The sequence below is a fragment of the Leekyejoonella antrihumi genome (assembly GCF_007845645.1).
In the GTDB taxonomy this organism is placed as follows: domain Bacteria; phylum Actinomycetota; class Actinomycetes; order Actinomycetales; family Dermatophilaceae; genus Leekyejoonella; species Leekyejoonella antrihumi.
Map to the genome: position 1 here is coordinate 1 of NZ_VCQV01000031.1, position 57,671 is coordinate 57,671.

The window sequence follows — 57,671 nt, forward strand, 5'->3', positions numbered from 1 at the left end:
GAAGGTGCTCCTCGAACTGGATCAGATAGGGACTTCGCAATCACTATCTTCCCAGGTCAGGGGCACTTTTCAGCTCACGCCACGCACTCCGCGACCCTCACCCGATGAAATCCCCGGGTTAGACTCAGTCAGTTCGGATGCGGCCTGCGCCTCGAACTTTGGTGATCGCCTCAGACTCAAGCTCGTGCTCCCACACCCTCACCACCGTCCAGCCATCTGCTCGCAGCGAGGCATCCTGTGCCCGATCACGCTCCACGTTCCGCTGGAGCTTAGGTCCCCAGTAGTTGACGTTCTTGCGCGGTGAGCCACCATGCTCCGGGCAGCCGTGCCAGAAGCAGCCGTCAACGAACACGGCGACGCGCTGCTTCGTGAACACGATGTCGGGACGCGCCTTGACGCCACTCCCAGTCCGGATCAGCAGATCCTTGCGGAACCGGTACCCGGCGCGGTGGAGCGCCGAGCGCAGCGCCCGCTCGGGCCTGGTGTCGGTCCGGCGGATGGCGCGCATGTTGCGGCGGCGTCCCTCTGAAGTTGGGTCAATCTCGTCCACTGGGCGCGCCTTATCCACACCCCACCCGTTCGGGCCTGTATCGTCCACAGCGTGGCCACTTCCTCTCGCCGATCCGACACTCGTTCGAACACAATCGCACTGACAAGTGTTCGAACGAGCGGTGCTCATGACGAGTCACCAGAGTTGGAGGTCAGTATGCATGAGATGACGTGCCTGGAGATCTGCGCAGGAGCAGGTGGACAGTCAATCGGGTTGGAAGCGGCCAAGTTTCGCCACCTTGCGGCGTTGGAGATCGATCCAGACGCCTGCGAGACGCTCCGCCTGAACCGCCCCGATTGGAAGGTGCTCGAACAGGACGTCCATGACCTCGACGGCAGCGAGTTCGAGGGTGTGACGCTGCTGGCGGGTGGCGTGCCATGTCCGCCGTTCTCGATTGCCGGCAAGCAGCTTGGGTCCGACGACGAGCGCGACCTCTTCCCGCAAGCACTCCGCCTCGCCGAAGAGTGCCAGCCCGAAGCGGTAATGCTCGAGAACGTCCGTGGTTTGGCCTCGGCGAAGTTTGATGGCTACCGGCAGCAGATTCTCGACCGGTTGGCCGAGCTGGGCTACGAGGCTGACTGGAAGCTGCTCAACGCCAGCGACTTCGGCGTGCCGCAGTTACGTCCTCGCTTCATCCTGGTTGCGCTGCGTCCGGAAGCCTTCTCGCACTTCGTCTGGCCGACGAGGAAGCAGGAACCGCCCACCGTTGGCCAGAAGCTCGGGAAGCTCATGGCTGCGAACGGGTGGAAGGGTGCCAAGGCCTGGGCGAAGCGCGCGAACGGCATCGGCCCCACCCTTGTAGGTGGATCGCGCAAGCACGGTGGTCCTGACCTGGGGCCGACACGAGCTCGGGAGGGCTGGCTGCGGCTTGGCGTGGACGGGAGGGGCCTCGCCGATGCTGCGCCGACCGCGGATGTGCCCGAGATGCACACTCCGAAGCTCACCGTGCAGATGGCAGCAATCGTGCAGGGTTTTTCACCCGAGTGGAAGTTCTCCGGGCGCAAGACCGCCAGCTATCGGCAAGTCGGCAATGCGTTCCCACCACCTGTTGCGGAAGCGGTCGGCGGTGCCATCCGAGCGGCAATCGCTGCCGCGCGTGCCGCAGCTGATGCTGAGACTCCGACACGGTCAGTCCTCGAGAGTGCGGGCTGACCGAGCTGCTCCTGCAGCTTTGCGACGAGCCGTTTCGGCTCGAATAACACCGGGAATATCGTCCGGGATTGGCGCGATGGCAGTCGCGCGGTAATACGCGCGAACACGTGCTCCCTCATTGTGGCGGTTCTGGTGTTCGATCTTCCAGCCGAAGAAGCGAAGGTCTCGGAGCCGACGCTGCCAGTCCTCCTGATACTCCTTGGCGCTGGCCACGATGCCAATGAGGTCGCTCCGCACCCACTTGCCCTCGAACGCGGCCAGCAGCGCGCCGATCCGTCGTTGCGGTTCGTCGTAGCTGATCGCCTTGCGGATCTCATCGGCATGAGCGTCGAAGCTATGGAAGTAGTCACGCTTGCCGGCGTTGCAGTCTTCGCACAGCGGCTGCAGGTTATCGACATCGTTCGAGCCGCCCCAGGATTGCGGGATGCGGTGGTCAACCACCAAGGTCACGTGGTGCTCGAGGGGTGTTCGGCCACACATGGCGCAGCGTTGCGGAGCCAGCACCTCCGCACGGCGCCGGAGGCTGATCGGCGCGCCATCGGCGGCAGGATGCTCGGCCCAGCCGCGCAGGACGTAGCGATGCTCACCGTCTCGGCGTTCCGCGACGACGTCGAAGTAGCGCCGGAGCTCACGGACTCGGCGGTCGGTCTGTGATTGGTCTTCGCCGAGCGCCTGTGCTGCAAAGAGACGCAGCTCCACCATTGTCGGCGGGTGGTCGCGTCGCCGGTACAGCAGCCCATAGAGGAGGCGCTGCGATGTCGAGCCAACGAGCGCAGCAAGTTCTTCACTGTCGGGGTCGGGCAGCGGACGAGGCTCCATAGGCCGGACGTTAGCCGGCGGCTGCTACATGACTGGCTTCTGACGCTTGGTGTCAGGCAGCACGGGCGCTGGAACAGTGATTGCCTCGCCGTCACGAGCAAGCCGCCAGGTCTGGCCAGCGAGTTCGGCCGACTGCGGGGTGCCTGGCGATGTCGGCACGACACGCAGACTGACGACCTCGCCAGGTTCCGGGGCCCCGGCGCCGAGCTGCCGCGCGATCTGACGGTGTGCCTCGTAATCGCCGCCGGGGATCAGGTAGCCCTCGGGTGCCAGCGCACTGCGTGAACCACCGTTGCTGCGGACGCGCTTCATGTAGTCGTCTTGCTGAGCAACGGTGGCGATCGTGTTGCGGCCAATTCTCTGGTTCGTCACCAGGCGGAGGAGCTCGTTCAGCCGTCGCTGGCCGCTCTTCGGGGCGAAGATGCGGTCGATCGTCACCCGCGGCAGTCCCAGCAGCACGTTTGGCGGCAGCGCCGAATCACGCGCCAGCCATTGGATCGCCTGGCGACCTGTCGGGTTCAGCTGCGTCTTGTTGTCGCGATTCCGACTGGTGCGGAGGTGATCCTCAGACGCGCGCACCATCCCAAGGCTCCAGGTTGCTGCCGCGTCGTCGGCGGTGGCGACAAGTAGCAGCTCGCCGAAGGCTTCGGGCGGGATCATCCAGCCGCCGTCCTTCTGTGAGTACTTGCAGTCGATGTCGAACCCGCCGATCCGGTAGTCGAGCTTGACGCCGTCATCGATGACGTCGCTGAACTCGCGGCGCAGGTTGATCTCTAGCAACGTGCCGAAGTGCGTCTTCTCGGTCTTGTACAGCTGATCCCAGCGATACCGACCGGTGTGCTGGCCGTCGTAGAGCTGGTCGAAGGTGGCGCGCACGACGGCCGCGGCACGCTCGTTGGTGACGTCCGCCTGTCGCCAGCAGGCAAAAACTTGCTGCAGGGCGGCGTCTGGTATCTGGTGGCTGTCATCCGACACAAGGCCTCACGGTAGCTGGTCACGATGCCATCTCCCGCCTGTAGTCCTCCGCACGCCCATCTGTGCCAGCTCAGACCTGTTCCGATCGCCTCACGACTTGTGACTGCCGTGCGCTACAGGGTCAAGCGCGCGAGGCCCCTGTGACCCAGACCACGACGCTGTCGAACGATTCCGCTACGTTACTTACATGGTCGAGCAGGCGAACGCAGAAGCCGAGGCGGGCACTCCCGACGATACCGAGGTTCTCGATGAGACTGAAGTTGACGACGACGAGCTTGTAGAAACTGAGGAAGCAACCCTCAAACACTTCGGCGCAGATTTCGACATTGCCGGGCTTGTTCGCCGATTAAACGACGGTGACATCATTATCCCTCGTTTTGACCCCGATGAATCCGATGGTGCAAGCATCTCGGGATTTCAGCGACAAGGGGTCTGGACAAGTTCTCGGATGGAGAAATTCATCGAATCGCTCCTCTTGGGATGGCCCGTTCCAAGCATTTTCCTGGTACTTGATGAAGACCAGCGATACCTGGTCCTTGATGGACAACAGCGTCTCACAACACTGCAAGCGTTTTTTAGCGGATTCTTCCCAAACGGTAAGAAGTTTGTCCTTAAGGATGTCGCCGATCACCTGAAGCAGGCTACCTACGAGACACTCTCCCAGGAAAGCCGGCGCCGACTTCACAATACATTTATTCAGACGACCGTCATAGAGCCGAAGGGTGACCCCGGTCGCGACTCTGTGTATAAGCTCTTCGGCAGGCTCAACAGCGGTGGTGTTAGCCTCACTGCTCAGGAAATCCGAGTAGCGCTGTATCGCGGACCAGTTGTCGATTGGATCCGAGACCTCAATCATGACGTGAATTGGCGCCGTCTGTTCGGCTCGCCGCACGCACGTCTCAAAGACCACGAGCTGATTTTAAGATCCATGGCGCTATGTAATGTGATCTCCGCCGTTGTAGACGACTGGCAAGAACGAGATCTTTGGGTTCGTGCTTACAGGCCCCCTATGTCCGAGTTTCTTAACTCGTATCTAAAAGAGCACAAATCTCTAAGTAATATCGATCGCGACAAAATGACAGCCGCGTTTTCAGTAGCATGTCGACTCTTGGTTGAGGCGGGGGGAACTTCCGCGCTGCGTTACCAAGGTACGCTGAACGCAGCTCATGTCGACGCAGTCATGGCGTCACTTCTCTACGCCGCCTCCATGGAGAAACTTCCAACCAAGGAACGGGTGAAGGATGGGCTGAACTCGCTCCGAGGGTCGGATCCGTACCGAGAGAACGTGACACGCAGCACGTCCCATCGCGAGAACGTCATCGGTAGACTGCGTGAGGCAACTGCTGCGTTCGATATTGATTAGATCGGTGATGGTGTCACGAGGGAGAGCCGAGGCGTACAAGCTGTGGGCAACATTGCAGACCGAATACGAACGCCATCAGGAGGCAATCCGTGCCATGAACGGAAGCAAAGAGCTTCCCCTTCAGACCGCACTTAAGGTTCAGGATGACTTACGACGTTATTTTTGTCTCAGGAGCGCAGGATTTCTCGAGCAGGTCACATTCGAAGTTCTCCACGAATACTTGAGGTCAAAGTCATCGGGTCCGGTACACGAGTTCGCATCGTCCTATTTTCGGCACTCGCCTAACCTGAACGCTGAAGCATTTGTTGGACTTGTCACTCGTTTTGGCACTGGTCACTCAGAGCGTGTTAACCATTTCATTTCGGCTGAGCGTAAAGATGCACTTGACACGCTGCTCGAGGTTCGAAATCTTGTCGCTCATGGTCTCGAGATCGGCGGCGCTAAACTATCCCCCGATCCGCACTTCAAGCTGTGTCGCGAAATATATGACTGGTTAGTCGAGGAATTTCTCGACGACGTCGCGGCTAAATGAATCGGGTCAGCAGTCAGACCTAAATGCCGAGCGGGACAGACAATAGGGTGAGTGCAGATCCGACAAGTCACCTATACCTCACTCCCCACGGGCGAACCTCGACGCCACGCTGCCGCACAATCCGGAGCACTGTCGACTTGGCGAAGCCAAGCTCCTCGGCCACGGTCAGAGCATCCTCGCCCGAGACGTAGCGACTGATGATCTCGTCCTTGTCCGCCTCGCGCAGCCGCCGACGCCCATGGGCGACCGGACGCGGAGTCGGCGGCGTGACCGGCGGCAATGGCGTGTCGCCGGTGTTGAAGTTCAGAGCAGAGAGGGCGACCAATGAGCTAGAGGATCGCCCGAGGTACGAGGGCGGTCCTCTAACTCATTTATTGAGCAGGTCAGGATTTGGGAGGAGTCGCGGGAGCGCAGCGAACCGCGCGACGGTTCCTGTCACCCCGACCGTGGCACATAGGGCCTGACCTGCGGAAACCCGATCCGCGCATCGTCCGAGACTTGGACCTGGGACTCCTAGCGGCACGACCACAACCGTGCCGAGTGGCGTGATACCGCCGTCGACCTTGCGACGATGACCAGGGTGCCGACGAATCAGGAGTATGAGCTCGCCCAGCTCATCCGGGAGCGGGACCGGTTGCGCGCGGATAACCTGCGCCTCTGACGGTTGCTGGAGCTGCGCGGTCAGGACGTCACGCCGGCTCCGGAGCAGCTGGCCGCCACGCTCGACCCACCGGGCATGGTCACCATGTCCTCTCCCGCGGCGGACAAAGTCCGCCTGTTCGCCGGGCTCTTCGCGGCACGCACCGATCGGTATGCCGTGCGGTGGGAGAACAACCGAACGGGCGCGGCCGGTTGGATGCCTGCAGTAGCGGGCGGCTGGCGCAAGGGTATGCGGCGGAGTGACGCGACCTACCTGCCGCTGACCAGCGAGGTTCTCGCCGCCCACCTGGTGGGCGAGAAGTTCATCGGTGTGTACCCGCTGCGGGCCGACAATTCGTGCACCTTCCTGGTCGCCGACTTCGACGGTTCCGCAGCCATGCTCGACGCCCTGGCCCACGTCAAAGCCGCCCGGTCCAGGCAGGTTCCCGCCGCGCTGGAGATCTCCCAGTCCGGGCAAGGCGCCCACGTGTGGGTCTTCTTCGCCCAGTCGATCCCTGCCGCCACCGCGCGTTCGGTGGGAACGGTGCTGATCCATGAAGCCATCACACTGCGCGGGGCGATGGACCTGCGCTCCTACGATCGGCTGTTCCCAAGCCAGGACGCGCTGCCCGCCGGAGGATTCGGCAACCCCATCGCCCTCCCACTGCAGGGGAGCCGGCGCCGACCCGACGGGCTGACAACGTTCCTGGACCTGGCCCCGCTCGAACCGCAAGAGGACCAGTGGCACTTCCTGTCCACCCTGGACCGGCTCAGCCGTTCCGCCGCGACCAAGATCGCGAACCAGGCCGGCACCACGGTCGGCAGCAACGTCCGCAGCCTGAGCCGCGCGTCCGCCAGCAGGGTTCACCCCCGCCTGCCGACCGTCCTGCACGCCGAGCTGGACGCCGGCCTGAGACTGGAGACGGCACAGCTGACCCCGGCCGCGATGTCCACCTTCAAGCATGCGGCATCGATGACCAACCCGAAGTTCTACGAGCTGCAGCGGCTGCGCAAGTCGACCTGGAACACGCCACGGTTCGTGCGCGGGTACGACCTGACCGTTGACGGCGACCTCGTCCTACCCCGTGGACTGCGCCACCTCGCCTCGCAGATCGTGCAAGAGGCCGGTTCCCGCCTGGACATCACCGACCTGCGCAGCGCCGGCACCGAGATCGACATCGCATTCGACCGGCCGGCTCGACCCCCGGCAGACCGCCGCCGTCGACGCGGTACTGGGCCACGATGACGGCGTGCTGGTCGCACCGCCGGGGTCGGGCAAGACCGTCATGGCATGCGCCGTGATCGCCGAGCGGGCCGCCTCCACCGTGATCCTGCTGGACCGGAAGGCGCTCGCCGAGCAATGGCGCGCCCGGATCGAGACCTTCCTGGGATTCAAACCCGGCCAGCTCGGCGGCGGCCGGCGCAAGCTCACCGGAGTCGTCGACATCATCATGCTGCCCTCACTGGCGCGCCGCGACGACGTGACAGAGCTGACCGACGGATACGGACAGGTCGTCGTCGACGAATGCCATCATCTCGCCGCCGCGGCCTACGACCACTCCGTCAAACGGATCCGCGGACGGTACTGGCTCGGGCTCACCGCAACTCCGCAGCGACGCGACCGGCTGGGCGAACTGGTCACCTGGCAGCTCGGACCGATCCGCCACACCATGAACGATGACCCTCCGACCACCCTCACAGACGCGCCTACTCAAGAACCTGGTCAGCGGCGGGTCCTGCACGTGCATCTGACAGCATTCCGCTGCGACGACGTCGACCTCACCGACCCCGGCGCGCTCGCCGAGGTGCACCGCACCCTGGCCGCCGATCCAGTCCGTAACGCCCAGATCGTCGACGACATCGTGGCCGCCGTCTCTCAAGGTCGCAACTGTCTCGTGCTCACCCGCCGCGTGGCGCAGGTCGAGAACCTTGTCGGCCTCCTTGCCGCGCGCGGGCACGAGGCCATCGTCCTGCAAGGCGGGATGACCACCGCACAGCGCCGCGAGGCGGTCCAACGACTGTCCGAGAGGAACTTCGGGGACGGCGTGATCGTGGTCGGGACAACACCATTCATCGGCGAGGCTTCGACGTCCCAGCACTGGACACGCTGTTCCTCGCCGCACCAGTCTCGTTCGACGGGCTGCTCGTCCAGTGCGCCGGACGAGTCGTACGAGCCTCTCCCGGCAAACACCTTGTCGAGGTGCACGACTACCACGACCACCGGGTGCCCATCCTCGCCGCCTCGCTCAAGCGCCGAATGCCCGGATACCGCACCCTCGGCTTCACCGAGTCAGCCCACCATCCACGCCGCAATTGACCAGCGGACACTACCGATGCCCGACGCTCACGTTCCCGCGGTCAGGCAGGATGACGCATACCGCTCCACCGCGCTGCGACGTCCTCCGAACCAGTTGACGATTACACACGGAACCACCCGGGCCTCTGCCAGCGTGTGATTAGCGAGTGCATCCATGGCCAAACTCTCGATCGACGCCTCACCCTCACCGACCCTGAAAGAGTATGGATCGCGGCCGCGGGGCCTGCCCCGGCGCACACCGCCAGCCCGCGACATGCTCCGGCATCGGCACAGCAGCGGCCACGCATTCGTCCGTGCGCACCGTCAAGAGAGACGCCGACACGATGAGATTTCCTACGCAGACAGCCCGAGGTTCCAGCCGGTGGAGGCTGAAATCTGTTTCAGGAGCGAAGATCCCACCAAGGTTGCGGGTTCTTCCGCTGGGACCCGCAACAAAGCGGTAGTCAGCCGAGGGTACCTTCGAAACCGATCGATGTGCTCTCGACCTGATGAAGGTCGAAGACGACAATCTCGTTGTGACCGTGCTTCAACCACGACGCCGGGCAGTACAACCGGTGCTGTGGACCGATCTCCCAGTAGCGGCCAATGTTGTGGCCGTTCACCCACACGACGCCCTTCGTCCAGCTGGACATGTCGACGTAGGTGTCGGCCGGCGTGCCCAGCCGCACTGCTGCCCGGAAGAACTGCCCCGGTCGCTGTGCGTCGGTGATCTGGTGTCGCAGCGTCTGCACGAACTTCTCGTCCATCGGCAGCAGGTAGATGTTCCACCCGGTCAGTGTGCCGGTCAGACTCCCGGCATCCTCGAGCGAGGCCGACTCGAGGATCCCCTTGCGGTCCACAAGCGCCTGACCGTAGTTCGTGTGGCCCATTCCCTCGACAAAAATGTCGAGCTCTGGCTTGGTCCCGACCTGCTGAGAGGTCTGCAGTGTCAGCGGCGCATTGCCATTGGTCACGTTCAGCGCCTGCGAGAGGGAGTCCGGAATTCGCTGCCTGGAGAGCCCACCCATGTACGCGCCGCCCATGAATACGGTGGCGTAGTCGTGCACCCACTGGATGTCCAGTGATCCGCCGCTGTAGCCGTCGAGCTGCTTGCGGTACAGGATGTAGCCGCGGCTCTGCCCATACATCTCCATCGGTTGCGGGTCAACACTCTGGCGCGCGGGCACTGGCCTGGGCAAGTTGTCCCAGATGGAGGCAAACCGCTGCGGCGTCACAGCACTGGGCGCGATCGTGGGTACTGACGCAGGTACCTTGGGCAACGATGCACCCAGACTCTGTGCGATGAGGTTGCGGTACTCGGTATAGTGAGCCGTCGCTCGCCCCTGCTCGGTGATCGGCGCCGAGTAGTCGTAGCTGGTGATGTCCGCCTGGTAGCCGCCGGAGTAGTTGTCTGCGTTCGCGCCGGCCCAGTAGCCGAAGCTGGTCCCTCCGTGGATCATGTACAGGTTGAACGACATCCGGTTGTCCATGAAGCTCTGCAGCGTGGGGCTGATGTCTGTCGTCTCGCCCGCAAAGGTCGAGTCGCCCCAGTGCGTCAGCCAGCCGGGGTAGACCTCGCCGCCGAAGGCCGGTACGTCCGGGAACGCCTTGCGCGCGGCCTCGATCGAGCCTGCGTTTCCGCCACTGAGGCCGATCGCGCCGCCGGGCACGTTCGTGTGGTTCGCCTCGACCTGGCCGAGCCCGTCCTCGGTGTAGAACGGACCGGTGATGCCTCCGTCGACCCACAGCTGGCGGACCTCTTCGACGTAGGCCTGGCTGTTGCCGTAGGAGCCGTACTCGTTCTCGACCTGGATCATCAGCACCGGCCCGCCGTTCTCAACCAGCAGGGGCTTCACCAGCGGGACGAGCCGCTTGTAGTAGCGGGTGACCGCCGCCATGTAGTGCGGATCGTCGGCTGCCCTGACACGCAGCTTGATATCCGGGTAGCGCAGCAGGTAGGGCGGTATACCGCCGAGATCCCACTCACCGCAGACATACGGCCCGGGCCGTAGCAGTACCCACATGCCCTCCTGCTGGCACAGCTCGATGAACCGCACGAAGTTGCGCCGGTCGGTGCGGAAGTCGAAGTGCCCCGGCGTCTCCTCGATGTAATTCCACATCACATAGAGGGAGATCGTGTTCATCCCCATGGCCTTGGCCATCTGGATCCGGTGCTGCCAGTATTCGACCGGGATCCGCGACGGGTGCATCTCACCGCTGCGGATCTGGAACGGCGCGCCGTCCAGCAAGAAAGCGCTCCCATCCTTGGCGAAGCCGAACGAGTGCTGCCCGCCGTGACCACTGCGAGCCCGGTCGGCTGATCCGGGTTCCGTTGCAAATGCCGTGCCGGGCGTCGCGGCCATGACCGCAGCCGGCGTCAGTGCGCTGAGGATAAGGAACTGTCGACGATCCATGTGCTGTCTCCTTCTGCAGATTGGCAGATCACGACTGTGAGCCGCGTTCGAGTCACGAGAGCGGGTAGGCCTGCAGCTCGTAGATCGAGTACCCGTACGCCGTGGCCCGGCTGAGGCCCTGCATGCGCAAGTAGCTCACGCCGGAGGCGTTGATCCAATCCGTCTCCGTGCCGCCCGTGCCGTTCGTCACCGAGTCGACCGTGGTCCACGTTTTCCCATCGGTCGAGGTTTGCAGCCGGTAACCGGTGGCGTAGGCCGCCTCCCAGTGGATGACGACCTCGCCAAGATCCTGCGGGCTGGCGAACTTCACCTGGAGCCACTCGTTGTCGTCGTGGTTGGAGGACCAACGCGTGGTCAGATCACCGTCGTTCGCGTGATCGGCAGTGAACTGCGCCAACCCGTCCTCGGTGCTGGATGCGCTGGCAACCGCCCCATTGGCCGAGAGCGCCACGTTCGTCGAGCTCACCGCCGGATGCACCGTCACCGTCACCGTGGTGGACACCTCCGCACCGTGGCGAGGCTCGAAGGTAATGGTCACCGGGTAGGTGCCTGCGCGCGAAGCGCTCCCGGTGAGCGCAATCGACTGCTGCGAACCGCGATCCACCTCGATCCGTTCCGTCGAGGGGTGCACGCTCAACCCGTTCGGGGCGGTGACACTCAGCGTCCCTGGCACGTTGCGGGGTTGCGTGGCGAGCAGTTGCACCGATAGGTCGACCTGCTGGCCCACCGACGTCTCCACAGAGGGCGGAGTCGCCACCACGCTCGCGGTGGGCACATCCGCATACCAGGGCACGACCTCGGCAATCTTGGGCACGGACGAGCCGGCGGTCCACTCCAGCCGGATCGCACTGGCGGTGACCCCCGAAGCGTCCAGCTCGGTGTAACCGCTCGTCGACAGCGAGCCGATCGTGGCCCAGGACCCACCGGACTGGACTTGCACCTGCGCGGATCCGGTACCGACGACCTCCACTCGTGACAGCGGTCGAGCCTTGGGCAAGGTGACGAGCAATGCGTCACCGGACGCGGGGGAGCTCGCAGCCGTGTAGGAGGTGTCGACATCGCCGTCGACCGCCGCGGCGAGGCTCGACCCGCTTGCCGCCGCGGGTGTTCCACTGACGGCGAGCTTCTGTTCGGCGGGTGCGCTGACGGTGAACTCGTGGATCTTCACCCAGTTCGCGTCGGAAGCCGTCGCCACCAACCGCACATACCGCGCCGTCGTGCCCGCGGGCAGTGTCGCGGTGATGTCCGCCGTGTCGGTGTAGGACTGGACCGTCGTCCAAGTGGTTCCGTCGCTCGAGTACTCCAGCGTCGCATTGTGGATGTAGTCGTCCGGGCTCGCAGCGTCTCCACCGGAGATCGTCACGGTGCTGATCGGCTGCGTCGCACCCAGGTCGACGCCTACGTAGTCACCGGCCGCTGGCGTGCGGCTGCTCCAGAAGAAGGTGGATGCGTTGCCGTCGACCATGTTCGCCGGTACGTCGGACTGGTAGGTCGGCATGGAGGTGGTGGCCGACACGTGGTTGCCCGTCAGCCCGAGCCACCGACTGTTTTCGGCCAGCGCGCTGGAGACGAAGGTATCGATGACGCCGTCGCCCATTTCGACCTTGGCGGACTTGGCCTGGGTCACCTGCGCCTGCGCCTGCGCACGGGCACGGATCGCGGCCGCACCGTTGCCGTCACGCTCCGCGACAAGCATCTGCAGGGCGTCTCGAGCGGCGCTGCCCCAGTGGCCGGCGGCATCCAGCCAGGGCTGCGCCTCCGACACGAACTCGGGGTCGTTCATGTCCGCCGTGAGAGTGGTGGGGATGTTCTGGATCACTGTGAGATAGCTGTCCAAGGTGCGCGCCGCAGAGCCTGTTCCCGACTCCCACTCGGACCAGAACTGCTTCAGCTTGCCGGCCAGGACCGGTGCCTGCACCGGGTCGATGTCGGAGTAGTGCTCGAGGTCGGCGAACGCGGCGAGTGCCGTCCGGGCCGAGCCGCTGGGGCCGGCGAGCTGCGTCAGGCTGGCTTGAAAAGACTTCTGCGGGTTGTAGTCGGCGCCGTTCCAGGCATAGTCGGCCACCGTGAACAGGGCGATCTTGGAGGCCTCCGGCTCGATCATCGGGTTGGCTGTGATGCCGTAGAGCTGGGTGCCCAGGTCGCTGGAGCGCCCGACATACGGGCCGAGCAGCAGCCGGTTCGTGACGTAGTCATTGACCGGGTAGTTGTCCCACAGCAGGATGTCGTGCCCGTACACACTCTTGGCCGCTGCGGCCTGCGCGGTGCTGATCGTCGGCGCGATCACCCCGACACCGGTCCAGCCGACGATGACCTTTGCGCTCAGGTCCGCCTTGATGGCCGCCTTGTACGGAGTCGCGGAGACGTCGGAGTACTCGGTCGGGACCATCTGCAGCGGTTGGGCGCCCGGGTGGGTGTCGATGAAGTCCTTCTGCACCTCGTTGAGCACGTAGGACTGCGCCGCTCCGGCCGCGCCGCCGCCGGCGCCGAACTTGGTCTGGTCTGCTGCGCAGTTCCAGTCGGTATAGCTGATGTCGTCGAAGGGGATCGAGAACGAGCGCACCCCGATGTTCCACAGCGACTGGAGCTTGGCGACAAGTGCCTGCTCATCACTCGCGGAGCTGTAGCAGATCGACAGTCCGGGCGAGAGCGCGTAGGTGAACTGGACGTGGTTGGCGCCGGCGGTGTCGACCAGCGCCTTGATCGCCGCCAGCTGAGCCGCGGGATATGGGTCACGCCACTGGGCGCGCAGGTAGGGGTCGTCCTTCGGCGAGTAGATGTAGGTGTTCATCTTGTTCTGGCCGTAGAACTGCAGCTGCGCGGCTCGCTGCGCGTCGCTCCAGGGCGCGCCGTAGAAGCCTTCGATCGTGCCGCGCACCGGCATGGTCGGCCAGTCTCGGACCAGGACCCCGGGCACTTCGCTGGAGCGTCCATGACGCTCGATCAGCTGTCGCAGCGTCTGCACCGCGTAGAACGTGCCCGTTCCGTCGTGCCCGTCGAGCACGATGCTCGGGTGATCGGCAACAGCACCCGTGGCGAGCACATAGCCCTCCGCGGGCAGGTTGGTCGCATCACCAGCCTTGAGGTCACGCAACGCCGTCGTGCTGGCCGACACCACCTCCGGTCCACCGACGTAGATCGCGGTCTCGTGCGCCCTCAGGTCGTGAGTGCTGCCGACCTGATCGACGTGACGAACACCATCCTGACTCAGCATCGTCTTGAGCGCCGCGACCGAGTCCGCGTCGCTACCAGTACCGGTCACGAGTGCCACCGTGTCGCCGAGCACAACCGCACGGCCGTGAGCCGTCATGGAGTGCGGCACCGGATAGACCGACGGCAAGGAGCTGTGACGGGGCCCGCCATGTCCCGCACCGGCGGCAGGTGGCGAGCTCGAGTTCGCCGAGAGTGGGCTGGCAATCGCCGGCGAAGTGGCTGCCACCGTGCCGACGCCGGTGCCGACCGCAACCACTGCTGCGGCAAATGTCGTGATGAGCGTACGACGCATGCGAGCTCCACCTGTCTCGAAATTGGACTAGACCAACTGGTCCACGCATGAGTGTGGACCGAAACTATCGACGCGTCAAGGGATTGATACCGACAACCTTGAAATGATTTGAACATCAGTTGTTTCGACTACCTGCAGCGGCTGGTTCGATGGATATGACACAGCCCCAGGCATCTTCACTGCATGTCGGGTTCAACTGGCAGGTAAGGACCTCGAGACCGGACTGCGCAGGAAAGGACTCGCGACGAGCGTCCATCGGCGGCCGACAAGTAGTGACCCGGCTTCTGACGCGCAGTGGGGTACGCGGTGAGCCGGGCTCACCGCGTACCCTCCACTGACCTGTTCAAGATCGCCAATCGCACCCTGTCAGGTGCCGCAGCGATCCGTCGTCTTGGCTACTTCTGCACCTCCATCGCGAAGATGTGCACCGCTGCATTCGTCGGCAGCGTCACACTGGCGACCTGCTTGCCCGCATCGAGCGGGATGGAGTTGTAGAACACCCGGTAGTCGTAGGCCGAGTCCGCGTAGCCGGCCTGGGTGTTGCGTCCCTTAACGGATATCGCTACCTGCGAACCGAATTCGCTCGGGTCGGAGAAGCTCCAGTTGGGGAATCCAAGCTGGCCGGTGCTGGTCGACCCATCGGTATAGGTGACGGTGACGGTGTCCTGCACGTCACCGGCCTCGGAACCGAGAAATCCCAGCTTGCTGCCCTGGCCGGACGTCGTGATGGTGGCACCACTGCCCTGCACATTGTCCGCCGTGCCGGGTGCGGCATCCGGCCAGGTGAACGTTGTGCCGCCGGCACTCACGGTCGACCCGGGCGTGACACCGGCGGCCTCGAGCTGCGCCTCTGAGAAGCTGTTGCCGCCACCGTCGAAGTTGCCCTTGGTCGCGTTGGCGAGGGTCGTCACGCCGACGTTGTTGTAGGCGGCGGCCAGGTTCGGATAGGGAAGGTTGGAATAGATGTCGTCCTGGGCGGCATACGACGCCTTGGCGGCACGCGCGCGCTCTTGCATCGTCGCCGTCAGTGCGTAGGTGCGCGGGCCGGGTGCGGGATTGACGCCGGAGACCTGGAAGGTCCGTGTCGTCGACTGTCCAGGCTTCAGGTTGTGCACCGCGACACGGTTTGGAGCGACGGTCCAACCGCTCGGTGCGCTCAACTGCACGGAGCCGGCGTTGACCTTGATCGGCCCGTTGTTCGTCACGGTCACGGAGACCGGGGTGTTCTTACCGGCAACGAGGGCGCCGTTGCGAAACCTCACCGACAGCGCAGGAGCCAGGGAGGACGACGCTCCGGCGTGGACGCGGTACATCACAGTGCCGTGCGCAGGCACGTTCGCCGCGATCGTGTCAGTGCTCGCCGTCGACTGCCCGGTGACCAGGTCGGTCAGTCGGTAGTCCGAAGCCTGGGCCGCTCCGGCGGCACTCGCGGTCGTGCTGATCGTCTGTGACGCGTTGCTCTTGTTGAACAGCACCACCGACACATCACCGTTCGCGAGTGGCTTGGTGAGCACGTCATATCCATCACCCTGCTGGATGATGTGCCCCTGCGCGCCCAGGGCGTCCTGGTCGACGGCGACGACGCGCGCGTTGCCCAGGATCGACAGCGCGGCAGCACTGAGCTGAGTCAGGTCGGTGCTGCTGATGAGTGGTGCCGCCATCTCGGCCCAGAGCGACACCTGGCTCTGCATCTCGGTGTCGCTGAGCCCGGAGTCACCGGCCAGCAGGAAGTCTGGGTCGTTGAAGTGTCCCGGCCCGGCATACTGACCCAGGCCGACGTTGTAGCTGTAGTTGTAGGCGATGGCACTCCATTTCGCGGCGCCGCTCTCCTGCCCTAGGGCAGTGTCCGCGCCTTCCCGCCACAGGTTCGCCACCTTGCTTGAGGCTGCGATGACCGTCTGCCAGTCCGGGCCGCCCTGGAAGTAGGCCGGCGCGGAGTCGGAGAAGACGATCTCCCGGCCGGTGTCGACGAGCGCCTTGCTGAACTGGTCGTAGGCCTTGACGTAAGTCTGCGCAGCCGTCTGGCCCGCCACGTTCGGGACGTTGCAGCCATCTAGCTTGACGTAGTCGACACCCCAGGAGGCGAAGGTGTCTGCGTCCTGCGTGTAGTGGCCCCAGCTGCCGGGGTAACCGCCACAGGTGTTGGTGCCGGCATCCTCATAGATGCCGAACTTCAGCCCCATAGCGTGAATCTTGTTCGCCACGTATGCCATTCCATCCGGGAAGAGCTTGGGGTTCGCCTGCAGGCTGCCGTCCACGGCACGTGTGCCGGCCATCCAGCAGTCGTCGATGGTGACGGTGTTGTAGCCCTTCTTCGCCAGACCGGTGGTCACCAATGCCTTGGCCTGCTTGAGGATCAGCGCCTCGCTGATATTGCATTGGTAGTAGGACCAGTCATTCCACCCCATGGGGGGCGTGGGCGCTAACCCGTTGTAGGCGGGCGACTGCCGGACGGATGCGGGCAAGCGGTGGGGCTGATCTGCAGCGGCGTGCGCCGCTGGAGCGGCGCTGATGCCGGCAAGCGCAAGGCATACGGCAGCAGCCAGAGTGATGGGTCGACGTGTGGGCATGTGCACTCCCTGTGAGTGAAAGGACTGGGCCGAGACTCACGTTATTGCGCCCGTCGAGTGCATACATATGAGCGAAGCAATCAATTTATGATCACTTTTGATCACTCATCGACGGCCATCGACCTCGCGGTGCAGCGGAGGTCGATCACGCCAGCCGGACGTCGACCCCGAGCGCCTCGAACTGCTCCACGACCGCGGGATCCGCGTCGGCATCTGTCACCAGTTCATCAATGGATCCGGCCGCGCAGATCGTGCAGAACGCGCGCTGCCCCAGCTTGGAGCTGTCGGCCACGACCACCACTCGCCGCGCCCGCTCCACCATGACCCCGTTGATCAGCGCCTCCCCCTCATGCGTTGCCGCCGCCCCGTGCGTTGCACTCACGGCATCGACTCCGAGCAGCATGACGTCGAGCGTGACCCCTTCGAGCACCGCCTGCGCGAAGGGCCCGATCAGCTCGAAGGACTGCGGGCGGAGCACACCTCCGATCACCACCACTTTGAGGTTCGGCCGCACCGCGAGCTCGTTGGCAATGTTCAGTGCATTGGTCACGACAGTCAATGAGGTTAGGGGCGCCACCTCGTGTCCTCCTTCGGTGCGCGTGGCAAGACTGCGCGCTACCTCCGTCATGGTCGTGCCGCCGTTCAGGGCGACGACGCTGTCTGGCGTGACCAGGTCGGCCACTCCTTCGGCAATCCGACGTTTCTGCTCGGTGCGCCGGTCTCTCTTGTAGCGCAGAGGCAGGTCGTAGGTCACTGCATGGGCAACCGCGCCGCCGCGAGTTCGCGAGATGAACTGCTGGGAGGCCAGATCGTTCAGATCCCGCCGCACGGTCGCGGCGGAAATCTGAAACTCCTGCACGATGTCGTCAACGGAAACCGAACCCTGAGTTGCCACCAGTTCCAATAAAGCACTGAGTCGTTCATGCCTCAACATGGCAAGCCTCTCGCCCTCTCTTCCACCAAACGCAGAATTTTCCGGACCGCCCCCGGATGCTTGGACCCAAGATCTCTATGGCAAGGACGTACCCGGACCACCGCTAGGCGGCACGGGTAAGGCGCGACGAACTCCGGCCGGCCACAAGCCGATCGCGGGGCTTCACGGGTGTCCCCTAGGAACGACTTCAGTCAACACCGCACGGCCGGGTTGACTGACTCACCGGTAGATTTTCGCAATTTGTCACCGGGCCCTTCCAGGTCGGACTTTGTCAAGGTGCTTGAGGCTGGTGACCGCAGCACCACGGGCGAGCCGGCCACATACCGAGCACCGCATCGTCACCCTCGCGAAGGAGTGGGACACGGCGGTGTCGAATCGAGGCCGAGAAGTTCTCCAGCATCGCGCCGACGCCGTGGCCTCCGGTCCTCGCCATCGACACGCGTGACCTGAGGCCGGAGGAGCTCGACCCTACACCGTTCGTTGGGCAGCTTACCGATGGTTGCCCCATCGAATCAGCTTGTCAATGAGTCCGATCGGTGATCTGTGCAATGTCGAGGCGGCCCTCTGCCTGCATGGGTCAGCAGGTGATCAGCCGTGTCAGTGACGGCCGCCGTCCGATGACCTGTCACCGGGATTGCTGGGTCGACTCGTATGACGTGCTCGCTCGCACGAGGTAGCCCTGCAGCACGGGCGTGTTGTGGTGGACGAGAGCAAGCCCTCCCAACGCGCCGGCGTCCTGCAGCGTTGATGGGCGGATCTGCAGGGCGCCTCGGATCGAGGGAAGGAGCCGTTCTCGTGCGGCGTCGGTGAACCGAGTCAACGTGTCGTCGGGGACGTGAGCCAGGATGCCACCGACGATGACGTGGCAGATGTCCAAGGCGGCCAAGGCATCGCCGACGACGCGCCCGCATAACCCGGCCGCGTCGTGAAGTGGACCGGCAAGGCGTGGGTCGGCAGCGACCTGGTCCACCGCCCGGCGGTCACCGGTTAGCCCGGCGCGGCGTAGCAGCGCGGGCAAGGCCGCATGCTGCTCCAGACAGCCGTGCTTGCCGCAGTGGCAGCGTGGCCCGTTCTCGGTGACGGTGACGTGTCCGAGCTCTCCGGCGCTGCCAGTGGCTCCCCGGTAGAGTCGCCCGTCGATCACGACCCCGCCTCCGATGCCACGACCGAGGTGGAAGTACAGCAGGGAGGCAGGGCCTGGTCGGGTCGACCAGATGGTCTCTGCCAGAGCGGACAGCCGCAGGTTGTTGTCGACGTACACCGGGGCGGCCAGCTCGTCCTGCAACCGGTGCACCATGACCCGCCAGGGTGCGCCAGACGGAGTTAGCGGGACAGGGCCCGGGACACCGACACCGATGCCTTGTGGTGCGGCCAGGTCGACACCGTGCCGGGCACACAGGGTGCGGATGGCCTCCAAGGCGATCGTGGTGCGGTCCTGCCAGTTCAGTCCGCGCCGGTGAGTGCGGCTGATAGTGCCAGTGACCTGCTGCAGCGGGTCAGCCAGGGCTACCGAGGCGCCGTCAAGACGGAAGTCGACCCCGACGGAGCGAACCCTGTGCTGCGAGAGGGCGACCGCCTGCGCGGGCCGGCCCGACCCCGCGCGACGGTCCGGGCCCGGCGGGAGGTTGACCGCGATGCCCTGGTCGATCAGGTCGCCGACGATGCTGGAGATCGTCGCGCGCGACAGGGCGGTTCTGGCACCGAGCTCGGCCCGGCTGACTGGGCCCGAGCGCAGCAGAGCGAGAACCTGCTCCACGTGCACCGAGCGCAGCGACACCTGCCGGGGCGCCGCTCCGGCGTCGACGCCTGATCGCCCGACCGGCGAGGTCATCATTCCGTCGATCGCGTATCCATAATCATGGGAGCCGACTCTAGCCGCGCACGTGTACCCCCGTGGCAAATGACTGGCAATTGCAGCATCTGGCGCATGAGGCCCCACAGATTACGACTCCCATCACAAGTAATTATGTCGAACATATTGACAGAGTAATTGGTGCCTTGGACTCTGATGGCAAGAACTACCCACACACTCGTACCGCCGGAAGGATCCGCATGTTCCGCAAGGCCTGTGCCACCGCAGCCGTGACCGTCCTGACCGCAGCGCTGGGCACCAGTCTGACCGCCATGCCCGCACAGGCCACCACCGCGCGCCACGGCAATCACGTGGCACTGCCGGCGGTATACCCGGCCCCCCAGTCGATGCGTGCCACCGGGACCGCAGTCGCCCTCGGTGACCGGGTCGCAGTCGTCGCTGGCCCCGGCAGCGACCACGATGCACTGGTGGCACTGCGGTCACTGCTGAGCACCAGTGGGATCCACCACATCGACCAGAGCAAAACAACCGCAGACCTTCCCGGCGGTGAGCCAGTGATCTTCCTCGGCGGGCCCGAGGTGACCCACGGCAGCGCGGCAGCGTTGCGGGCGCTCCACGTGACGGACGCATCCTCGTTGCCAGCCGAAGGCTACGTGCTCGCCGACGGTCGCGTAAATGGCAGACCGGTCGTGATCCTCGACGGTCACGACGGCACCGGCACGTTCTACGCCGTGCAGACCCTGCGGCAGCTCATCGAGCACCATGGCGGCCAGGTCCCCGGGGTCCTGGTGCGCGACTGGCCGGCCACGAGTCTGCGCGGGGTCATCGAGGGCTTCTACGGCCAGCCGTGGAGCAACGCGCAACGAGCCGCGCAACTGCAGTTCTACGGCCAGAACAAGATGAACACCTACATCTACTCGCCCAAGGACGACCCGTACCTGCGCGCCCAATGGCGCGATCCGTATCCCGCGGACCAGCTGGCCGCGATCAAGACGCTGGTCGATACCGCTGCGGCCAACCACGTCCAGTTCACCTACGCGCTCTCACCCGGACTGTCGATCTGCTACAGCTCCGCAAGTGATGAGCAGGCCCTGGTCGCCAAGCTCCAGTCGCTGTGGAACATCGGCGTGCGCTCGTTCTCGATCCCGTTCGACGACATCAGCTACACGCACCCCAACTGCGCCGCCGACACCGCCACGTTCGGCACCGGGCCAACCGCCGCGGGCGCCGAACAGTCATCCGTACTCAACTACGTCCAAAAGGACTTCATCGACACCCACCCGGGAGCCCAGCCCCTGCAGACCGTGCCGACCGAGTACTACGACGTGACGCCCTCTGCGTACAAGGCGACGATCAAGAAGGACCTGAACCCGAACATCCTTGTCGGCTGGACCGGCGTCGGTGTCGCGCCTGCCACGATCACCGCCGCGCAGACCGAACAGGCCGAAACCGTCTACGGACACAAGATCCTGATCTGGGACAACTTCCCCGTCACCGACTACGACAACCACTCCCGGCTGCTACTCGGCCCCTACATCGGCAGACAGGCCGGCATTGCCGAAAACGCCGCGGGGGTCACGGTCAACCCGATGCCGCAGGCCGAAGCATCCAAGATCACCGAGTTCACAGTCGCCGCATTTCTGTGGAACCCCCACAACTATCAGCCCCAGCAGACCTGGCAAGCCGGGCTGACAGCACTGGCCGGTCCCGACCTCCATGCCCAGACCGCACTGGCCGCGTTCGCCGACCTCAATCGCTCCTCTCGCATGGACCCCACCCAGGCACCCGAGTTGACACGCCTGATGAAGGCGTTCTGGTCATCCTGGAACACCGGCAACTCTGGCGGCAGCCGACAACTGGACACCTACCTGAACACAATCCAACACGCGTCGGCCACCCTGAGCCAGTCCATGGACGACCCCCATTTCGTGGCCGAGGCGACTCCGTGGCTGGACTCCGCCAGCGAGTGGGCCGAGGCGGCCCGCGACGCGACCGCGATGCTGCGCGCGACCCGCAGCCGCGACGGAGCTGCAGCACTGAACGACCGGGCCTACGCGATGTCGGCGATGGCGAAGGCGAAGGCTCACACGTATACCACCGCTGTGAACGGAACCATCCCCGTCGACCTCGGCGCCGCGAGTGTCTTCACCGACTTCATCAACGCCGCAATGGCACAGCTCGAGCACTGGCTTGGGCTACCCGCCACCGAGACCGCGATGTCTTCCATGGGTACCTACCAGACCGACAAGCCGGCGAACATGATCGACGGGAACCCGGCAACCTATTACTGGAGCAACCAGCCCGTCGCTCCCGGCGACTACGTCGGTGTCGATCTCGGCACGACCGTTGCGATCGACACCATCACCATCACCGGCGGAGACCCCACCAGCCCAAACGACTACATCCACAACGCGACGCTGGAGTACTCGACAGACGGAACCACTTGGACGACGGTCGACTCTTACACCGACACGGCCGACATCACCGCGACACTGCCTGCAGGCACGAAGGCGCGGTACGTGCGGCTGGTCGCCACCCAAGGCGATAAGCAGTGGGTGAAGATCCACGCATTCACCGTCACCGATGCGCAGACCACGACCGTCACCGGTACCCCTGCGGCTGCACCCGGATCCAGCCTGGCGGGCGCAGCAGACGAAAACCTTGATACCAGCTACACCGCCGCGACCCGGCCCGCCACCGGCGACGCCGTCGTCGCCACCCTGGCCGACCCACGGGTACTTCACCGCGTGACCATCATTGGCACCGGACAAGCACGCGTACAGATCTCAACAACTGGTCAGTGGGTCACCATCGGCCGGCTCGCACACAGCGGATTCACCGACCTGGCCGCGGATGACCGCAACACCGATGCGATCCGACTGCTCTGGGACGCCGGCTCGGCCACACCAACCATCACCGAAATCATCCCTCGCTCGAAGTGAGCCTGGCGCTATCCGGGGTCCTCGAACCGAATGCGCAGCTCCTGGGTCACCGGTTGTCGACGCTGCCTGGGGGGAGCTGGTGCATGTAGGAGGCCTGCTCGTCGAGGGCGGCGGCCAGCTGGGTCAGCGTGTGGGTGACCATCGCGGAGTCGACGCCCACCATGCCCTCGAGGACCGCGGCGAGCCATTTCTCGGTGTGATCCATCTGCTCTTCGCCGCGGGAGGTCAGGGCGACAACGATCTTGCGCCGGCCGGTGGGGTGTGCTGATCGGTCGGCAAGGCCGGCGTCCTGGAGCCGGTCGAGCAGGGCGGTCACCGTGGAGGACGTGAGGCCAGTGTGCTTGGCGAGGTCCCGGGGGGTCAGCGCGCCGCGCGCACGCAGGTGGCTTAGCGCCACCGTCTCGGTGACGCCGACACCGAAGTGGTCGGCGATGGCCGACGGAACTGCTTTCCCGACACGATCAGGGCGCGTAGCGCACCGGTCGCGTCGTGGATGCCGGGCTGGTTCATGACCGGGTCCTTCCTGGCCGAGAGAAGGCTACCAATGAAAACTCAACTACTCGATACACGAACTACTTGGCAGTCGAAGACTCTACCACTAATTTACTTTTTGCTGACCCGGACCTTACCTGTTTTTCGGCCTGAGTCGTCGCCACGCCGGGCGCTTCGTCCCGGGGACGGGAAGCTTTGGCACGCTGCAAACCGGCGTGACCACGACGAAACGGGAGGGCCATGATGAAGAGTGAACTGGCGTTGGAGGTCAGGCGCAAGGTGCTGGTCGTCGTGGGCACGAGGCCGGAGGCGATCAAGTTGCTGCCCGTCATTCGAGCGTTGCGTTCCGATCCTCGGCTGGAACCGCTGGTGGTGACCACCGGGCAGCACCCTGGCGTCGTGGAGTCCATCCTCGGGCTGGACGGGGTGATCCCGACCGCAGACATCGGCGTCGGAAACACGGCGCGCGGCGGACTGACCGACCTGTTCACGGCCGTGATGACCGGCCTTGAACAGTTCTTTCTGAGCCAGTTCGAGGCTGCCGAGCGCCCGTCATCCCCGGGTGACGAGTCCTACCCGGTCGCGTGCCTCGTGCACGGCGACACCACGAGTGCCGCCGCAGCAGCGATGGCCGCCTTTCACCGCCGTATCCCGGTTGTGCACGTCGAGGCGGGCCTGCGCACCGGCGGCATCCGCTCACCGTTCCCGGAAGAGCTGAACCGGCAGCTGATCTCGCGGATCGCAACTTTCCACGTTGCTCCGACCTACGCGAACCTGCAGAACCTGGTGCGCGAGGGAGTGGCGGTCGAGCGGATCTTCGTGACCGGCAACACCGCGATCGATGCACTCCGATGGGCCGCCGAGCAACACGCGCCCTATGCCGACCCGCAGCTGGCGATTTTGGAGGACGAGGACACGCCCGTGGTGGTCGTGACCGCGCACCGACGGGAGAACTGGGGCGAGGGCCTGCAGCACATCGCGAGTGCAGTCGCCCGCCTGGCAGACGCCTACCCCCGGGTTCGTTTCGTGCTGCCGTTGCACCCGGACCCGCGCGTGGCGGCACCCTCCGGCGGAGCCTGGACGGCCGACCGAACGTGCTGCTTGTCCCGCCACTGGACTACCTGCAGTTCGCCAGGCTGCTGCGCAGAGCGCTCTTCGCGATCAGCGACTCCGGAGGCGTGCAGGAGGAGGCACCAGCGCTGGGTATCCCGATCCTGGTGACCCGAACCTCCACAGAACGGCAAGAAGGTGTCGCCGCCGGCACACTGCGACTGATCGGGACCGACACCGAGGCGATCGTCGCCACCGCGCGAGAGCTGCTGGACAGTGAGCAGGCACGGTGGCAGATGGCCACAGCGCTGAATCCCTACGGAGACGGGCACGCCGCGGACTGCATCGTTGCCACCTTCGCCCACGTTGCCTTCGGCGCCCCGGAGCCCCAGCCGTACGGCTGCGGCTTCAACCGCCTGGCGGTGCTGCGCGCCGCAGGATTCGACACGGATCCGCGACCCCAACCCACACTCGCACCGGCCTTCGACAGGGACGTGCCGCGCCGCAACGCGATGCCGCGGCCGGCACAGTCCGGAATGCACGGGCACGCGGCCTGACCGTCAGCCCGTGCCGTCTATCTGTTACGGCAGCCGGCAGCGGCCTCGGGGGTCCGGTGCTTCACCGGACAGTTGCCGTGCCGGTATATGGGCGCCTTGGTTCGCCTCTTCGACCCGGACCGCAGGCTGGTGGCCACCGACCGCTCCACCGAGTACTTCGCGTTGCTCACCGGATGCATCGCCCGGCGCACCCGCTTGACCGGCTTCGGCGTGACGGCACGGCGCACGGCGCGGGCCGGGTGCGCCGCACGGCGTACCGAGCGCGGGATGAACAGCCGTGACAGGAACCCCATGAGTGGAACTCTAGGGGAATTCAGGAACGCGCGGACCACCTCTCACGCCCGGTAGAACGCGGTGCTGGTCAAAGAACTAGCCCTCGGAGACGGCCTCAGGCACCCAAACCCCGCCCCCGACCATTCCCTTCCGCATAGCAGCCTTGACCAAATGACACGTCCTGGGCCCAAGGCTGCTACCGTTTACGCAGTTGCTGTTCCGGCCCACGCTTTTACGGGCTCGGCATGACCGGCCCCGTCGCGCGAAGGTTCGTGTGCCAGGCCGGTCATGGCAATCGGCGACTTGGGGTCTCCACACGGGAGATCTCGCAGACTATGAAGAGGCAACACCAAGTGGCAACAGGCACCGTGAAGTGGTTCAACAGCGAAAAGGGCTTCGGCTTTATCGAGCAGGACGGTGGCGGCTCTGACGTCTTCGTTCACTACTCGGCCATCGACAGCAGCGGCTACCGCGAGCTGCAGGAGGGCCAGAAGGTCGAGTTCGACGTCACCCAGGGCCCGAAGGGCCCCCAGGCGGAGAAGGTCAAGGGCATCTGACCCAGCACAACGTATTCGGTGGCCTAGGTCCCGAAGCGAATCCCCCGGCCGATCGGCCGGGGGATTCGTGCTTTCCCGCCAGGCAGCCACCGCAGCCACGACCACCTGGCAGGATTCAGGTTATGCGCAGCCGCCACGTCAGCCAGGTCATCAGGCGCCCACCGGCGCAGGTCTACGACTTCGCCGCGAACCCCGACAATTTGCCGAGATGGGCCGCCGGCCTTGCCCAGAGCGAGATCATCCGGGAGGGCAACACCCTGCTCGTGGACTCCCCCATGGGGCAGGTCAGGGTCCGGTTCGTCCCCCGCAACGACTACGGAGTCCTGGACCACGACGTGACCTTGCCGTCAGCGACCACCGTCAACAACCCGGTCCGCGTCATCGCCCATCCCGAGGGCGCCGAGGTGCTCTTCACCGTTCGGCAGATCGAGCTGTCCGACGACGAGTTCGAGCGTGACACCGCGCTGGTCGCCCAGGACCTGACGCGCTTGAAGGAGTTGCTGGAGTCCTGAGACTCAGTCGCCGGTCAGCGACAGCACGAGCTTCCCCCGTGCATGCCGCGTCTGCACCTTTGCCAGTGCCATCGGTGCCTGGTCAAACGGGTAGACGTGCTCGATCTCCAACCGGATCTCACCCCGACCCACCTGGTCGAACAGCTCCCGCATCCCCTCAGACACGTCGACCCCGAATGACGGCAGGATCACCTTCACCCCGCGTTCGGTGGTCGGCTTGTCACCGGAGATCGTGACCACCGTGCCGCCGTTCTTGACCACCGTGAGGCTGTCCGTGCTGGTGTGTGGCGGCACCGCGAGGGCGGCGTCCACTCCGTCGGGCGCCCAGCTGCGGATCCGATCCGGCCAGCTCGCCTCGTGATAGTCGACGATCATGGTTGCGCCGAGTGCGGCAAGGTAGTCGTGGTTGCGGCGTGAGGCGGAGGCAGCCACCCGCCAGCCTCGTAGTCGGGCCAGCTGGATTGCGAAGGTGCCGATCGCACCCGATGCGCCTGCCACGAAGATCGACCCGCCTGCCGGGATCGGGGGCAGCGTGCACATCGCTCGAAGCGCGGTGCTGCCGGCAACCGGGATCGCCGCCGCCTGCACGAAGTCCAGGCCATCCGGAATCGGCAAGATCATCGAGTCCGCTCGAACCGCCGCGTATTCGGCCCAGGTCCCACCCTTGACCTGCATGGAGCTGACAAACGCGATGCGCTCCCCGAGGTGACGCCCCTCCACCTGGCTGCCGACAGCTTCGACGACTCCCGCGGCCTCGATCCCCGCCGGGAACGGGTACGCCGCGTCCGAGGGCAGGAAGTACGAGTCGTGGATTCCCACGCCCACGGCCTTGATGCGCACCAGCAGCTCATCAGCACCGATCTGCGGCACCGGGACGCGAGCCGGCTCCACGGTGTTTGCCTGGGCTTCGGGAACGACGAACGCGGTCATGGTCCGCATCATGATCACACTCTCTGGACGCTTCGGCTCACCTGTCGAACACCAGACGTGGTCGTTTCGACGAGTCTCCAGCCCACTATGCCCTACGAGCGCGCGGCCAGCTCCGCTCGCAGATCCTGCGACGACCGGTCGACGGCACTCAGCAGGTGTCGGCCGCTGCGATCGGTGACCACGACGCTGACGCCTTCTTCGCGCAGCGCGGCCAGCCGCGCGTCGATCATCGCGGCGGCGAGCCGCTGCAACCGCGTGACGTGACTGAGGTCGAGCACCAGCCGCGTCCCCGCCCTGCCGACGTCCTCCAGCGCCGCGAGCACCGTCTCCGCTGCGGCGAACTCGATCTCGCCCTGCAGACGACGCAGCGACGTGGTGCCGCCTCCTGTCGCGTCGGGCTCATCGGTCTCGTAAAAGACGGTCGGGGCGGACAGCCCCAGGTCGTGCATCAGGTGCAGGTCGAACCGCTGGGACAGCTCCCGGGCGGCGGCGACCGGGCGCACGGCGTTGCCGCGATGGTCCAGCCGCGGGCTGTATGCGCCCAGGCCCAGCTGCGCCGGGCTCGACGCGGTCAGGCACCCGGAGATCCCACTCTTGGCGGGGAATCCGACGCGCAGCATCCACTCACCGGCGTAGTCGTACATGCCGCAGGTGGCCATCACCGTGAGCACGTGCTCGGCCACCAGACCCGGGACGACCTGCACCCCTGTGCACGGGTTGACCCCGCCGTTGCCCAGGGTGGCAGCCATCACGGCAAGATCGACGCAGTCGACCACCAGCGAGCACTGGCGGAAATAGACCTCCACGGCATCATCGGCATCGGACACCAACGATCCGGCGCTGCGCATGAGGTAGGCCAGCGCCCGGTTGCGGTCGCCCCCGGCCCGTTCGGTGGCGCACACGTCCTCGTCCATCTCGAGCGTGCGGCCCGCGAACGCCGACAGGGTGTGCCGGATCCGCCCCCACTTCTCCTCACGGTCGCCCGGCACCAGAGACGAGGTGACGATCGCGCCGGCATTGACCATCGGGTTGTCCGGCCGCCCGGTGCCGACCTCGAGGCTGATCGCGTTGAAGGCTTCACCGCTGGGCTCGGCGCCGACATTGCGCAGCACGGTGTCCAGCCCGAGCTCTGCCAGCGTCAGGGCAAAGACGAACGGCTTGGACACCGACTGGATGGTGAACGGCGCCGCCGCGTCACCGGCCCGGTAGACATTGCCCGCCATGCTGACGACCGCCAGCCCGAAGAGCTCCGGGTCTGCCGCGGCAAGCTGCGGCAGGTAGGTGCTGACCTCACCATCACGGATCTGCGCGGCGCCCTGGTGGATCTGCGCCAGCTCCGAGGTCACCAGATCCATCACGGCCTCCTTGGTCCAGGTTCTCCGTCACCGCCTGACGGCATACGCCGTCCCAGTGTCAACGTATGCCGGCTCGAGGTCGAGTCTCGCAGCCGCCAGTTCACCGACCGTCACCCGTTGACCGTCGCGGCCTCGGCGAGGTTCAGCGGTTGGCCGGCCGGTAGGCCGTAACGACCGCGGATCCGCCGAGCCCGATGTTGTGCTGCAATGCGACCTTGGCACCCTCGACCTGTCGCTTCTCGGCATCCCCGCGCAGCTGCCAGGTCAGCTCGGCGCACTGTGCCAAACCGGTGGCACCCAACGGGTGACCCTTGGAGATCAGCCCGCCGGATGGGTTGACGACCCAGCGACCACCGTAGGTCGTGTCGCCCTTGGCCACGAGGTGGTGAGCCTCGCCCTCGGCCGCCAGGCCGAGGGCCTCATACGTGAGCAGCTCGTTCGGTGCGAAACAGTCGTGCAGCTCGATCACGTCGACGTCGTCCGGGCCGATCCCGGCCTGGTCATAGACCTCGCGCGCGGCGGTCCGGCTCATGTCGGCCCCGACGAGGGAGATCATGCTGCGGTCCGCAAATGTGGACGGCAGATCGGTGATCAGCGACTGGCCGACGATCTCGACGGCCCGATCACCCAGACCGTGCCGCTCGACGAACTTCTCACTCGCCACCACCGCTGCCCCGGAGCCGTCAGATGTCGGTGAACACTGCGTGCGGGTGAGCTGGGCAGGCGCATAGATCATCTTGTCGTTCTTGATCTGCTCGATGCTGTAGGCGTCCTGAAACTGTGCATAGGGATTGTTCACCGAGTGGCGGTGGTTCTTCTCGGCAATCTTGACGAAGTGCTCGGGGTTCGAACCGTACTTCTCGTTGTGCTCCAGCCCGGCGGCTCCGAACATCCAGGGGGCCGGCGGGAACGCCATCTCGCGCAGCTCGGCCATCGCCTTGATGTGCTCACCCATCGGCGCAGCACGGTCTTCTGCCCCCATCGACAGCGAGCCGGGCTGCATCTTCTCGAACCCGAGCGCGAGCGTGCAGTCGACCAGACCGCCGCGGATCGCCTGGGCCGCCAGGAACAGCGCCGACGAGCCCGTCGAACAGTTGCTGTTCACGTTGAAGACCGGCACACCGGTCAGGCCGAGCTCATAGATCGCGCGATGGCCCGAGCACGAGTCTCCGTAGCAGTAGCCGACATAGGCCTGCTGGACCTGGTGGTAGGCGATCCCGGCGTCTTCCAGCGCCGCGGTGCCGGACTCGCGGGCCATGTCGGGGTAATCCCAACCCGCACGCCGTCCGGGCTTCTCAAACTTCGTCAGACCGACCCCGACGACATACACCTTGTTGCTCATGACTCTCCTTCTGGTTGATGCCCACAATGCGTCGAACAGGCAGGGATCAGTCCGATACCTCGGCCAGTCCGTCCTTTATCACGACGGCGCCGTCGTTCGTGCTGGTCTCGAATGCGTAGGTCCCGCTGCCCCGACTCCACAGCTGCGTCGTCACGGTCTGCTGTGGCCGCGCCGGTGCGCTGAACCGCACCGCCAGGCGCTTGAGCCGACTGGGATCCTCAGGGCAAGCGGTCTCGATCACCGCGCGAGAGACGAAAGCCATCGTGCAGAGACCGTGGATGATGATGCCGGGCAGCCCCACGGACTTCGCGAAGTCCTCATCCGTGTGGATGGGCATGGTGTCACCGGAGGCCTTCGCGTAGCGAAAGGTCTGGTCGGCATCAAAGGTCTGCTCGACGTTTGCGTCGCTGGGCCGCTCGCGCAGGGACTCGTCGAACCCATGAGCCGGTGCCGCCTCACCCTGTCCATCGCTCAGTCGGCCACCACGGAAGAAACCGGTGAAATACTGCTCGTTCACCAGTTCCCCCTGTGCCGTTGAGGTCTCGATATACGTGGTGACAACGACCCCGGACGACCGGCCGTGGATGCCGATGACCTTCGCTCGGCAATGCAGCTCGTCTCCGGGACGGATCGGTCGCACGAAGCGCATGTCCTGCTCGCCGTGCAAAATGCGCATCTTCAGATCGTCCGGCACGACGCTCAACGCGGTCTGCGCCATCGTCGTGAAGGCGGGCACGACTGCGTATACCGGTGCGGCCTGGTCACCGCGCACGTGCGGAGCCGAGTCGTCATTGGTCGCTGCGGCGAAGGCAACCAGGTGCTCACGCTCTGCCCGGAAGACAACCTCGTCGCTCCACTTCCCGATCCTGGCGAACGTGAAGTCATGGTCCGGATCAGACATGGGGATGCTCCTTCGCTGGTGTGGCAGGTCCTCCTCCGACGGTACGTACGATGGGTAGGTAAACATAATGACCTCGGCTCGCGAGATCCGTGACCGAACCGCACGCTCGCCCCATCGTGCCCAAGGAGCCGCATGACCACTCCCCGCACCATGCCGGTGAGGTTCCTGCGAGCGGCTGCCAGCACAGCGCAACTGCGGGGCATCGATCTGGACCCATGGATGGACCGCCTTGGTATCGACCCCGCTCTGCTCTTCGACGACCGGTCCCGGATCACCCTGGAACAGGCCACCCGGATCGTTCAAGAACTGTGGCGGCGCACCGACGACGAGCTCTTCGGTCTAAGCGTCGAACGAGTCCCCCGCGGCACGTTTCGGCTGCTCTGTCTGGCTGTGCTCAGCGCGCCGGACCTCGGCACCGTGCTGAACCGGTGGAGCGACTTCAGCCGGGTTCTGCCCGGCCTTCCTCCGTTCGAGGTGCACGTGACGCCGACAACAACCCGAGTCGAGATCACTGTCGACCCAGAGCGCGACCCGGCGTGTTTCGTCACGGACATCGCGCTCGTGGTCAATCTCCGTTTCCTCAGCTGGCTGGTCGGCCGCCGACTACCCCTCGAGGTCGTCATGCTCCCCTACCCGATTCCCGATGAACCCGCAGACTACGAAGTGGTATTCGGCCAACGCGTCACCTATGACCAGCCAGTCGCGGGCTTCGTCCTGGATAGTGCGGCAATGACGCTGCCCGTGGTACGCGATGAGCGAGCGACCGAGAAGTGGCTACGCGACTCTCCGCTGGATCTCCTGAGAAGTCGCGACCACAGCACCACCGTGGCAGACCAAGTCCGCCACATTTTCGAGCGTGGGCTGCGGGGCGACTGGGCCACGTCGGACGAGGTCGCAGCAAAACTGGCGATCAGCACCCAGCACCTGCGACGAGCACTTCGAGAGGAGGACACCTCGATGTCTCGTATCAAGGAAGAACTGTTGCGTGACGCTGCCGTCACCAGCCTCGTCCGAGGTGAGGAGTCGGTGTCCGACCTCTCCGCTCGACTCGGGTTCTCTGAGCCGTCCGCGTTCTACCGCGCGTTTCGACGCTGGACCGGAAGCGCTCCCGGTTCCTATCGATCGGCGGACCGACCGGCAGTCGACGCACCGCGCTGACGTTCGGCCTATACCAGGAGCCCGGAGCGAACCTTGTGCTTGAGGATCTTCCCGGAAGGGTTGCGCGGGATGGCACCCAACACCATGTCATGCGGGATCTTGTAGTGCGACAGCTTGTCGGAACAGAACTCCTGCAACTGCGCCAAGGTCATTGACCCGCCATCACGCAAGGTGATGACCGCAACGATGCTTTCACCGTAGAGCTCGTGAGGCTTAGCGATCACCGCTACATCCACCACATCGGGATGAGCCGCAATGACGGACTCGACCTCGACCGAGTAAACATTGCGACCACCGGTGATGATGAGGTCCTTCAACCGGTCGACCAGAGTCATGTACCCGTCGGCATCGACCTTGGTCAGATCGCCGGTGTGCAGCCACCCGTCCCGGATCGTGGCGGCCGTCTCTTCCGGCTTGTTCCAGTACCCCTTCATCACCCCTTCCCCCCGCAGGAGCATCTCGCCGACCTCGCCGTTGGCGACGTCGTTGCCCACCGGGTCCACGACCCGCACCTCGGCAAACATCGTGGCCTGACGTCCGCTGGCATCCGGGCGCGCACGCACCTGGTCCACGGAGGCGTAGATGCCGCCGGGCCCGCCTTCGGTCTGCCCGCACAGCTGCATGAGATCGACGTTCGGCAGCGCCTCGGTGAGAGCGACGACCGCGCTCGCCGGCATCGGGGCGGCGCCGAACATCGCGGTGCGCAGCGAGGTGAGGTCTCGGTCGAGCAGGCCCACGCGCAACAGGAACTGGAACATGGTGGGGACGCCGAACATCATCGTGATCTGCTCTGACTCGAGGCAGTCCAGCACAGGGACCGGGTCGAATGCGGCCATGATGACGTGTGTGGCGCCGACCATCGTGCCGGGAACGAGCATGATGCACAGCTCGGCAGCGTGATAGAGGGGCGCGACGTGCAAGAACCGGTCACCGACCTTCTGACCGGTGTTGAGCGCGCAGCCGACTGCGACCCAGATGGTGCGGTGGTGATCGAAGAGGGCGCCCTTGGGCTTGCCCGTGGTGCCGGAGGTGTAGAGGATCAGCGAGTTGTCCTCCTCGGTCGGCACGTCCTCGAACTCGCCGGTGGCCGACTTCGCAGCCAGCGAGGTCAACGCCAGATCGTCGCTGCCCTCGGTGAGCGCCACGATGTCACCGAGGCTCTCGGGGAAACCGCTCCGGGCCGCATCCACAGTGCCCGCGACCGCAAGGTCGTAGGCGAGGATCTTGGCGCCGGAGTCGCTCAGGAGATATTGCAGCTCGGGCGCGGCCGAGCCCGGGTTCACCGGCACCACGACGGCACCGACTCGCAGCGCGGCATAGAACGCCACCACGTAACGGTCGGAGTTGGTTGCCATCAGGGCAAATCGGTCACCGCGGCAAAGGCCCAGGTCGGACAGCGCGTGCGCCGTCCGATCCACCTCGGCGTCGAGCTCCGCATACGTGCAGCTGTAGTCACCGAACTTGATAGCGACGGTCTCGGGGACACGTCGGGCTGTGGCCCTGAGGGTGCTGGGAATGGTCGGCATTGGTCGCTCTCCTGATCAGATCATGAAGCCGCCGCCGCAGATGAGGGTCTGCGCGCTGACGTAGTTGGAGTCGTCTGTACAGAACATGTAGACCGCACCGGCGGCCTCCTGGGGCGTGCCGGCTCGACCAAGTGGGATCATGGCCTCCATCGCGGTGAGCAGCTGCGGATTGACCCCCACCTTAATCTCGCGGCCGGCGACGTCAATGGTGCCGTCGCCGTCAGCGGGCGTCTCGGTCAGCCGGGTCTTGATCATCCCGAAGGCAACGGTGTTGACCGTGACGTTGTAGCGACCCCACTCCTTCGCGAGCGTCTTGGTCAGACCAGTGACACCGGCCTTGGCCGCGGCGTAGTTGGCCTGGCCCGCGTTTCCGCCCAGCCCGGCAACCGATGACACGTTGACGACCTTGCGGCAGGGCACGGGCTTGCCGGTCTCCTTGGCCGCCTTGGCCGCGGCGGCAATCACCGGCTGCGCGGCACGCAGGATCCGGAACGGCGCCTTCAGGTGGACATCCAAAATGGCGTCCCACTGCTCATCGCTCATCTTCTGAATGACGGTGTCCCAGGTGTATCCGGCGTTGTTCACGATGATGTCCAGACCACCCAGCTGGTCCACCGCGGTCGACACGAAACGGTCGGCGAAGCCGTCGTCGGTCACGCTGCCCACGCAGCTCACCGCGCGGCCACCGGCCGCCTCGATCGCGGCAACGGTCTCCTTCGCGGGGCCCTCGTCGAGGTCGTTGACCACAACGGCGGCTCCCTCAGAGGCGAGCTTCAAGGCAATTTCGCGGCCAATTCCCCGGCCCGAACCGGAGACCAGTGCGACCTTTCCATCGAGCGTTCCCATCGAATATTTCCTTCCTAGAATGCTGAACTGAGCATGGTCGTCTCACAGAGATCGGGAGATGATCTCCTTCATGATCTCGTTGGTGCCGCCGTAGATCTTCTGGATCCGAGCATCCGCGAAGATGCGCGCGATCGGGTACTCCTCCATGTAGCCGTAGCCGCCGAACAGCTGCAGGCAGCGGTCCGCCACGACGTTCTGCTGCTCGGTGAGCCACCACTTCGCCATCGCCGCAGTGTCCGCATCCAGCTTGCCGTCAAGGTGAGAGACGATGCAGTCGTCGAGGAAACTCTGCGCCACCCGCACCAGGGTCGCGCATTCGGCGAGGACGAACCTGCTGTTCTGGAAGTTGAACACCGGCTGCTTGAAGGCGGTGCGCTCCTTGGTGTAGTCGATCGTCAGCTCGACGGCCTTCTCCATCGTCGCCACGGCCGTCGCGGCGAGGATCAGACGCTCCTGCGGGAGCTGCTTCATGAGGTGGGCGAAGCCGGTGCCCTCCTCGCTGAGCCTATTCGACTGCGGCACCCGGACCGAGTTGAACGAGAGCTCGCACGTGTCCTGGCCATGCTGGCCGATCTTGCGCAGGTTGCGACCGCGGGAGAACCCCGGCCGATCGGTCTCCACGATGACCAGTGAGAACCCTTTGGATCCGGCGTCGCAGTCGGTCTGGCATACGGTCAGCACGATATCGGCGTGATGGCCGTTGGAGATGAATGTCTTGGAACCATCGATGACGTAGGCATCGCCGTCCTTGACGGCCTTGGTCTTGATCGCCTGCAGGTCGGATCCGGTGCCTGGCTCGGTCATCGCGATCGCACCGATGACCTGCCCGTCGGCCATCTTCGGCAGCCAGCGACGCTTTTGTTCCTCGGTGCCGTAGGCGTTCAGGTAGTGCGCGACGATGACGCTGTGCACACTGATGCCGAGGCTCGTGGACAGGCTGTGTGCCTGGGAGCGGGCCAGGACAGCCTCGTGGGCGAACGTACCGCCGCCGCCGCCATACTCCTCGGGAATGCTGAGGCACAACAGGCCCTGGCTACCCGCCTTGGCCCAGGCTCCGCGATCGACGTGCTGCTGCTCGCGCCACCGATCTTCGTGCGGGGCGCACTCCTTCTCGAAGAAGGTGTCCGCCATCTCGGCGAGCGCATCCAGATCGTCGTCCATCCAGCGTGAGCGGCGCATTCGATCCGGCCTCCAAGCCCGTCGGGAGTCCCGGTCCTTCCGGGTGACTCTCACGGTAGGAGAACGAAGCGCTCCGCCCAATGACCCAATCGCTCCGATCCATTGACCGCACGACCGGTGACGGTCATCGAGACCCTGCCAGTCGCTCCCGCACGGGCGCCAGCATCGTGACGACCGGACGCCCGGTGACGAGATCGCCGTCCGTGACGAATCCCTCCTCGCGCCCGGTCAGCGCCTCGACCAGTCGACCGCGCCACAGGTCGCGCAGCTCGCTGTGCTCGGGTAGCCGGGCGAGGTTGCGCAGCTCGCCCGGATCACGTGTCAGGTCGAACAGCTGCTCGACACCCTTGGCCGAGCCCCAGACGTACTTCACTCGCCCGTCAGTCACCCACTGCAGCGACTGGTTCCAGTAGGCGTGCTCGCCGTGCAACCAGTCCCGCGGAGGCGTCAGGTCACCGCGCATTGCGGGCGCGAGCGAGACGCCGTCGGCGCCCTCGGGGATCGGCAGCCCCGCGAGGTCCAGCAGCGTCGGCATCACGTCGCGCAGCTCGACCACGTGGTCGACCACCGCGCCACGCGACGTGTCGTCACGCGTGGCCGTGTCCGCAATGATCAGCGGAACATGCGCAGACCCCTCGTAGGGCACTGCCTTCCGGAACATCCGGTGGTCGCCCATCATCTCTCCGTGATCGGAGGTGAAGGCGATGATCGTGTCATCGAGCACGCCGAAGTCGACGAGAGTCTCGCGGATCCTGTTGATCTGCAGGTCAATCTGAGCCATCAGCCCGTAGTAACCAGCGCGGGCACGGTGGACGACCTTGTCCGGCAGGTCACCGATCGCGGCCTTATGGTCGCCGTCCTTGCGGAACTCGTCCCAGTCGTCCTCCCAGTCGCCCAGTGTTCGTTCGTACGGCGGCAGTGCCAGGTACTGGTCGAACGCCCATTGCGGCGGGTCGTACGGCGGGTGGGGGCGGTGGAAGGACAGATAGAGGAAGAAGGGCCGCGTCGGGTCTCGGCGGTGCAGCCACTCGGTGGTCATCGTGCCGACCCACTGGGTCGGGTGCGTGCTCTCCGGCTTGTCCCAGGGGCGGGCAACGACCGAGTTGCAGTCGATGCCATGGTCGAAGTAGTCGGCATCCATCGTCATACCCGGCTGCCGTCGCAGCCACGGGACGTAGTCGTCGAAGGAGGCGAACTCCTGGCGCCGGTTGCGCCGGACGTGGTGCAGGAAGCCGTCGTGCAGGATCACGTCATCGAAGCCGCTGCGCGAGCGTTCGGGCCAGACGTGCATCTTGCCGATTGCCTGGGTCTGGTAGCCGGCCCTGCGGAACTCACCCTGCAAGGTCACCGGGTGAGCGACGTCGAACGGGACTCCCTCCTCGTAGCCGACCCGGCCGTGCGCCTCCTGCGACTGCCCCGTGAAGAGCGCCACCCGTGCCGGCACACACGTGGGGGTGGCGGAGTATGCGCGAGAGAACCGCACACCGCCACGAGCCAGCTCGTCGAGGTGCGGCGTCTCGACATGCGGATGTCCCGCACTTGACAACGCGTCGCCACGCCACTCGTCCACACACAGCAGAACCACGTTCGGCGCAGTCACTCCACGATCGGTATGCATCTGATCAGCGTAGGGCGAGCAGCTCCAGCAACCTGGCGGTCTCCTCCTGCACCGCGCTGCGGCTGGCACCGAGATACTTCCGCGTGTCGACGACCTTGGGGTTGGCCTCGAGGTATTCCCGCAGTGTCTGGGTGAACACGTTGTTCAGGTGTGTGGCGATGTTCACCTTCACCATCCCCGCCTTGACCGCCGCGACGATTCCGTCGTCCGGGACCCCAGAGGATCCGTGCAGCACCAGGGGCACGGGCACGGCCGCCCGGATCCTGCCGATCAGCTGGATGTCGAGAGCTGCCGTTCGGTCTGTCATGGCGTGCGAGGAGCCGACCGCGACGGCAAGCGCATCGACACCGGTGTCGGCGACAAACCGCGCAGCATCGTCGGGATCGGTGCGCACGCCCGGCGCGTGGACACCGTCCTTGCCGCCGACCTCGCCCAGCTCGGCCTCGATGCCCACACCGGCCGCGTGGCACCGCTGCGCCACCTGCTTGGTCACCGACCGGTTCGTCTCGTCATCGAGCTGCGAGCCGTCGAACATGATCGAGGTGAACCCGAGCTGCAGCGCTTCGTCGACCAGGCTCTCGCTGACGGCATGATCGAGGTGCAGGACGCACTGAGCGCTCGACGCCTGAGCGGCCGCCTTGGTGGCCAGGGCGATCGGAGCCAGCGCGCCGTGATACTTCGCGGCGTTCTCACTGATCTGCAGTACGACGGGAAGGCCCGTCTGCTCGGCAGCCGCGACCAGCGCTTCGGCATGCTCGATCTGGATCACGTTGAATGCTCCCACCGCACGCCGCGCAGCGACAACCTCGGTGAGGACCTCGTTGAGGTTTGCCAGGGTCATACGATCTCCTCTGTTCGGACCTGGCTCTCCAGGCGTGTGACATCAGTCGGGTCGACCTGGCCGGCAGCGGGCTGCAGCACGGCTGCCGCGGACCAGGCAACGGCGTCGCGCACGATCTGCTCGTTGGACCTGCCGCCCGCAAGCCCGGCCGCCAGTGCGGCCACCAAGGCGTCACCGGCACCGGTCGGGTTGCCGGACAGAGGTGTCGCGAGACGAGCTCGAAGGTTGCCACCGGCGGCGGGCAGCATCAGCACGCCATCCGCTCCGGCCGACACGACAACATCCCGGGCACCCAGCGCGCGCAGCGCGGCTGCTCCGGTTACGGGATCCGACTCCCCTGTGGCACTGGCAAGTTCGGCACTGTTGGGCTTGATGATCTCGGGGTGCGCGGCCACGGCCAGTGCCAACGTCTCGCCATCGGCATCGACGATGACCGGGACACCCACCTCGTGCACCTGGGTCACGAGCCGGGCGTAGGCGTCTGCGGGAAATCCTGTCGGCAGGCTGCCGGACAGCACCACGACCTGTGCCCGCACCTCCTGAACGAGCCGCACGACGTCGCGCACGAGTGCATCGAACGTCGACTTCGGTTGCGCAGGACCCGCCTCGTTGAAGATGGTGGCGTCACCCGTGTCGGCGTCGACCACGTTGACCGTGCGCCGTGAATCACCGACCAGATCGGTCAATCGGTGCGACAGACCGCGAACATCCAGGTCGCGGCGAATCTGCTCGCCGGTCGGTCCGCCGGCACAGCCGGCCACCACGACCTCGTGACCGAGCTGAGCCAGCACCGCCGCCACATTGATTCCCTTGCCGCCCGCTCGCTGCGTCACCGAAGAGACACGGTGGCTGCCGTGCACGGTCAAGGTAGGCACGGTATACGTCACATCGAGCGCCGCGTTCGCGGTCACCGTGACGATCACAGCGCGTCCCAGACGAGGCAGGCCGCGCCCAGCGATCCGGCGCGATCGCCCAAGGCGGCCGGCACGATCTGCGGCGGTCGCTGGAAGGTGAGTCGCGCCATCACGTCGGCGCGCAGGGGTGCGAGCAGGACCTCTCCGCTCTGCGCGAGGCCGCCTCCGACCACGACGCGGTCGACACCGGTCAGGGTCACCGTCGCAACGATGCCGCGACCGAGCGCCGCAACCGCCGCATTCCAGACCTCACCGGCTACCGGGTCCCCGGCCTCGGTCCGGTGGGCGACCTCCTCCGCCGACGCGCTTTGTCCCGTCGCAGCCGCGTAGGCGCGTTCCACGGCCGACGCCGAACCGAGCACTTCGAGGCATCCTCGCTGGCCGCAGGGACACACCGGCCCGTCTGGGTCGATCACCACATGGCCGAGCTCGCCCGCCCATCCATCCGCGGCGATCACGACCCCGTCGAGCATGAGCGCTCCGGCGATGCCGGTGCCGAGCGGCATGAACAAGACATTGGCGTGGCCCCGCGCCGCGCCGAGTCGCGACTCGGCCAGCAGACCGGCCCGCACGTCATGCCCGAGAACCACTGGCACGTCAACCCCTTGGGCCACGGCGTCGCGGATGGGCAGGTCGCGCCACCCGAGGTTGACCGACAGTCGGCCGATGCCGCCCGCCTCGTCGACCAGCCCCGGCACGACCACCCCCACTCCGGCAAGACTCGCCGCCGGCGCGTCGGCGAGCAGTGACCGCACCGTCGACGTCACGACCTGACCGATGTCCTCCCGGATGTTCGCGGGAGTGGCCACCGTCGTCTGGGTGACGACGGTGTAGCTCCGGTCGACGAGGGACGCCTTGATCCGCGTGCCACCGACATCGACGGCCGCGACGACCGCGGCCGGTGACTGCCTCATCAGGCCTGGTCGGCGCTGGTCTGCAGAATGACCGAGCGGGTCAGGTGACGCGGGTTGTCGGGGTCCAGGTCGAGCGTGCGGGCCTTGTAGAGGCACAGCCGATGCACACGCACCAGGTCGGCGAGCGGGTCGATGTCCCGGGACACGAAGTGTGCACCGGTCGCGGCAACCTGCTGCTCGAGCCCCTCGGGGACCTCACCCATCGCCCAGACGGCGCGCCCCGTGGTCGCGATGCTGACCGGGCCGTGGCGGTACTCCATGGCCGGGTACGACTCGGTCCAGAACTGCGCCGACTCGCGCAGCTTCAGGCCGGCCTCGGTCGCCAGGCCGACAGTCCAGCCCCGACCCACGAAGGTGACCTGCTCGGCGTCCGCGACGCCCGCCAGAGCACTGGCCTCGTCCTCCGCAAGGACGGCGCGCGCATCGGCGATCGCGCCGGTGAGGTCCTCACCGAGCGAGGCGCGCAGCAGGGCCAGCGTGGAGGTGGCGAACCGGGTCTGCACCACGGACTGCTCGTCGACCTCGGGCAGCAGCACGACCTGATCGGCCAGCTCGGTGATCGGCGTCCCCTCGGTGGCAACAACGGCAATCGTCTTGACGCCCTGGGACTTCGCGTCCTTGATGAGCTCGATGACCTCGGTCGTCGTGCCGGACCGGCTGATCGCCAACAGCGCGTCGTAACCCCGACCGTGCGGGTACTCGCTCGCGGCAAAGGCATCGGTCTCGCCCTGGCCGGCCCGCTCCCGCAGCGCCGCGTAAGACTGGGCCATGTAGAACGACGTGCCGCATCCGACCACCGCGACACGGGCTCCGGCGGCGGGAAGCAGGGGCGCGAGCTCGGGAAGGCGCGCAATCACCGCGGCCCAGCTGTCGGGTTCGCTGCTGACCTCTGCCTGCAGGTGGCTGCTCGGGTTGAACGCCATGACGATCTCCTCTTGATGCTTGTTCATGCCTGGTATCTGGTCAATTCATTCATCCGTGCGTCACTGCACAGCACCGGCCAGCTGTCGACCGGCCTGCCGCAACCACACCTGGGGTTGCGCGAGCGCACCTGCCGGACTGTCCGCGAGCTCGACCAGCTCGCAGATGCGTGCCAACGCCGTTGGCCGTGCATCGGCCCGTCCGACGCAGGCCCACACGTCCTTGCCCGCGTTTCCTGCCTGCTCGGCGACATAGCCTACGACCTTTCCGCGCAGACTCTGCTCATCGAGGCACCCCTCACCGGTGATGACCAGGTCGGCCCGCTCGACGGCGTCCCCGAAGCCGACCAGATCGGCAACGGTCGACGAGCCCGGTTGCAGGCGGGCTCCCCACGCCGTCGACAGCCCGTATGCCGTGCCGCCGGCGGCCCCGGCACCGGCGCTCGCGCCGTCGGCGCCGATCACGTCCGCGAACCGCGCAAGAGCCTGATCCAGCAGCTGGACGTCGGCCGGGGCAGCGCCCTTTTGAGGTCCGAACTGTGCCGCTGCACCGTGCGGTCCGAGCAGCGGGGCATCGACGTCGACGAGTAGGTCGACTCCTCCGCTCGGAGGTGCCACCAGCGGGGTCAGGTCGACCGCAGCGACGTGTTCGAGCGCGCCGCCACCCAAGGGCAGTGGCCGACCGTCTGCACTCGTGATCCGGGCACCGAGCGCCTGCAGCGCACCGCTTCCCCCGTCCGTGCTCGCCGACCCGCCGAGGGCCACGACAAGCCGGCGCACCTCGGGAGTTGCCGCCGCGGCACGCAACACCTGGCCGAGGGCATACGTGTGCGCACCCAGCGGATCGGGTGCCGGCCACATGGGCAGACCGCAGCAGGCCGCGAGCTCGACGACGGCGGTGCCGTCCTGGAGCAGCAGCCACGGCGCAGGGCCGAGCCCGCCCGGACCATCGACAGTCGCCTGCTGGATGCTGGATTCCGTTGTCGCACCGCGGATCGCGTCGATCGTTCCCTCGCCGCCATCCGCGAGTGGAAGCACGACGACGGTGTCCTCCGGTCTGGCGTCCAACCATCCCTGTCGGATCCAGCCGGCGACCTGCACCGCAGAAGCCGAGCCCTTGAACGAGTCCGGCGCGACGAGGACCCGCACTCCTAGACCCCCACGACCACGTCGAGGTAGCGCTGCTTCATCGTCGCGAGGACCTGGTCGGGGTCGGCCGCCCAGACGTCGGCGTTGAAGATCTCCACCTCGATGTCACCGGTGTAGCCGGCCGCGGTGACCAGGTCGAGATGGTGGCGGAAGTCGATGTGCCCATCGCCCATCATTCCACGTGACAGCAGGGAGTCGGCCGGCAGCGGGGTGATCCAGTCGCAGACCTGGAAGCTGGAGATGCGTCCCGCGGCCCGTGCCACCTGCGACTCCAGCTGCGGGTCCCACCAGACATGGAAGGAGTCGACGACGACCCCCACCTGCTCCGCGGGGTACTGCTCCGCGATGTCGAGGGCCTCCCCCAGGGTGGCGAGCACACCGCGGTCGGCTGTGAAGATGGGGTGCATCGGTTCGAGCGCCAGCTGCACGCCGTGGTCGCCGGCGACGGGGGCCAGTCGGGCAATGCCGTCCGACACCCGTGCCCGAGCACCGGGCAGGTCACGGGAACCTTCCGGCAGGCCGCCTACCACCATGACGAGGCAGGTGGTCCCGAGCGCGGCGGCCTCCTTGATGGCCTCGATGTTGTCGGCGATCGCGGCGTCGAACTCGGAGTTGTCCGTGGCGGTGAGGAAGCCGCCACGGCAGAGTGAAGACACCCGAAGGCCCGCGTCGTCGATCAGCCGCTTCGCGGTGTCCAGACCGATCTCGGCCAAGGGCTCTCGCCACACGCCGATCGAGCTGAGACCGGCACGCACGCAGCCGTCGATCGCTTCGGGCAGAGACCAGCGGTTCGTCGTCTTCTGGTTGAGGGACAACCGGCTGAGATCGCTCATCGGGTGACCCCAGCAGTCTCGAGAAGGGTCTCCATCCGGCGAACGGCGAGGTCTGGGTCGGGGATGAGTCCGGCGTCGTCGGCCAGCCGCAGCGTGTGGGCGAGGTCGACGATGCTGCGGGCGCTCTGCAGCCCACCCACCATGGTGAAGCCGGGTTGGTGACCGCAGAGCCACGACAGGAACGCGATTCCCGTCTTGTAGTAGAACGTGGGCGCCTTGAACACATGCCGCGCCAACGGGAGCGTCGGCTCGAACGCCGCGTCGTAGGCCGCCTCGTCCCCCGCGTCCAGGGCACGCAGCGCCATTCCGGCAGCCGGTGCGATCGCCGCGAAGATCCCCAGCAGGGCGTCCGAGTGGTGCCCGCCGTCGCCCTTGATGAGCTCGGGATAGTTGAAGTCGTCACCGGTGTAAAGGCGCACCGTTGCCGGCAGGGCCGCGCGCAGACCCTTCTCGTGGTCGGCGTCCAGCAGCGACACCTTGACCCCGTCGACCCGGTCGGCGTGATCTCGGATGAGCTCGAGGAACCGTGCTGTCGCCACGTCCACGTCGGACGAGCCCCAGTAGCCCTCGAGCGAGGGGTCGAATGCGGTGCCCAGCCAGTGCAGGATCACCGGACGGTTGACCTGGCGCAGCACCGTGTCGTAGACCGTGCGGTAGTCGTCCGGTCCGGTCGCCACCTGCGCGAGCTGGCGGCTCGCCATCACGATGGCCTGCGATCCGGCGGACTCGACCACCTCGAGCTGCTCCAGGTAGGCGCGGGTGACCTGGTCGAGCGTCTCGACCTGCGCAGGCAGCTGGTCGGTTCCTGCGCCGGAGGCGATCCGCGCGCCGCACTCCGTGGCCTGGGCCGCCGAGCGCTTGATCAGCTCCTGCGTGGTGGCCCAGTCGAGCCCCATGCCGCGCTGGGCGGTGTCCATGGCCTCGGCAACTCCGAGACCGTGGCTGAACAGATGCCGGCGGAAGGCGAGGGTCGAGTCCCAGTCGACCTGGGCCGGTGCCCCGGGGACGTTCTCCCCGAGCGGGTCGGCCACGACGTGCGCCGCACCGAAGGCGATGCGGGATGAGATGGGCGTCGTGGAGGTCGGCCAGGTGCGCGGCTCCTGCAGCGTGCGCGATTCCCACCCGCCGCCCGGCAGTGGCAGGTCGATCGAGGTCATGCGTGGATCTCTTTCAGCTCGATCCGGCGGCCCTCAAGCGAGGACTGCAGCCCGGCCTCGGCCAGCCGCACGCCGCGGGCGCCCGCCATGAAGTCGTACGGATGGTTTCCCTCGCCTACGACAAAACGCAGGTACTGCTCCCACTGCGCCTTGAAGCCGTTGTCGAAGGATCCGTTGTCGGGCACCTCGTGCCACTGCGCCCGGAATGGAGTCGCTTCGACCAGGTCGGGGTTCCAGACCGGCTTGGGAGTCTCCGAGCGGTGCTGGACCACGCAGCGGTGCAGGCCGGCGACCGCGCTGCCCTCTGTGCCGTCCACGTGGAACTCGACCAGCTCGTCGCGGTGGACCCGGGTTGCCCAGGAGGAGTTGATCGCGGCGATCACGTCGCCTTCGAGCTCGAAGATGCCGTATGCCGCATCGTCGGCGGTCGCCTGGTAGGCCTCCCCGCGCTCGTCCCACCGCTGCGGGATGTGAGTGACGGTCTTGGCCGTCACGGCCTGAACACTGCCGAAGAGGTTCTCCATCACATAGTTCCAGTGGCAGAACATGTCCGTCGCCATGCCGCCGCCGTCTTCCTTGCGATAGTTCCAGCTCGGCCGCTGTGCTGCCTGCCAGTCACCCTCGAAGACCCAGTAGCCGAACTCGCCGCGAACCGAGAGGATGCGACCGAAGAAGCCACCGTCGATGAGCCTCTTCAGCTTCAGCAGACCCGGCAGGTAGAGCTTGTCGTGCACCACGCCGTCCTTGATGCCCGCTTCGGCTGCGGCCTTGGCCAGGCGCAGGGAGCCTTCCAGACTCTCCGAGATCGGCTTCTCGGTGTAGACGTCCTTTCCGGCGGCGATCGCGTCGAGGATCGACTGCTCTCGCACGGTCGTCAGCTGAGCATCGAAGTAGATCCGGTCGTCCGGGTTGGCCAGCGCCTCGGCGAGGTTGGTGGTGTATCGCTCGACGCCGTGCCGCTCGGCAATCTCACGAACCCGGTCGAGGTTGCGACCGACCAGGATGGGGTCGACCTGGAGCCGCGAGCCGTCCGCGAGCTCGACGCCGCCCTCGTCCCGGATCGCCAGGATGGACCGCACCAGATGCTGCCGGTAGCCCATTCGACCGGTGATGCCATTCATGATGATGCCAATGCGACGTGCCACGTCTGCTCCTTGAATTGGGAAAGCGCTTACCGGACAGCATAGAGACGTCCCGCACAAACGACAACTACTTCTTATCCATCAGCTGCACAGCGAAATCCGACGTTGCCACTGCTGGAGTCCGGGTCGTTGCTCGTTCGCGCCGCGACACGGTAACGGTTGCAGTAGGAGTCGTGGCACAGATACGACCCACCGCGCATCACCCGGCTCTGCCCTGCGGCAGGCCCTGCCGGGTTGTGCAATGAGCGCTTACCCGAACCGTGCTCGACCGACCACCAGTCGGCACACCACTCCCACACGTTTCCCGAGGTGCCGAAGATCCCGAAGCCGTTGGGCGGAAATGCCTCCACCGGACAGGTTCCGGCGAATCCGTCCTCTGCGGTGTTGCGGGTGGGGAACCGACCGCGCCAGATGTTGCAGCGATGCTGCCCGCCCGGAGCCAGCTCGTCACCCCACGGGTAGCGCGCCTGGTGCAGTCCGCCACGAGCGGCATACTCCCACTCGGCCTCGGTGGGCAGCCGCAGACCGGCCCACGCACAGTAGGCCAGTGCGTCACCGTGGTCGACATGCACGGCCGGATGGTCGGCCCGCGTCGCCACGTCGCTGCCCGGACCTTCGGGGGCGCGCCACGTCGCACCGTCGACGCGGCACCACCAGGGTGCTGCATCCGGACGCTGCGCTCCACGACGCAGCGCGGCTGGAAGGAACGACGCAAAGACGAAGGACCAGCCGAATCGCTCTGCACCCGTGCGATATCCGGTCAGTGACACGAACTGATCGAACTCGCGATTAGTGACCTGACTCGCACCGATGCGGAAGGGAGGCAGCTCGACCTCGCGCACCGGCCCCTCGCCGTCACCGCGGTTCGCATCGCGGTCGGCCGTGCCCATCGCGAAGGTTCCACCGGGAAGTCTGATCAGGGACTCGGCAGCGACAGCCGGCGTCTGCAATGCTGCGGTAGGCGTCTGCCCTCTGGTCGGGTCCGGGCGCCGCTCGATCCGGCCCGAGGCCGACACTTCTCGCTTCCCACCATGGCCAGGCGGTGCGCAACACGAACCCATCACTGGGACGATCCCCAGGTTGTCGTGGACCGGGTCAGTAGGGAACATCGAAGATCTCCTGATGCACCTCGGATGGGGCGTCGGCCGGGAGCGCCAGTCGCTTGAGAAACGTGGTGTCGCGCGTGTCCAAACACCAGTCCAGCATACGGTGACGCATCTGCTCCAGCAGCGGATCAAACACCGACTCGGCCGCGAGGTTGCGCAGTTCTCCGGGGTCGGCCTGCAGGTCGAAAAGCTGCTCACGGTGGGCGCCCCAGCCGTAGACGACGTACTTGTAGCGCGCGCAGACCACGGCACGTCCGCTGGTCCCGCTCCCGGCCGACCGGGCGAAGTGCGTCTCAACCACGACCTGGTCGTGGCCGACCGCGCTGCGGGCCACCTCGAGCAGGTCCAGGCCATCGGCGGTGGGCGCACCCCCCTGCGCGACGGCCAGTGCAGTCGGCAACAGATCCAGCCCCACGCTGACGAGGGCCGACGTGGTGGGCCGACCGGTGCTCCCGCGTGGGTCACGAACGATCAGCGGTACCCGGCAGGTCTCCTCGAAGAGCGCTGTCTTCTGGTTCCATTCATGTGATGCGTCGCCGTCTCCGTGGTCGCTGGTATAGACGACTACCGTGTCGTCGGAGCGTCCCGCGATCTCAAGAGCATCAAGGACCTCACCGACGGCCGCATCGGTGCGCTCGATCAGCCGGGCGTAGACATGCCGATAGCGCCGCCAGTCGTCCGGGCCAAAGCGCGAGGTGCCATAGGTGGCCTCCGCTCGCGCCTGCTCAGCCCGCAGGGCCTGCGGTTCATACGCAGCCCGTCCATGATTCGCAGGCAGCGGAGGCAGGTCACGGGCGTCTGTCGGACAGTCCACCTGACCGTAGGGCATGGGCTGGTTGCGGGCGTACTCGCAGATGGAGTGCGGGTCGTCGAAGGAGACGATCAGGGCAAATGGCCGCTCCTGCTCGGCCCGTCCCCGTAGCCAGTCGGACGCAGCCGCAGCGAGCCCGCGGTCACCGAACGGCGCCACCACCTCGAAGCCGTCAGCTGCCGAAACAGAGGGCTGCAGTGCGTGCCACTTGCCCGCGTAAGCGGTGTCGTAACCGCGGTCGCGCAGCAGTTGACCCAGAGACTGCCGGAGGCGACCTGGCTCCTCGCCCGCGGCCTTGTTGCCGTGTATGCCGAGCTGATGCGGACAGCGACCTGTCACCATGCTGGCTCGAGCGGGCACGCACAACGGGAACGTGGTGTAAGCGCGCGTGAATCGGGTCCCTGCGGCCGCCAAGGCGTCGAGGCAGGGCGTGCTGACATGTGTCGCACCGGCGCAGGAGAGCAGGTGAGCCGAGTGCTGATCCGCCATCAGGATCAACAGATTGGGTCGCTTGCTCTCCAGCACCATTATCCCGCGTTGCGCAACAGTTCCAGGCCCGGCCAGGGATCCTCGATAGCCTCCAAGGCATCGGCCAGGGCCGTCAGCAGCTGCGTTCTGGACTCCGACTGATCGGCGGAGACGTCTGACATCTCATAGGGATCGCTGCGCAGATCGAAGAGTCGCACGTCCAACGCTTGACCTTGACGGAACCCGACGACCACCTTGTGCGTGTGGGTGCGCAGGCCGCGCACGTCAGGATCTCCGGGAGCGTAAGGAGGGCCGTGATAGAGCGCCGCAGCCGGCCGTGGCGCATCCGGCTCACCAAGCAACGCAGCCGAACAGTCAGTGCCCTGAACCTCATCCGGAATTTGGTCCACAACACCCAGCAGACCGAGCAGCGTTGGGGACACATCGACCAAGCTGAGCAGCAGGTCGTCGCTTCCGGGGGCCACGTGGCCGGGCCAACGCACCAGGAAGGGAACCCGAATGGACTCCTCGAAGGGCACGCCCTTGTACATCAGGTCGTGGCTGCCCAACTGCATCCCGTGGTCGGAGGTGAAGACCACGATCGTGTCATCGGCCAGTCCGAGCTCGTCGAGCTCATGCAGCAGCCGACCGATCTGGTCGTCGATAGCCGTGACCGCGGCGAAGTACTTCGCCGCGATCTGCGCTGCCTCGCGGCCGGTCTCGCTCGTCAGGTCGACATTCGGGCGGCGAAGCAGCTCCTCGGGAGTTCGGTCGGCGTACCGCGGCAGATAACCCTCGGGCAGCTCGTCGAACGGTTGGTGCGGCGGGTTCAGCGAGAGCATCAGCGCGAACGGGCGGTCGTTGACGTCAGCGGCCTTGAGGTAGTCGATGGCCACGTCGGTCTCGTGCTCCGCGGACCACTGCCGGACCTGAAGGGGAGACTCGCGAGGGGCATCGGTCGTCCAGTAGTGCGGTTCGAGGTGCTGGTCGCAGCAGCCGTGCGAGTGCCAGAAGTCGAATCCGTGGCGTTCCTGCGGAGGGGTCCAGGCATCCCAGACCTTGCCATCGTCGCGGCGCCCCTCGCCATACAGCTCATCGTCTGCGGTCGGCGGGGTCAGGTGCCACTTGCCGATGTAGCCGAGCCGGTAACCCTCGTCCGCGAGGACATCGCTCCAACAGCGCACGTCAGTACGCAGTCCGACTCCCTCCTCGACCCTGGACGAGTTCACGTTGAGTGGAACGCCATTCAACGAAGGGTACAGTCCGGTCATCATCATTGCCCGGGCCGGACTGCACACCGGGTGGGTGCTCACTGCATTCGTGAGCACCCGTGCCTCGGCTGCCAGCCGGTCCAGCGCCGGGGTGTGGGTGGGGTCCTGTCCCAGACACCCCAGCGCCGATGCGCGGAACTGGTCCGCGAGGACCACCAAGAGGTTTGGCCGGCTCACTTGCCGACACCGAGGGTGAGGCCCTCGGTCAGCCTGCGGCCGAGCCACAGGTAGACCAGAAGCATCGGCAGAATGACAATGCACAAACCGGCGAAGAGCCCGCCCCAGTTGGCACCGCTGTATGTCTGCTGCTGCACGAACGAGATGAGCGCCAGCGGCAACGTGTTCTTGTCGGTGGACTGAAGCAGCGTCAGGGCGATCAGCGTCTCGTTTCAGTTGGCGATGATCTGGAGCACCAGCGCGGTGACCAGGCCGCCGCGTGCCACCGGGAGCATGACCCGGATGAACGTGGACACCGGTGAGGCACCGTCGAGTGCAGCGGCCTCTTCCAGTTCGCTGGGTAGCGATCTGAAGAAGGCGGTCAGCAGGAAGACGGTGAACGGCATTCCGACGCCGATGTAGACGATAACCAGGCCGATGAGGCTGTTCGTCAGGCCTACTTTGGCCAGCATGACAAACAGCGGAATGATGATGATCTGCGCCGGAATGCCCAGCCCGAGGATGAAGTACATCGTGATCCCCCCGGTCAATCGCGACTCGTGACGGCTCAGGTGGTAGGCCGCCGGAGCGGCGAGAGCGACCGTCAGGACGGACGCGACGGCGGTTACCCCGATGCTGTTGATCGCGGCGCGTCCGAATCCCGCAACATTCCAGGCCTCGATGAAGTTGGTCACTGCCCAGGAGTGCGGCCAGCCGAGCGGGTGGTTCAGGATCGACCGGGTGTCCCTGAACGCCTGCAAAATGACCCAGAGAAGTAGCGCAATATTCACCGCCACGAACAACCACAGCAGGATGATCCCAATCATCCGCAACGGACCCCTGCCGCCCAGCGGAGCGGGTTTGCTGCGCTTCAGGCGCGGTAAAGCAGAAACACGTGACATGATCCCTTCCTCCTCTAGAACTCGATGACGTCGCGTCGCATGGCCCGCCGGAGCAGCACGACGAGTACTGCAACCAGGATCAGGGAGACGACTGCGGCGGCAGTGCCGGCGCCGTAGGCCGGGATGGACTGGCCCCCGAACGCAGTGGCATAGGTGTAGACCGCGGTGGTCCAGGACTGCGTGGGAGGCTGACCGACGCCATTGCTTCCGCCGAAGATCCAGATGATCTCAAAGATCTTGATCGACGAGATCGTCCACAGCACCGCACAGACCCCGAAGACGTCCCAGGTGAGCGGGATAATCACGTAGCGGAGCCGCTGCCAGGCATTGGCTCCGGCCATGGCGCAGTCCTCGTAGAAGTACGGCGGGATCCGGTCGACGCCCGCCATCAGGATCGTGGTGTAGTACCCGGTCGTGATGAAGAGCATGGCGGCCATGATCAGCGGGAACAGGTTGTCCGGGGAAAGCCACTGCGGGGGGCTGTTGACCCCGATCGCTTGCAGGAGCGAGTTGACCAGGCCACCGGGGTTGAACATGAACCCGATGACCGCGCCGAAAACGAGCGCGTTGATCATGTGCGGAAAAAAGATCACGGCTCGTGCGATCTTCTTGCCGGCCATGTCCCGAAGCACGAGGGACATGACGAAGCTCAGGATGAACATCACGACGCCGACGATGACGAGCAGCTCAAGGGTGTTGAGCAGAGAGCGACGGAAGAGCGTGTCGTGGTAGAGCGCCACGTAGTTGCTGAGCCCGCGCCACTGCATGGGGCCCGAGCCGGCCCACTTGTGCAGACTGATCCACACCGCGATGACCGTAGGCACGATGAACAGCACGGTGTAGAAGGCCAGAGCCGGCCCGACGAACGGGATGAACATCCGGCCGCGCCTGCGGGCCGGCGACCCTCGACCACCCTTCACGGTGGTCGAGGATCCAGCCCGCGTGGACTGTGCGACGCTCATGTCAGCCCTGGCTCGCCCAGTAGTTCTTCTGCGCGGCCACCATCTGGGTCACGAACTGCTGCGGCGTGATCTTGCCGAAGAACAGCTGGTCGTCGATCGGGTCGAGAACCTTCGTGGTGTATCCCGGGTAGAGGATCCCACCGTCCTGCGAGCGGAACGTTGTCGCCGTCGTCAGATCCTTGACCACATTGGCGAGCGACCCACCCACCGGCACGTCGGAACGCACGGGGATGAGTTGCGCGTCCTTCGCCCACATCGTCTGGTACTTCTTGCTCAGGAAGAATGCAGCGAACTGCTCCGCGACCTTCGCATTCTTGGCCTGCTTGGGGATCTCGAAGCCGCTGAAGTCGACCCGGGCTGCGTCGTTACCGCTGCCCCCGACCGTGGGGAACGGGAACGAGTCGTACACCATGCCCTTGGCCGCGAACGCTGATGCCTCGCTCGGCAGCCAGGAGCCCATCAGGATCAGACCGGCCTTGTGTTGGCCCACTGCTGCTCCTGGTAGGGGAACTGAGATGCTGAGTACCCCTTGATGATGTCGCCGTTCTTGACCATCTGCGCGACCTGCTCGGCCGCCTTGAGCACAATCGGGTTCTTCCAGGCCTGTCCGGTCTTGTCGGAGGCGGTCTTCTTCAAGATGCCCGGTCCGCCAGCTCTCATCATCAGCAGCTCGAGCCAGTAGGCGTTGTAGCCCGGGACGTTGCCGTCGGCGGCAATCGGGGCGACTCCCTGTGACTTGAACTTCGCCAGGAGAGCGGTGAACTGGGCCCACGTCTTCGGCGGGTTGGTCTTCAGCTCGGGGTACTTCGCCGCGTTGAACCAGACGCCGTCGGTCTGGATGTTGTAGGGCACCATATACGGCTGCCCATCGGGCAGGTTGATGTCGATGCTCTTGAGGTACTTCGCCGGGATGACACTGCTGACGGTCCCGCCGTCTGCGGTCTTGTCGGCCCAGGCCGCCTTCAGTCCGAGCGCCTGGCTCGTCGCGACCAGGGTCGGGTTGGCCTTGCTGACCGGCCCATCGACCAGGTCCGGCACGTTGCCGGTGTTGAGGGCCGGCGTCAGCTTCTGCATGTTCTGGCGGCCCACCCACTGCACGTTGACCGTGTCGCCGGTCTTCTTCTCGAAGTCCTTGATCGCGGCGGCCAGGACCTTCTGCCCTGGTTCACCCTGCTTCCACATCGACCAGTAGGTGAAGGACTTACCACCACCTGATGCGCTCGCGCCCCCTGACCCACTCGCGGAACTTCCACCACTGGAGCACGCAGCCACGCCGACGGCGAGGCTGAGCGCGGTGGCCGCGGATCCGAGGATGTCGGCCTGCTCGCCGGGCGTCAGCGCATCGATGAGGTCGCCGACTGTCTCGGCCCAGCGCCCCCAGGGCGCAGCCAGCTCGCATACGGGCCAGTCCGAGCCGAACATCATCCGGCTCGGCCCGAACGCGTCCAGCAGGACGTCGAACGCGGGCACCAGATCCGCCAGGCTCCAGCCCGTCCAGTCGGCCTCGGTCACCAGCCCGGACAGCTTGCAGGTCACCTGCTGGTGGGTCGCGAGTGAGTGCAGCCGGGAGGCCCAGGAAGATAACTTGTCGGGTCGCGACGTGGGATCGCCTGTCAGGTCGGGCTTTCCGGCGTGGTCGAGGACCAATGGCAGACCGGGCAGCTTCTCGGCAAGGGCAGCGGCCGAACGCAGCTGCTGCGGGCGAACCAGCACGTCGAAGGCCAACCCGGCCTCCTGGACCCGGCGCAGGTTTGACAGCACGCGCGGTCGCAGCAACCAGTCCGGATCGCTCTCGTCCTGCACGAGGTGGCGGATCCCTCGAAGCCGTTCACCTCCCGGAGCGGACCGAAGGCCGGCCAGCTGCTCGGAGACGTCGGCGGCGTCCAGATCAACCCAGCCGACGACGGCGCCGACGAGCGCATCCTTGGCCGCCACCTCGAGGAGCGTTCTCGTCTCGGCCTCCGACGCAAGTGCCTGCACCAGGACCGTGGAACCTACCGGAAGTCCGCCGACACCGCGGGCGGCAGCAGAGCGATAGTCGGCAAGGTCGAATCGGCGCCGTAGCGGCGCGAGCTCGGCGTTGTCGAGCCAGGCGTGCCGCAGCGCGGACGGGTCCCACAGATGGTGGTGCGCGTCGACCACGTAGGTTCTGCCCGGGCCGGCCGCGCGTTCTGTGTCAGGCACGCTCGCTCCACACATGACCCGTCGGGTAGAGGTAGGCCTTCAGTGTGTCCGACAGGATGTCTGCGGCGAGCCCGGGCGCGCGTGGAGCCAGGTATCGCCCGTTCTCGATGACCACCGGGTTGACGAAGTGTTCGTGCAGATGGTCGACGAACTCGATCGCTCGGCCGTCCATGGTGCCGGAGACGGCGACAAAGTCGAACATGGACAGGTGCTGCACCATCTCGCACAGGCCGACTCCCCCGGCGTGTGGGCACACCGGCACCTGGAACTTCGCCGCCAGCAGCAGGTTCGCGAGATTCTCGTTGATGCCACCCACCCGCGCAGAGTCGATCTGGATGACATCCACCGACCCGGCCTGGAGCAGCTGTTTGAACACCACTCGGTTCGCCACGTGTTCGCCGGTGGCGACCTTGATCGGATGGATCGCGCGACGAATCACGGCATGCGCGAGGATGTCGTCCGGCGACGTGGGCTCCTCGATCCAGTACGGGTTATACGGGGCAACGGCCCTCATCGCCTCGATGGCCTCGGCGACATCCCACTTCTGGTTGGCATCCAGGGCGATACGGATCTGCTCCCCCAGCGTTTCCCTGACCAACGAAATGCGCCGCACGTCGTCTGCGATGTCACCGCCAACCTTGAGCTTGATCTGCGTAAATCCTTCGGCCACAGCCTCTTTCGCCAGTCGAACCATCTTCTCGTCCGAGTATCCCAGCCAGCCCGGGGATGTCGTATAGGCCGGATAGCCGGAGTCCAAAAGCTCCCCAATCCGAGCCGAGCGCCCAGGTTCGGCGCGACGCAGGATATCGAGCGCCTCATCCCGAGTGAGTGCGTCACTGAGGTAGCGGAAGTCCACCAGGTCAACCAGCTGCTCGGGCGTCATACTCGCGAGGAACAGCCAGACCGGCTGATTTGCCCGCTTGGCTGCCAGGTCCCATGCCGCATTGATGACGCCCCCGATCGCCATGTGCATGACGCCCTTCTCCGGGCCGAGCCAGCGCAGCTGCGGATCATTGACCAGATCGCGGGAGAACCCGCCGAGGTCATCACAGATCTCGTCCACGGTGCGGCCCACCACATAGGGCGCAAGTGCCGCAATGGCCCTGGTCTGCACGTCGTTGCCGCGGCCGGTGGTGAAGACGAGTGCCTGTCCCTGGGGTCCGGCAGCGTCATCGGTGCGTAGCGTCACGTAGGCGGCCGAGTAGTCCGGGTCCTTGTTCATCGCATCGGACCCATCGAGGGACTCGGACGTCGGAAACCGAACGTCCATGGCGTCGACGGCGACGATGCGTGCCCGAGTCGGGTCTGAGGACATGGTGAACTCCGAATGCGGTGGAGAGGTGGGCCAGGACGGTCGGTGCCGGTACAGCGGCAACTCTAGCCTTCTAAACATCTGATGTCTAGACTAGTGGTTGGATGTCTCATGTGCAGATCCGTGCCGGGTGCCCACAAGGGATCCGGGCCGACGAGAGGGGTGTGAGTCCCGCATGGCCGCTCCCTTGACCGATGCTGCGACCAACAGCTTGCGGGACCTGATCATCTCTGGCCGGCTGCAGCCCGGCCAACGACTGCCCGCGGAGGCCGAGCTCAGCGCGCAGCTCGGCGTCTCTCGCGGTTCCTTGCGGGAGGCAGTGCGCGTGCTCGTTGCCGCGGGAGCTCTGGACGTGCGCCGGGGAAACGGCACCTTTGTCACCTCGCTCACCCCCGAAGTCCTGCTCTCCGGGCTGGGTCCCGCCGTCGAGATGATGGGCGACACCTCACTGGTGGAGCTGATCGAGGCACGCCGGCTGATCGAGCCGGTGGTGACGGCACTGGCCGCGGAGAAGGTGACCGAGCCGCAGATCCACGACATGCGGCTGCATCTCGCCCTCATGAGACAGTCGCAAGACGTCGAAGAACTGGTCCGCCACGATGCGAACTTTCACTACTCGATCGCCTCGTCGTGCGGCAACTCTGTCCTCGCCACGATCCTGCAGGGCATCTCAACCATCACCACCAGGACCCGCGTGTGGCGCGGGATGATCGACCAGGATGCGCGCGAACAGACGATCACCGAGCATGCGGCAATAGCCGACGCCATCGCCTCGCACGACGCGCGAACTGCCGAGGCCGCCGCGCTGATGCACGTCAAGAGCGTCGAGACCTGGATCCGGGAGACTGTTGCCCGCGCCGAGTCGACCAGGTCGGCGATTGAGCCGGCCGAGATGCCTTGACCGCCTCGGAGGTCGAATAAACATCGTATGTTTAGTTGCTTGAGTCTTCTCCCGCTGTGTACGCCGCGCCATCCGGGCGAGCGCATTTCTCAATCTCCAGGAGCCATTCATGGACGACCCGAGCGAGCGCCCCTTCGCGACCATCGCGCCGGCATCTGCGCAGGTGTGGGAATCCCTCAATCGACCCACTCCGGCCTGGCACCCACGGGCCAAGCTGGGCATCTTCATCCACTGGGGTGCCTACTCGGTGCCCGCCTGGGCGCAGCCCGGCGGCGCTCACGGGACACTGCAGGGAGTCGACAAATTTACGCACTGCCCGTATGCCGAGTGGTACGGCAACACCATGCGCATCCCGGGCAGCCCGACGGCCCTGCATCACCAGGAGGTCTATGGTGACGCGCCGTATGACGCGTTCTTGGACCAGTGGACCGTCGACCAGTTCGACCCGGCCGCCTGGCTCGAGCTGTTCGCACAGGCCGGCGCCGATGTCGTCATCCCCACCACCAAGCACCACGACGGCGTTGCCCTCTGGGATGCGCCGGGCACCGGCACGCGCAACACCGTGCACAGAGGCCCGCGTCGGGACCTCATCGGCGAGATTGCCACCGCAACCCGTGCCGCGGGGCTGCGCTTCGGGGTCTACTACTCTGGAGGCCTGGACTGGAGCATCTTCCCGCCCGAGGGCGCCGACTTCCCCGAGAGCGAATTCCGCCCCAACGACAATGCGTACAACATGTATGCCCTGGCCCACCTGCGCGATCTGGTCGAACGGTTCGAGCCGGACGTGTTGTGGAACGACATCAACTGGCCCGATGCCGGCAAGCGGACCGGACCGGGCTCGTTGCACGAGTTCCTCACCGACTACTACCGGCGAAACCCGGATGGCGTGATCAACGATCGCTGGGGTCAGACGCACTGCGACTTCCGCACCAGCGAGTACGAGGCCCGCGGTGAGTCCGAGTCCGTGGCCAACTGGGAGCACTGTCGCGGGATCGGCCTGTCCTTCGGATACAACCAGATCGAGGGCGCGGACCAGTACCTGAACGGTCGCGCGCTGGCCCGGCTCCTGGGAGACATCGTCTCTCGCAATGGCCGGCTTCTGCTCAACATCGGTCCGACCGCCGAAGGAGCGATCCCCCAGCTGCAGCAGGAGGCGTTGCGGGGCCTCGGACGGTGGATGCAGGTTGCCAAAGAGCTGCTTGTCGATGGCGGTTCGGCAACGCAGCATCAGGTTGAGCCCTCCGACGACCCATGGGTTCGATGGCTGCGCACTCCGAGGCACCTGATTGCACTGGTGGACCATCTCGGGACGACACCCTTGGCCGTTCCTCACATGGGCTTCGACCTGGGACGAGCGGCGGTGCGACCGCCGGTGATCGGGCCTGCGGCAACTGCTGCAGTCCGAGACGGTGCGCTTGAGGTGACCATGCTCGAGCATGGAGACGGGCCTGCGATCATCACTATTCCGGTGGCGTAGCTGCCGCGCAAGACACCGACGCACGGCGCCATGCAGGGGGCGTTTGCCAGTCGTTGAGCGCCCTCGAGCTGCGATCGTGAAACGAGACCGCGGATGCACCTTCCCGGGAATGGGGGTACCGCCCGCACGGAGCGAAGCGAGGCGGGGGAGATCGGCGACACCGAGGTCGTGTGGGACCTGGTCCCCGGGCGGATGCCGACCCAACCGCTACCCCCGGATGACCCACTGACCCACCGGCCCGGAGCACCACCGGACCACGCGCAAACCGCCTGACCCTCCCAAGGGGAGAACTCCGCCCACAACCCGGGCGTCGAGCCACGACCCGACGTGTCACGAGGTTTCGATACGAGCTGAGCGGCTGGGTGGCTGGCGGCTGGGCGGCAGAGACGACTGTGATCCTGGCACACCTTGCGGCGTGGACGACCTTGCCGCCCCAGGGTTGCACGCACCATGAGCGACCCGAGCTGTGCCGCTACGTCCGCGAGCAGGGGCCCATGTCGCCGGCACCGACCACCGCACCGCCGTCGCTCTCGCCGAAGCCGGTGCGCACTCGGTGGCGCCGAGACGGCCGCGACGGACCGGGCCCTTCCGGCCGGCGGCAAGCGCGGCGCCGGCCATCCTGATCAACCGGCTCCTCTACAGCGTGCACGACCTGCCGCACGAGCACCGCATCAGCCAGGCCGACGTGACCACCGCGATCACCGACCTGATCCTCAACGGGCTCCGGCCCCACCTCACGCCCTGCCCTCGTCAGGCCGGCCCGCCCAGGGGCGGATACTCGAAGTATGGACATGTCGGCGATGAACCACCATGTGATCGAGCAGTTTCGAGGCGGTGAATCGATGCGGATGCCGCGGGAGCAGATGCTGCTGCTGACCACCCGTGGGCGTCGGACCGGCCGAGAGCACACCACGCCGATGATGTTCACCACCGTGGGCGGCACGGTGGTCGTGGTCGCGTCCAACTCCGGGGCACCTCGCCACCCGGACTGGTACCGAAACCTGGTCGCCGACCCGCGGGTGAGCGTGGAGCCCGGCACGGGCGGCCGGTACGAGGCCCGAGCCCGCGTCATCCCGCCGGAGCGTCGAGCCGAGGTGTGGGATCAGGTGGTCGCGCAGATCTCGCTCTATGTGCAGCACCAGGCGAGCACGTCGCGTCAGATTCCGCTGGTCGAACTGATCCCGGTGGGCAAGACCGTCCGCTGAGCCGTCCGTCTCGTTGCGATAAGACCCGGCATACAGAGCACGCCACACAGGCGACGTGGCCGTCTTCTCGACAATCCTCACCGTGTCGGGAAGCGCCTACACGCACCGCTGGCCGACCGTCACAGCGCCCGGCGCGGTACCTACAGCGTGATCTACCGGATCAATGACACCCACACGACGGTGACGGTCGTCGACGTTGCGCATCGGCGCGACGCCTATCGCGGCAATCGCTGACGAACCTTGGTC

General features: G+C 65.9%; 54 protein-coding genes. 18 read left to right on the top strand and 36 right to left on the bottom strand.

Annotated elements, in window-relative coordinates; translation table 11 throughout:
• Positions 1-124: 124 nt before the first annotated feature.
• Positions 125-550, bottom strand: a complete 426-nt coding sequence (locus tag FGL98_RS18450) for a very short patch repair endonuclease (protein ID WP_246136632.1) — start codon at positions 548-550, stop codon at positions 125-127.
• Positions 551-706: 156 nt separating this feature from the next.
• On the opposite strand from FGL98_RS18450, the gene FGL98_RS18455 reads away from it, so the two are divergent.
• Positions 707-1,702: a DNA cytosine methyltransferase gene (locus tag FGL98_RS18455; protein WP_222432251.1), complete on the top strand. Its 996-nt coding sequence runs from the start codon at positions 707-709 to the stop codon at positions 1,700-1,702.
• On the opposite strand, the gene FGL98_RS18460 is transcribed toward FGL98_RS18455, so the two are convergent.
• Together FGL98_RS18460 and FGL98_RS18465 are read right to left on the bottom strand one after the other, a co-directional pair.
• Entirely contained in the window at positions 1,679-2,521 is an 843-nt protein-coding gene (locus FGL98_RS18460) for an HNH endonuclease (protein WP_146319210.1), read from the bottom strand. The two genes, FGL98_RS18455 and FGL98_RS18460, sit on opposite strands and share 24 nt — an antisense overlap.
• A gap of 24 nt (positions 2,522-2,545) precedes the next feature.
• The gene (locus tag FGL98_RS18465; protein ID WP_146319212.1) at positions 2,546-3,496 is read right to left on the bottom strand and encodes a NaeI family type II restriction endonuclease; all 951 of its coding nucleotides are present in this window, start codon (positions 3,494-3,496) and stop codon (positions 2,546-2,548) included.
• Between the two features lie 187 nt (positions 3,497-3,683).
• Here FGL98_RS18465 and FGL98_RS18470 point away from each other — a divergent pair, with 187 nt between their 5' ends.
• A complete protein-coding gene (locus FGL98_RS18470) occupies positions 3,684-4,859 on the top strand; it encodes a DUF262 domain-containing protein (protein ID WP_146319214.1) in 1,176 nt (391 codons plus the stop codon).
• Positions 4,828-5,391, top strand: coding sequence for a HEPN domain-containing protein (locus FGL98_RS18475; protein ID WP_146319215.1), 564 nt, complete (start codon positions 4,828-4,830; stop codon positions 5,389-5,391). Before FGL98_RS18470 ends, FGL98_RS18475 begins: the two co-directional genes overlap by 32 nt.
• Before the next feature lie 67 nt (positions 5,392-5,458).
• Here FGL98_RS18475 and FGL98_RS18480 read toward each other — a convergent pair whose 3' ends face one another.
• Positions 5,459-5,716 carry a hypothetical protein gene (locus FGL98_RS18480; RefSeq protein WP_146319217.1) on the bottom strand — a complete coding sequence of 86 codons (258 nt, stop codon included), beginning with the start codon at positions 5,714-5,716 and terminating at the stop codon, positions 5,459-5,461.
• A gap of 339 nt (positions 5,717-6,055) precedes the next feature.
• Between FGL98_RS18480 and FGL98_RS26435 the strand changes: the two genes are divergently transcribed.
• Positions 6,056-7,276, top strand: coding sequence for a TOTE conflict system archaeo-eukaryotic primase domain-containing protein (locus FGL98_RS26435; protein ID WP_246136633.1), 1,221 nt, complete (start codon positions 6,056-6,058; stop codon positions 7,274-7,276).
• 4 nt (positions 7,277-7,280) lie between these two features.
• Positions 7,281-8,486 (top strand): DEAD/DEAH box helicase, encoded by a 1,206-nt coding sequence (locus FGL98_RS25890; protein ID WP_246136634.1) that lies wholly within the window; start codon positions 7,281-7,283, stop codon positions 8,484-8,486.
• Between the two features lie 304 nt (positions 8,487-8,790).
• Here the strand turns inward: FGL98_RS25890 and FGL98_RS18490 are convergent, their stop codons facing one another.
• The 4 genes from FGL98_RS18490 to FGL98_RS18505 form a co-directional block, all read right to left on the bottom strand.
• Positions 8,791-10,740, bottom strand: a complete 1,950-nt coding sequence (locus FGL98_RS18490) for a beta-galactosidase (protein ID WP_146319219.1) — start codon at positions 10,738-10,740, stop codon at positions 8,791-8,793.
• 52 nt (positions 10,741-10,792) lie between these two features.
• The gene (locus FGL98_RS18495; protein ID WP_146319221.1) at positions 10,793-14,245 is read right to left on the bottom strand and encodes a glycoside hydrolase family 84 protein; all 3,453 of its coding nucleotides are present in this window, start codon (positions 14,243-14,245) and stop codon (positions 10,793-10,795) included.
• Between the two features lie 395 nt (positions 14,246-14,640).
• The gene (locus FGL98_RS18500; RefSeq protein ID WP_146319223.1) at positions 14,641-16,815 is read right to left on the bottom strand and encodes an NEW3 domain-containing protein; all 2,175 of its coding nucleotides are present in this window, start codon (positions 16,813-16,815) and stop codon (positions 14,641-14,643) included.
• A 145-nt stretch (positions 16,816-16,960) separates the two neighbouring features.
• Entirely contained in the window at positions 16,961-17,749 is a 789-nt protein-coding gene (locus FGL98_RS18505) for a DeoR/GlpR family DNA-binding transcription regulator (protein WP_146319225.1), read from the bottom strand.
• A gap of 398 nt (positions 17,750-18,147) precedes the next feature.
• Here FGL98_RS18505 and FGL98_RS27195 point away from each other — a divergent pair, with 398 nt between their 5' ends.
• A complete protein-coding gene (locus FGL98_RS27195; protein ID WP_425461009.1) occupies positions 18,148-18,276 on the top strand; it encodes a peptide-N4-asparagine amidase in 129 nt (42 codons plus the stop codon).
• 98 nt (positions 18,277-18,374) lie between these two features.
• Here FGL98_RS27195 and FGL98_RS18515 read toward each other — a convergent pair whose 3' ends face one another.
• On the bottom strand, positions 18,375-19,580 hold the full coding sequence (locus tag FGL98_RS18515; RefSeq protein WP_186526248.1) for an ROK family protein: 1,206 nt from the start codon (positions 19,578-19,580) through the stop codon (positions 18,375-18,377).
• Positions 19,581-19,801: 221 nt separating this feature from the next.
• Here FGL98_RS18515 and FGL98_RS18520 point away from each other — a divergent pair, with 221 nt between their 5' ends.
• Positions 19,802-22,504, top strand: coding sequence for a glycoside hydrolase family 84 protein (locus tag FGL98_RS18520; protein ID WP_146319229.1), 2,703 nt, complete (start codon positions 19,802-19,804; stop codon positions 22,502-22,504).
• A 46-nt stretch (positions 22,505-22,550) separates the two neighbouring features.
• Here FGL98_RS18520 and FGL98_RS18525 read toward each other — a convergent pair whose 3' ends face one another.
• Positions 22,551-22,937, bottom strand: a complete 387-nt coding sequence (locus tag FGL98_RS18525; protein WP_146319231.1) for a MarR family winged helix-turn-helix transcriptional regulator — start codon at positions 22,935-22,937, stop codon at positions 22,551-22,553.
• A 302-nt stretch (positions 22,938-23,239) separates the two neighbouring features.
• Between FGL98_RS18525 and wecB the strand changes: the two genes are divergently transcribed.
• Positions 23,240-24,217 (top strand): non-hydrolyzing UDP-N-acetylglucosamine 2-epimerase, encoded by a 978-nt coding sequence (gene wecB / locus FGL98_RS18530; protein WP_186526250.1) that lies wholly within the window; start codon positions 23,240-23,242, stop codon positions 24,215-24,217.
• Positions 24,214-24,603, top strand: coding sequence for a UDP-N-acetylglucosamine 2-epimerase (locus FGL98_RS26790; RefSeq protein ID WP_186526253.1), 390 nt, complete (start codon positions 24,214-24,216; stop codon positions 24,601-24,603). Before wecB ends, FGL98_RS26790 begins: the two co-directional genes overlap by 4 nt.
• A 17-nt stretch (positions 24,604-24,620) precedes the next feature.
• Here FGL98_RS26790 and FGL98_RS18540 read toward each other — a convergent pair whose 3' ends face one another.
• The gene (locus FGL98_RS18540) at positions 24,621-24,896 is read right to left on the bottom strand and encodes a hypothetical protein (RefSeq protein WP_146319237.1); all 276 of its coding nucleotides are present in this window, start codon (positions 24,894-24,896) and stop codon (positions 24,621-24,623) included.
• 333 nt (positions 24,897-25,229) lie between these two features.
• Here FGL98_RS18540 and FGL98_RS18545 point away from each other — a divergent pair, with 333 nt between their 5' ends.
• Positions 25,230-25,433, top strand: a complete 204-nt coding sequence (locus tag FGL98_RS18545; RefSeq protein WP_146319239.1) for a cold-shock protein — start codon at positions 25,230-25,232, stop codon at positions 25,431-25,433.
• A 122-nt stretch (positions 25,434-25,555) separates the two neighbouring features.
• Entirely contained in the window at positions 25,556-25,945 is a 390-nt protein-coding gene (locus tag FGL98_RS18550; protein WP_146319241.1) for an SRPBCC family protein, read from the top strand.
• Between the two features lie 3 nt (positions 25,946-25,948).
• On the opposite strand, the gene FGL98_RS18555 is transcribed toward FGL98_RS18550, so the two are convergent.
• From FGL98_RS18555 to FGL98_RS26945, 4 genes are all read right to left on the bottom strand, one after another.
• Positions 25,949-26,875: an NADP-dependent oxidoreductase gene (locus FGL98_RS18555; protein WP_222432254.1), complete on the bottom strand. Its 927-nt coding sequence runs from the start codon at positions 26,873-26,875 to the stop codon at positions 25,949-25,951.
• 92 nt (positions 26,876-26,967) lie between these two features.
• Positions 26,968-28,230 (bottom strand): glutaminase A, encoded by a 1,263-nt coding sequence (glsA, locus tag FGL98_RS18560; RefSeq protein ID WP_146319243.1) that lies wholly within the window; start codon positions 28,228-28,230, stop codon positions 26,968-26,970.
• A gap of 142 nt (positions 28,231-28,372) precedes the next feature.
• Positions 28,373-29,572, bottom strand: coding sequence for a lipid-transfer protein (locus FGL98_RS18565; protein WP_146319245.1), 1,200 nt, complete (start codon positions 29,570-29,572; stop codon positions 28,373-28,375).
• A 46-nt stretch (positions 29,573-29,618) separates the two neighbouring features.
• Positions 29,619-30,473, bottom strand: a complete 855-nt coding sequence (locus FGL98_RS26945; RefSeq protein WP_146319247.1) for a MaoC/PaaZ C-terminal domain-containing protein — start codon at positions 30,471-30,473, stop codon at positions 29,619-29,621.
• A 132-nt stretch (positions 30,474-30,605) separates the two neighbouring features.
• Here FGL98_RS26945 and FGL98_RS18575 point away from each other — a divergent pair, with 132 nt between their 5' ends.
• Complete coding sequence (locus FGL98_RS18575; RefSeq protein WP_146319249.1) at positions 30,606-31,631, top strand: AraC family transcriptional regulator; 1,026 nt, start codon at positions 30,606-30,608, stop codon at positions 31,629-31,631.
• 8 nt (positions 31,632-31,639) lie between these two features.
• Here FGL98_RS18575 and FGL98_RS18580 read toward each other — a convergent pair whose 3' ends face one another.
• The 21 genes from FGL98_RS18580 to FGL98_RS18675 form a co-directional block, all read right to left on the bottom strand.
• Positions 31,640-33,157 (bottom strand): class I adenylate-forming enzyme family protein, encoded by a 1,518-nt coding sequence (locus FGL98_RS18580; RefSeq protein WP_146319251.1) that lies wholly within the window; start codon positions 33,155-33,157, stop codon positions 31,640-31,642.
• A 15-nt stretch (positions 33,158-33,172) separates the two neighbouring features.
• Positions 33,173-34,003 (bottom strand): SDR family NAD(P)-dependent oxidoreductase, encoded by an 831-nt coding sequence (locus FGL98_RS18585; RefSeq protein ID WP_146319253.1) that lies wholly within the window; start codon positions 34,001-34,003, stop codon positions 33,173-33,175.
• A gap of 42 nt (positions 34,004-34,045) precedes the next feature.
• Positions 34,046-35,182 (bottom strand): acyl-CoA dehydrogenase family protein, encoded by a 1,137-nt coding sequence (locus FGL98_RS18590; protein ID WP_146319255.1) that lies wholly within the window; start codon positions 35,180-35,182, stop codon positions 34,046-34,048.
• A 124-nt stretch (positions 35,183-35,306) separates the two neighbouring features.
• Positions 35,307-36,800: an arylsulfatase gene (locus tag FGL98_RS18595; protein ID WP_246136636.1), complete on the bottom strand. Its 1,494-nt coding sequence runs from the start codon at positions 36,798-36,800 to the stop codon at positions 35,307-35,309.
• Positions 36,801-36,804: 4 nt separating this feature from the next.
• Positions 36,805-37,641 (bottom strand): class II fructose-bisphosphate aldolase, encoded by an 837-nt coding sequence (locus FGL98_RS18600; RefSeq protein WP_146319257.1) that lies wholly within the window; start codon positions 37,639-37,641, stop codon positions 36,805-36,807.
• The gene (locus FGL98_RS18605; protein WP_222432255.1) at positions 37,638-38,552 is read right to left on the bottom strand and encodes a 1-phosphofructokinase family hexose kinase; all 915 of its coding nucleotides are present in this window, start codon (positions 38,550-38,552) and stop codon (positions 37,638-37,640) included. Before FGL98_RS18605 ends, FGL98_RS18600 begins: the two co-directional genes overlap by 4 nt.
• Positions 38,553-38,560: 8 nt before the next feature.
• Positions 38,561-39,469, bottom strand: coding sequence for an ROK family protein (locus FGL98_RS18610; protein WP_146319261.1), 909 nt, complete (start codon positions 39,467-39,469; stop codon positions 38,561-38,563).
• Positions 39,469-40,419 (bottom strand): SIS domain-containing protein, encoded by a 951-nt coding sequence (locus FGL98_RS18615; protein ID WP_246136637.1) that lies wholly within the window; start codon positions 40,417-40,419, stop codon positions 39,469-39,471. Before FGL98_RS18615 ends, FGL98_RS18610 begins: the two co-directional genes overlap by 1 nt.
• Positions 40,420-40,452: 33 nt before the next feature.
• Complete coding sequence (locus FGL98_RS18620; protein WP_146319263.1) at positions 40,453-41,538, bottom strand: glycerate kinase; 1,086 nt, start codon at positions 41,536-41,538, stop codon at positions 40,453-40,455.
• A 2-nt stretch (positions 41,539-41,540) separates the two neighbouring features.
• On the bottom strand, positions 41,541-42,371 hold the full coding sequence (locus tag FGL98_RS18625; protein WP_146319265.1) for a sugar phosphate isomerase/epimerase family protein: 831 nt from the start codon (positions 42,369-42,371) through the stop codon (positions 41,541-41,543).
• Entirely contained in the window at positions 42,368-43,528 is a 1,161-nt protein-coding gene (locus FGL98_RS18630; RefSeq protein ID WP_146319267.1) for a dihydrodipicolinate synthase family protein, read from the bottom strand. Before FGL98_RS18630 ends, FGL98_RS18625 begins: the two co-directional genes overlap by 4 nt.
• On the bottom strand, positions 43,525-44,649 hold the full coding sequence (locus tag FGL98_RS18635) for a Gfo/Idh/MocA family protein (RefSeq protein ID WP_146319315.1): 1,125 nt from the start codon (positions 44,647-44,649) through the stop codon (positions 43,525-43,527). The genes FGL98_RS18630 and FGL98_RS18635 overlap by 4 nt, the downstream gene beginning before the upstream one ends.
• Positions 44,650-44,744: 95 nt before the next feature.
• On the bottom strand, positions 44,745-45,779 hold the full coding sequence (locus FGL98_RS18640) for a formylglycine-generating enzyme family protein (protein ID WP_246136638.1): 1,035 nt from the start codon (positions 45,777-45,779) through the stop codon (positions 44,745-44,747).
• Entirely contained in the window at positions 45,766-47,115 is a 1,350-nt protein-coding gene (locus tag FGL98_RS18645) for a sulfatase family protein (RefSeq protein ID WP_146319269.1), read from the bottom strand. The genes FGL98_RS18640 and FGL98_RS18645 overlap by 14 nt, the downstream gene beginning before the upstream one ends.
• The gene (locus FGL98_RS18650) at positions 47,115-48,503 is read right to left on the bottom strand and encodes a sulfatase family protein (protein WP_186526252.1); all 1,389 of its coding nucleotides are present in this window, start codon (positions 48,501-48,503) and stop codon (positions 47,115-47,117) included. Before FGL98_RS18650 ends, FGL98_RS18645 begins: the two co-directional genes overlap by 1 nt.
• On the bottom strand, positions 48,500-48,640 hold the full coding sequence (locus FGL98_RS26440; protein ID WP_246136639.1) for a hypothetical protein: 141 nt from the start codon (positions 48,638-48,640) through the stop codon (positions 48,500-48,502). The genes FGL98_RS18650 and FGL98_RS26440 overlap by 4 nt, the downstream gene beginning before the upstream one ends.
• Before the next feature lie 75 nt (positions 48,641-48,715).
• Positions 48,716-49,309 carry a carbohydrate ABC transporter permease gene (locus FGL98_RS18655; RefSeq protein ID WP_246136640.1) on the bottom strand — a complete coding sequence of 198 codons (594 nt, stop codon included), beginning with the start codon at positions 49,307-49,309 and terminating at the stop codon, positions 48,716-48,718.
• Positions 49,310-49,398: 89 nt separating this feature from the next.
• On the bottom strand, positions 49,399-50,346 hold the full coding sequence (locus FGL98_RS18660) for a carbohydrate ABC transporter permease (protein WP_146319271.1): 948 nt from the start codon (positions 50,344-50,346) through the stop codon (positions 49,399-49,401).
• Between the two features lies 1 nt (position 50,347).
• Positions 50,348-50,836, bottom strand: coding sequence for an extracellular solute-binding protein (locus tag FGL98_RS18665; RefSeq protein WP_146319273.1), 489 nt, complete (start codon positions 50,834-50,836; stop codon positions 50,348-50,350).
• On the bottom strand, positions 50,812-52,530 hold the full coding sequence (locus FGL98_RS18670; RefSeq protein ID WP_222432256.1) for an extracellular solute-binding protein: 1,719 nt from the start codon (positions 52,528-52,530) through the stop codon (positions 50,812-50,814). Before FGL98_RS18670 ends, FGL98_RS18665 begins: the two co-directional genes overlap by 25 nt.
• Complete coding sequence (locus FGL98_RS18675; RefSeq protein WP_146319277.1) at positions 52,523-53,845, bottom strand: enolase C-terminal domain-like protein; 1,323 nt, start codon at positions 53,843-53,845, stop codon at positions 52,523-52,525. The genes FGL98_RS18670 and FGL98_RS18675 overlap by 8 nt, the downstream gene beginning before the upstream one ends.
• Before the next feature lie 172 nt (positions 53,846-54,017).
• Between FGL98_RS18675 and FGL98_RS18680 the strand changes: the two genes are divergently transcribed.
• The 6 genes from FGL98_RS18680 to FGL98_RS26805 all read left to right on the top strand — a co-directional run bounded on the left by FGL98_RS18680 (position 54,018) and on the right by FGL98_RS26805 (position 57,659).
• Positions 54,018-54,743 carry a FadR/GntR family transcriptional regulator gene (locus FGL98_RS18680; RefSeq protein ID WP_146319279.1) on the top strand — a complete coding sequence of 242 codons (726 nt, stop codon included), beginning with the start codon at positions 54,018-54,020 and terminating at the stop codon, positions 54,741-54,743.
• A 109-nt stretch (positions 54,744-54,852) separates the two neighbouring features.
• Positions 54,853-56,220 carry an alpha-L-fucosidase gene (locus tag FGL98_RS18685; protein ID WP_146319281.1) on the top strand — a complete coding sequence of 456 codons (1,368 nt, stop codon included), beginning with the start codon at positions 54,853-54,855 and terminating at the stop codon, positions 56,218-56,220.
• Positions 56,221-56,313: 93 nt separating this feature from the next.
• Positions 56,314-56,493 carry a hypothetical protein gene (locus FGL98_RS18690; RefSeq protein WP_146319283.1) on the top strand — a complete coding sequence of 60 codons (180 nt, stop codon included), beginning with the start codon at positions 56,314-56,316 and terminating at the stop codon, positions 56,491-56,493.
• Between the two features lie 193 nt (positions 56,494-56,686).
• Positions 56,687-57,058, top strand: a complete 372-nt coding sequence (locus tag FGL98_RS18695; protein WP_146319285.1) for a hypothetical protein — start codon at positions 56,687-56,689, stop codon at positions 57,056-57,058.
• Entirely contained in the window at positions 57,006-57,425 is a 420-nt protein-coding gene (locus FGL98_RS18700; RefSeq protein WP_146319287.1) for a nitroreductase/quinone reductase family protein, read from the top strand. Before FGL98_RS18695 ends, FGL98_RS18700 begins: the two co-directional genes overlap by 53 nt.
• A gap of 30 nt (positions 57,426-57,455) precedes the next feature.
• Positions 57,456-57,659, top strand: a complete 204-nt coding sequence (locus FGL98_RS26805; protein ID WP_281289195.1) for a type II toxin-antitoxin system RelE family toxin — start codon at positions 57,456-57,458, stop codon at positions 57,657-57,659.
• Positions 57,660-57,671 lie beyond the last annotated feature (12 nt).

Bases quoted from the DNA above. Each gene is read 5' to 3' on its own strand.
- FGL98_RS18455 (WP_222432251.1), top strand. From the start codon at position 707: ATGCATGAGATGACGTGCCTGGAGATCTGCGCAGGAGCAGGTGGACAG.
- FGL98_RS18460 (WP_146319210.1), bottom strand. From the start codon at position 2,521: ATGGAGCCTCGTCCGCTGCCCGACCCCGACAGTGAAGAACTTGCTGCG.
- FGL98_RS18470 (WP_146319214.1), top strand. From the start codon at position 3,684: ATGGTCGAGCAGGCGAACGCAGAAGCCGAGGCGGGCACTCCCGACGAT.
- FGL98_RS18490 (WP_146319219.1), bottom strand. From the start codon at position 10,740: ATGGATCGTCGACAGTTCCTTATCCTCAGCGCACTGACGCCGGCTGCG.
- FGL98_RS18495 (WP_146319221.1), bottom strand. From the start codon at position 14,245: ATGCGTCGTACGCTCATCACGACATTTGCCGCAGCAGTGGTTGCGGTC.
- FGL98_RS18500 (WP_146319223.1), bottom strand. From the start codon at position 16,815: ATGCCCACACGTCGACCCATCACTCTGGCTGCTGCCGTATGCCTTGCG.
- FGL98_RS18505 (WP_146319225.1), bottom strand. From the start codon at position 17,749: ATGTTGAGGCATGAACGACTCAGTGCTTTATTGGAACTGGTGGCAACT.
- FGL98_RS18515 (WP_186526248.1), bottom strand. From the start codon at position 19,580: ATGACCTCGCCGGTCGGGCGATCAGGCGTCGACGCCGGAGCGGCGCCC.
- FGL98_RS18520 (WP_146319229.1), top strand. From the start codon at position 19,802: ATGTTCCGCAAGGCCTGTGCCACCGCAGCCGTGACCGTCCTGACCGCA.
- wecB (WP_186526250.1), top strand. From the start codon at position 23,240: ATGAAGAGTGAACTGGCGTTGGAGGTCAGGCGCAAGGTGCTGGTCGTC.
- FGL98_RS18540 (WP_146319237.1), bottom strand. From the start codon at position 24,896: ATGGGGTTCCTGTCACGGCTGTTCATCCCGCGCTCGGTACGCCGTGCG.
- FGL98_RS18550 (WP_146319241.1), top strand. From the start codon at position 25,556: ATGCGCAGCCGCCACGTCAGCCAGGTCATCAGGCGCCCACCGGCGCAG.
- FGL98_RS18555 (WP_222432254.1), bottom strand. From the start codon at position 26,875: ATGACCGCGTTCGTCGTTCCCGAAGCCCAGGCAAACACCGTGGAGCCG.
- glsA (WP_146319243.1), bottom strand. From the start codon at position 28,230: ATGGATCTGGTGACCTCGGAGCTGGCGCAGATCCACCAGGGCGCCGCG.
- FGL98_RS18565 (WP_146319245.1), bottom strand. From the start codon at position 29,572: ATGAGCAACAAGGTGTATGTCGTCGGGGTCGGTCTGACGAAGTTTGAG.
- FGL98_RS26945 (WP_146319247.1), bottom strand. From the start codon at position 30,473: ATGTCTGATCCGGACCATGACTTCACGTTCGCCAGGATCGGGAAGTGG.
- FGL98_RS18575 (WP_146319249.1), top strand. From the start codon at position 30,606: ATGACCACTCCCCGCACCATGCCGGTGAGGTTCCTGCGAGCGGCTGCC.
- FGL98_RS18580 (WP_146319251.1), bottom strand. From the start codon at position 33,157: ATGCCGACCATTCCCAGCACCCTCAGGGCCACAGCCCGACGTGTCCCC.
- FGL98_RS18585 (WP_146319253.1), bottom strand. From the start codon at position 34,003: ATGGGAACGCTCGATGGAAAGGTCGCACTGGTCTCCGGTTCGGGCCGG.
- FGL98_RS18590 (WP_146319255.1), bottom strand. From the start codon at position 35,182: ATGCGCCGCTCACGCTGGATGGACGACGATCTGGATGCGCTCGCCGAG.
- FGL98_RS18595 (WP_246136636.1), bottom strand. From the start codon at position 36,800: ATGCATACCGATCGTGGAGTGACTGCGCCGAACGTGGTTCTGCTGTGT.
- FGL98_RS18600 (WP_146319257.1), bottom strand. From the start codon at position 37,641: ATGACCCTGGCAAACCTCAACGAGGTCCTCACCGAGGTTGTCGCTGCG.
- FGL98_RS18610 (WP_146319261.1), bottom strand. From the start codon at position 39,469: ATGAGGCAGTCACCGGCCGCGGTCGTCGCGGCCGTCGATGTCGGTGGC.
- FGL98_RS18615 (WP_246136637.1), bottom strand. From the start codon at position 40,419: ATGAACAAGCATCAAGAGGAGATCGTCATGGCGTTCAACCCGAGCAGC.
- FGL98_RS18625 (WP_146319265.1), bottom strand. From the start codon at position 42,371: ATGAGCGATCTCAGCCGGTTGTCCCTCAACCAGAAGACGACGAACCGC.
- FGL98_RS18630 (WP_146319267.1), bottom strand. From the start codon at position 43,528: ATGACCTCGATCGACCTGCCACTGCCGGGCGGCGGGTGGGAATCGCGC.
- FGL98_RS18635 (WP_146319315.1), bottom strand. From the start codon at position 44,649: ATGAATGGCATCACCGGTCGAATGGGCTACCGGCAGCATCTGGTGCGG.
- FGL98_RS18640 (WP_246136638.1), bottom strand. From the start codon at position 45,779: ATGTTCCCTACTGACCCGGTCCACGACAACCTGGGGATCGTCCCAGTG.
- FGL98_RS18645 (WP_146319269.1), bottom strand. From the start codon at position 47,115: ATGGTGCTGGAGAGCAAGCGACCCAATCTGTTGATCCTGATGGCGGAT.
- FGL98_RS18655 (WP_246136640.1), bottom strand. From the start codon at position 49,309: ATGATTGGGATCATCCTGCTGTGGTTGTTCGTGGCGGTGAATATTGCG.
- FGL98_RS18660 (WP_146319271.1), bottom strand. From the start codon at position 50,346: ATGAGCGTCGCACAGTCCACGCGGGCTGGATCCTCGACCACCGTGAAG.
- FGL98_RS18675 (WP_146319277.1), bottom strand. From the start codon at position 53,845: ATGTCCTCAGACCCGACTCGGGCACGCATCGTCGCCGTCGACGCCATG.
- FGL98_RS18680 (WP_146319279.1), top strand. From the start codon at position 54,018: ATGGCCGCTCCCTTGACCGATGCTGCGACCAACAGCTTGCGGGACCTG.
- FGL98_RS18685 (WP_146319281.1), top strand. From the start codon at position 54,853: ATGGACGACCCGAGCGAGCGCCCCTTCGCGACCATCGCGCCGGCATCT.
- FGL98_RS18690 (WP_146319283.1), top strand. From the start codon at position 56,314: ATGCACCTTCCCGGGAATGGGGGTACCGCCCGCACGGAGCGAAGCGAG.
- FGL98_RS18700 (WP_146319287.1), top strand. From the start codon at position 57,006: ATGGACATGTCGGCGATGAACCACCATGTGATCGAGCAGTTTCGAGGC.